The sequence below is a fragment of the Blautia sp. Marseille-P3087 genome, assembly GCF_900120195.1.
Taxonomy (GTDB): Bacteria; Bacillota; Clostridia; order Lachnospirales; family Lachnospiraceae; genus Blautia_A.
Window position 1 is genome coordinate 1,796,512 of record NZ_LT635539.1, and the last position, 57,671, is coordinate 1,854,182.

The 57,671-nt window shown below is 42.4% G+C and carries 41 protein-coding genes, 2 pseudogenes and 1 other annotated feature (2 of these 44 only partly in view); of the genes and pseudogenes, 10 read left to right on the plus strand and 33 right to left on the minus strand.

The window, feature by feature from the left end:
• Positions 1–477, plus strand: partial view of a helix-turn-helix domain-containing protein gene (locus BQ7344_RS08620; RefSeq protein WP_070100139.1) — the 3' portion only. It extends 138 nt beyond the left edge of the window; the window shows 477 of its 615 coding nt (coding positions 139–615); the start codon falls outside the window, past its left edge; its stop codon occupies positions 475–477.
• Between the two features lie 202 nt (positions 478–679).
• Here the strand turns inward: BQ7344_RS08620 and tuf are convergent, their stop codons facing one another.
• The 4 genes from tuf to rpsL form a co-directional block, all read right to left on the minus strand.
• A complete protein-coding gene (gene tuf, locus BQ7344_RS08625) occupies positions 680–1,873 on the minus strand; it encodes an elongation factor Tu (RefSeq protein ID WP_005423313.1) in 1,194 nt (397 codons plus the stop codon).
• Between the two features lie 117 nt (positions 1,874–1,990).
• Complete coding sequence (fusA, locus tag BQ7344_RS08630; RefSeq protein ID WP_255367462.1) at positions 1,991–4,114, minus strand: elongation factor G; 2,124 nt, start codon at positions 4,112–4,114, stop codon at positions 1,991–1,993.
• An 18-nt stretch (positions 4,115–4,132) separates the two neighbouring features.
• Positions 4,133–4,603: a 30S ribosomal protein S7 gene (rpsG, locus tag BQ7344_RS08635; RefSeq protein WP_044925146.1), complete on the minus strand. Its 471-nt coding sequence runs from the start codon at positions 4,601–4,603 to the stop codon at positions 4,133–4,135.
• A 169-nt stretch (positions 4,604–4,772) separates the two neighbouring features.
• Entirely contained in the window at positions 4,773–5,189 is a 417-nt protein-coding gene (gene rpsL / locus BQ7344_RS08640) for a 30S ribosomal protein S12 (protein ID WP_005423305.1), read from the minus strand.
• Positions 5,190–5,464: 275 nt separating this feature from the next.
• Between rpsL and BQ7344_RS08645 the strand changes: the two genes are divergently transcribed.
• Positions 5,465–5,794, plus strand: a complete 330-nt coding sequence (locus BQ7344_RS08645; RefSeq protein WP_072522258.1) for a hypothetical protein — start codon at positions 5,465–5,467, stop codon at positions 5,792–5,794.
• A gap of 16 nt (positions 5,795–5,810) precedes the next feature.
• Positions 5,811–6,893 (plus strand): serine hydrolase, encoded by a 1,083-nt coding sequence (locus BQ7344_RS08650; RefSeq protein ID WP_072522259.1) that lies wholly within the window; start codon positions 5,811–5,813, stop codon positions 6,891–6,893.
• A gap of 1 nt (position 6,894) precedes the next feature.
• Here BQ7344_RS08650 and BQ7344_RS08655 read toward each other — a convergent pair whose 3' ends face one another.
• From BQ7344_RS08655 to rplJ, 7 genes are all read right to left on the minus strand, one after another.
• On the minus strand, positions 6,895–8,127 hold the full coding sequence (locus tag BQ7344_RS08655) for a hypothetical protein (protein ID WP_072522260.1): 1,233 nt from the start codon (positions 8,125–8,127) through the stop codon (positions 6,895–6,897).
• Positions 8,124–8,948, minus strand: coding sequence for a PP2C family protein-serine/threonine phosphatase (locus BQ7344_RS08660; RefSeq protein WP_072522261.1), 825 nt, complete (start codon positions 8,946–8,948; stop codon positions 8,124–8,126). The genes BQ7344_RS08655 and BQ7344_RS08660 overlap by 4 nt, the downstream gene beginning before the upstream one ends.
• Before the next feature lie 13 nt (positions 8,949–8,961).
• Positions 8,962–10,686, minus strand: a complete 1,725-nt coding sequence (locus BQ7344_RS08665; protein ID WP_235816081.1) for a serine/threonine-protein kinase — start codon at positions 10,684–10,686, stop codon at positions 8,962–8,964.
• Between the two features lie 201 nt (positions 10,687–10,887).
• Complete coding sequence (gene rpoC / locus BQ7344_RS08670; protein WP_072522262.1) at positions 10,888–14,583, minus strand: DNA-directed RNA polymerase subunit beta'; 3,696 nt, start codon at positions 14,581–14,583, stop codon at positions 10,888–10,890.
• A 17-nt stretch (positions 14,584–14,600) separates the two neighbouring features.
• The gene (gene rpoB, locus BQ7344_RS08675) at positions 14,601–18,458 is read right to left on the minus strand and encodes a DNA-directed RNA polymerase subunit beta (RefSeq protein WP_072522263.1); all 3,858 of its coding nucleotides are present in this window, start codon (positions 18,456–18,458) and stop codon (positions 14,601–14,603) included.
• Positions 18,459–18,711: 253 nt separating this feature from the next.
• Positions 18,712–19,086, minus strand: a complete 375-nt coding sequence (gene rplL, locus BQ7344_RS08680) for a 50S ribosomal protein L7/L12 (RefSeq protein WP_015541728.1) — start codon at positions 19,084–19,086, stop codon at positions 18,712–18,714.
• Positions 19,087–19,203: 117 nt separating this feature from the next.
• Positions 19,204–19,719, minus strand: coding sequence for a 50S ribosomal protein L10 (gene rplJ, locus BQ7344_RS08685; protein WP_072522264.1), 516 nt, complete (start codon positions 19,717–19,719; stop codon positions 19,204–19,206).
• 37 nt (positions 19,720–19,756) lie between these two features.
• Positions 19,757–19,890 (minus strand) — a sequence feature (ribosomal protein L10 leader region).
• Positions 19,891–19,971: 81 nt separating this feature from the next.
• Between rplJ and BQ7344_RS08690 the strand changes: the two genes are divergently transcribed.
• Positions 19,972–21,600 (plus strand): CDP-glycerol glycerophosphotransferase family protein, encoded by a 1,629-nt coding sequence (locus tag BQ7344_RS08690; protein ID WP_072522265.1) that lies wholly within the window; start codon positions 19,972–19,974, stop codon positions 21,598–21,600.
• Here the strand turns inward: BQ7344_RS08690 and BQ7344_RS08695 are convergent.
• Positions 21,581–22,720, minus strand: a complete 1,140-nt coding sequence (locus BQ7344_RS08695) for a hypothetical protein (RefSeq protein ID WP_072522266.1) — start codon at positions 22,718–22,720, stop codon at positions 21,581–21,583. The two genes, BQ7344_RS08690 and BQ7344_RS08695, sit on opposite strands and share 20 nt — an antisense overlap.
• 164 nt (positions 22,721–22,884) lie before the next feature.
• On the opposite strand from BQ7344_RS08695, the gene BQ7344_RS08700 reads away from it, so the two are divergent.
• A complete protein-coding gene (locus BQ7344_RS08700) occupies positions 22,885–24,984 on the plus strand; it encodes a CDP-glycerol glycerophosphotransferase family protein (protein WP_072522267.1) in 2,100 nt (699 codons plus the stop codon).
• Positions 24,985–24,996: 12 nt separating this feature from the next.
• Complete coding sequence (locus tag BQ7344_RS08705; protein ID WP_083585515.1) at positions 24,997–26,568, plus strand: CDP-glycerol glycerophosphotransferase family protein; 1,572 nt, start codon at positions 24,997–24,999, stop codon at positions 26,566–26,568.
• Positions 26,569–26,626: 58 nt separating this feature from the next.
• On the opposite strand, the gene BQ7344_RS08710 is transcribed toward BQ7344_RS08705, so the two are convergent.
• The 3 genes from BQ7344_RS08710 to BQ7344_RS08720 are packed head-to-tail and all read right to left on the minus strand — an operon-like array spanning position 26,627 to position 28,282.
• A complete protein-coding gene (locus tag BQ7344_RS08710) occupies positions 26,627–27,397 on the minus strand; it encodes a sulfite exporter TauE/SafE family protein (protein ID WP_235816082.1) in 771 nt (256 codons plus the stop codon).
• A 55-nt stretch (positions 27,398–27,452) separates the two neighbouring features.
• Positions 27,453–28,016, minus strand: coding sequence for a GNAT family N-acetyltransferase (locus BQ7344_RS08715; RefSeq protein ID WP_072522269.1), 564 nt, complete (start codon positions 28,014–28,016; stop codon positions 27,453–27,455).
• Between the two features lie 14 nt (positions 28,017–28,030).
• A complete protein-coding gene (locus BQ7344_RS08720; RefSeq protein ID WP_072522270.1) occupies positions 28,031–28,282 on the minus strand; it encodes a kinase in 252 nt (83 codons plus the stop codon).
• Positions 28,283–28,462: 180 nt separating this feature from the next.
• Here BQ7344_RS08720 and BQ7344_RS08725 point away from each other — a divergent pair, with 180 nt between their 5' ends.
• Positions 28,463–29,551: a pyridoxal phosphate-dependent aminotransferase gene (locus tag BQ7344_RS08725; protein WP_072522271.1), complete on the plus strand. Its 1,089-nt coding sequence runs from the start codon at positions 28,463–28,465 to the stop codon at positions 29,549–29,551.
• A gap of 57 nt (positions 29,552–29,608) precedes the next feature.
• On the opposite strand, the gene spoIIID is transcribed toward BQ7344_RS08725, so the two are convergent.
• Positions 29,609–29,863 (minus strand): sporulation transcriptional regulator SpoIIID, encoded by a 255-nt coding sequence (spoIIID, locus tag BQ7344_RS08730; RefSeq protein WP_072522272.1) that lies wholly within the window; start codon positions 29,861–29,863, stop codon positions 29,609–29,611.
• Between the two features lie 67 nt (positions 29,864–29,930).
• Positions 29,931–30,617, minus strand: a complete 687-nt coding sequence (locus tag BQ7344_RS08735) for a DNA alkylation repair protein (protein WP_181985366.1) — start codon at positions 30,615–30,617, stop codon at positions 29,931–29,933.
• Between the two features lie 124 nt (positions 30,618–30,741).
• On the opposite strand from BQ7344_RS08735, the gene BQ7344_RS08740 reads away from it, so the two are divergent.
• Positions 30,742–31,833 (plus strand): FtsW/RodA/SpoVE family cell cycle protein, encoded by a 1,092-nt coding sequence (locus BQ7344_RS08740; protein WP_072522273.1) that lies wholly within the window; start codon positions 30,742–30,744, stop codon positions 31,831–31,833.
• A gap of 55 nt (positions 31,834–31,888) precedes the next feature.
• Here BQ7344_RS08740 and feoB read toward each other — a convergent pair whose 3' ends face one another.
• On the minus strand, positions 31,889–34,252 hold the full coding sequence (feoB, locus tag BQ7344_RS08745) for a ferrous iron transport protein B (RefSeq protein ID WP_072522274.1): 2,364 nt from the start codon (positions 34,250–34,252) through the stop codon (positions 31,889–31,891).
• A gap of 243 nt (positions 34,253–34,495) precedes the next feature.
• Between feoB and BQ7344_RS08750 the strand changes: the two genes are divergently transcribed.
• The gene (locus BQ7344_RS08750) at positions 34,496–36,163 is read left to right on the plus strand and encodes an alpha-glucosidase (RefSeq protein ID WP_072522275.1); all 1,668 of its coding nucleotides are present in this window, start codon (positions 34,496–34,498) and stop codon (positions 36,161–36,163) included.
• A 114-nt stretch (positions 36,164–36,277) separates the two neighbouring features.
• On the opposite strand, the pseudogene BQ7344_RS08755 reads toward BQ7344_RS08750, so the two are convergent.
• Together BQ7344_RS08755 and BQ7344_RS08760 are read right to left on the minus strand one after the other, a co-directional pair.
• Positions 36,278–37,432 (minus strand): annotated as a pseudogene (locus tag BQ7344_RS08755) (FprA family A-type flavoprotein); the annotation flags it as partial.
• 110 nt (positions 37,433–37,542) lie between these two features.
• Positions 37,543–38,415, minus strand: coding sequence for a DMT family transporter (locus BQ7344_RS08760; RefSeq protein ID WP_072522277.1), 873 nt, complete (start codon positions 38,413–38,415; stop codon positions 37,543–37,545).
• A gap of 225 nt (positions 38,416–38,640) precedes the next feature.
• On the opposite strand from BQ7344_RS08760, the gene thrH reads away from it, so the two are divergent.
• Positions 38,641–39,246, plus strand: a complete 606-nt coding sequence (gene thrH, locus BQ7344_RS08765) for a bifunctional phosphoserine phosphatase/homoserine phosphotransferase ThrH (protein ID WP_072522278.1) — start codon at positions 38,641–38,643, stop codon at positions 39,244–39,246.
• 8 nt (positions 39,247–39,254) lie between these two features.
• Here the strand turns inward: thrH and BQ7344_RS08770 are convergent, their stop codons facing one another.
• From BQ7344_RS08770 to BQ7344_RS08830, 13 genes and pseudogenes are all read right to left on the minus strand, one after another.
• On the minus strand, positions 39,255–41,003 hold the full coding sequence (locus BQ7344_RS08770) for an ABC transporter ATP-binding protein (RefSeq protein ID WP_072522279.1): 1,749 nt from the start codon (positions 41,001–41,003) through the stop codon (positions 39,255–39,257).
• Positions 41,004–41,160: 157 nt separating this feature from the next.
• Positions 41,161–44,289: a hypothetical protein gene (locus tag BQ7344_RS08775; RefSeq protein WP_072522280.1), complete on the minus strand. Its 3,129-nt coding sequence runs from the start codon at positions 44,287–44,289 to the stop codon at positions 41,161–41,163.
• A gap of 25 nt (positions 44,290–44,314) precedes the next feature.
• Positions 44,315–46,666 (minus strand): LuxR C-terminal-related transcriptional regulator, encoded by a 2,352-nt coding sequence (locus BQ7344_RS08780; RefSeq protein WP_072522281.1) that lies wholly within the window; start codon positions 46,664–46,666, stop codon positions 44,315–44,317.
• Between the two features lie 368 nt (positions 46,667–47,034).
• Complete coding sequence (locus tag BQ7344_RS08785; protein ID WP_072522282.1) at positions 47,035–47,487, minus strand: Hsp20/alpha crystallin family protein; 453 nt, start codon at positions 47,485–47,487, stop codon at positions 47,035–47,037.
• Positions 47,488–47,650: 163 nt separating this feature from the next.
• Positions 47,651–48,109 carry an Hsp20/alpha crystallin family protein gene (locus BQ7344_RS08790; RefSeq protein ID WP_044925124.1) on the minus strand — a complete coding sequence of 153 codons (459 nt, stop codon included), beginning with the start codon at positions 48,107–48,109 and terminating at the stop codon, positions 47,651–47,653.
• Between the two features lie 411 nt (positions 48,110–48,520).
• Positions 48,521–50,512 carry a glycoside hydrolase family 31 protein gene (locus BQ7344_RS08795; RefSeq protein ID WP_072522283.1) on the minus strand — a complete coding sequence of 664 codons (1,992 nt, stop codon included), beginning with the start codon at positions 50,510–50,512 and terminating at the stop codon, positions 48,521–48,523.
• 14 nt (positions 50,513–50,526) lie between these two features.
• A complete protein-coding gene (locus BQ7344_RS08800; protein WP_072522284.1) occupies positions 50,527–52,197 on the minus strand; it encodes a glycoside hydrolase family 13 protein in 1,671 nt (556 codons plus the stop codon).
• Between the two features lie 89 nt (positions 52,198–52,286).
• Positions 52,287–52,412, minus strand: a pseudogene (locus tag BQ7344_RS16805) (carbohydrate ABC transporter permease); the annotation flags it as partial.
• A 204-nt stretch (positions 52,413–52,616) separates the two neighbouring features.
• On the minus strand, positions 52,617–53,624 hold the full coding sequence (locus BQ7344_RS08810) for a LacI family DNA-binding transcriptional regulator (RefSeq protein WP_072522286.1): 1,008 nt from the start codon (positions 53,622–53,624) through the stop codon (positions 52,617–52,619).
• Between the two features lie 61 nt (positions 53,625–53,685).
• Positions 53,686–54,165: a GNAT family N-acetyltransferase gene (locus tag BQ7344_RS08815; RefSeq protein WP_072522287.1), complete on the minus strand. Its 480-nt coding sequence runs from the start codon at positions 54,163–54,165 to the stop codon at positions 53,686–53,688.
• A 33-nt stretch (positions 54,166–54,198) separates the two neighbouring features.
• Positions 54,199–55,554: an MATE family efflux transporter gene (locus BQ7344_RS08820; protein ID WP_072522288.1), complete on the minus strand. Its 1,356-nt coding sequence runs from the start codon at positions 55,552–55,554 to the stop codon at positions 54,199–54,201.
• A 405-nt stretch (positions 55,555–55,959) separates the two neighbouring features.
• Complete coding sequence (locus BQ7344_RS08825) at positions 55,960–56,181, minus strand: hypothetical protein (protein ID WP_072522289.1); 222 nt, start codon at positions 56,179–56,181, stop codon at positions 55,960–55,962.
• Between the two features lie 305 nt (positions 56,182–56,486).
• A protein-coding gene (locus BQ7344_RS08830; RefSeq protein WP_072522290.1) for an MFS transporter crosses the window boundary here: on the minus strand, positions 56,487–57,671 show its 3' portion. It continues 180 nt past the right edge of the window; the window shows 1,185 of its 1,365 coding nt (coding positions 181–1,365); the start codon falls outside the window, past its right edge; it ends in the stop codon at positions 56,487–56,489.

The window sequence follows — 57,671 nt, forward strand, 5'->3', positions numbered from 1 at the left end:
AATGATGTGTTATTGACTATTGCTCAGAAATTTCATGTCTCACTGGACTGGTTATTTGGATTATCTGAAAATAAAGTACAGATTTCTACTCTCAGCGATATTCTTTGGGTTTTACTGCAGATGAATGAATCCAATGAACTCCGGTATGAACTGGATATAAATAATAAACTTCCCGGTGATATAGAAACAGAAACACAGAAATGGTATGCCGGACTTCGCTTTTATGGAAATGATCCGGAACATTCTTTAAACGCAGATATGTGTAATTTTCTTGCTGATCTGCAGGAGAACAGAGAAAGCCTGGAATCTTATTTCACAGGCAAAGATATGTTTGATATGTGGAAAAAGCAGACGTTGGAATACTACACTTCCAAACCTGTCACCCATAAAGAAATTGAAGAACTGGATTTTGAGACACGAATCCGTAAACGAGATGAACTTTTAACACAGAAATTTTCCAATAACGAACAGAAATAGTATCATAACAGTATCACAGGCAGATATGCGAAGGTTTTCATTTTCTTCCCATACCTGCCTGTTTTTAATTTATTCGCTATTCTTTACAGCCTTATTTTAATCTTCTGTTCAACAGAAAAACCCCGGAAACCTTACGGTTCCGGGGTATCTTACGCTTGGACACAACGTTATCTTGCGATAACAAATCTATATTCAGATTGTATTACTCGATGATTGTAGCAACACGTCCTGATCCTACAGTACGTCCACCTTCACGGATAGCGAAAGTAAGACCCTGGCTCATAGCGATTGGGTGGATCAGTTCGATTGTCATTTCGATGTTATCTCCAGGCATGCACATTTCTGTTCCTTCTGGAAGGTTGCAAACACCTGTTACGTCTGTTGTTCTGAAGTAGAACTGTGGACGATAGTTGTTGAAGAATGGTGTATGACGACCACCTTCGTCTTTTGTCAGAACGTAAACCTGAGCTGTGAATTTTGTATGGCATGTAAGTGTTCCTGGTTTAGCAAGAACCTGTCCACGCTCGATTTCGTTTCTCTGAACACCACGAAGAAGAGCACCGATGTTATCACCAGCCTGAGCTTCGTCAAGAAGTTTACGGAACATTTCGATTCCTGTAACAACAACTTTACGTGTTTCTTCTTTGATACCAACGATTTCAACTTCTTCAGATACGTGAAGAACACCAGCTTCTACTCTACCAGTAGCAACTGTTCCACGTCCTGTGATGGAGAATACGTCCTCTACAGGCATAACGAACGGTTTGTCTGTGTCACGCTGTGGGTCCGGAATGTACTCATCAACTGCGTTCATGAGTTCCATGATCTTGTCTCCCCATGGGCCAGCCGGATCTTCAAGAGCTTTAAGAGCAGATCCCTGGATAACCGGAATGTCATCTCCTGGGAAGTCATACTCGGAAAGAAGTTCACGAATTTCCATCTCAACCAGTTCAAGAAGTTCGTCATCATCTACCATATCACATTTGTTCATGAATACAACGATGTACGGAACACCAACCTGACGAGCAAGAAGAACGTGCTCTTTTGTCTGAGCCATAACACCATCTGTAGCAGCAACTACGAGGATAGCACCATCCATCTGAGCTGCACCTGTGATCATGTTCTTAACGTAGTCAGCATGTCCTGGGCAGTCAACGTGTGCATAATGTCTATGCTCTGTCTGATACTCAACATGTGCTGTAGAAATTGTGATACCACGCTCTCTTTCTTCTGGAGCTTTATCGATATCTTCGAAGTTTTCAACTGTGTTTCCTGGAACTCTTTCAGCCAGAACTTTTGTGATAGCTGCTGTTAAAGTTGTTTTACCATGGTCAACGTGTCCGATGGTACCAATGTTACAATGCGGTTTTGTTCTCTCAAACTTAGCCTTTGCCATTTTAAAATGTCCTCCTTAAAAACTATGCTCTTTCTTTCAGAGCGTTTTTATCAGTTTTTGACTTGCTATCCTTGATTATATTGCAAATCAAGGATATTTGCAAGCTTTTTTATATCATCAGTCTTTCTTAGAAAGAATCTTTTCCTGAACGGACTTCGGAACCTGTTCGTATTTCTCGAAGAACATGGAGTAGTTACCACGTCCCTGAGTTCTGGAACGAAGGTCTGTTGCATATCCGAACATTTCAGAAAGCGGAACGAATCCACGGATCATCTTACCGCCGCCGATATCATCCATACCTTCGATACGACCACGACGGGAGTTGATATCACCGATAACATCACCCATGTAATCTTCCGGAGTAGTAACTTCGACTCTCATGATAGGCTCAAGAAGAATCGGAGCTGCTTTCTGCATAGCATCCTTGAATGCAAGGGAACCTGCAATGTGGAATGCCATTTCAGAGGAATCGACTTCATGATAAGAACCGTCGTATACGTTTGCATGAACGCCGACTACCGGGAATCCACCCAGAATACCAGCTTTCATAGCTTCTTCAATACCTTCACCAACTGCCGGGATGTATTCCTTCGGAATAGCACCACCAACAACTGTGGATTCGAACTTGTACAGTTCTTCTCCGTTGGCATCCATAGGCTCGAATTTAACTTTACAGTGACCATACTGTCCACGACCACCAGACTGTTTAGCATATTTGCTGTCAACGTCTACTGATTTAGTAATAGTCTCTTTGTATGCAACCTGAGGTGCACCAACGTTAGCCTCTACTTTGAATTCACGAAGCAGACGGTCAACGATGATTTCCAGATGCAGCTCACCCATACCAGCGATGATTGTCTGACCTGTTTCCTGATTTGTATGTGCACGGAATGTCGGGTCTTCTTCTGCCAGTTTTGCAAGAGCTTCACCAAGTTTACCCTGTCCAGCTTTTGTCTTAGGCTCGATTGCAAGCTCGATAACCGGTTCCGGGAATTCCATGGACTCAAGGATTACCGGATGCTGGTCATCACAGATTGTATCACCAGTTGTGGTGAATTTAAAACCGATTGCTGCAGCGATATCTCCTGAATATACTTTATCCAGTTCCATACGTTTATTAGCGTGCATCTGAAGGATACGGCCAACACGTTCTTTCTTGTCCTTAGTAGCGTTGAGTACATAAGAACCAGAATTCATAGTACCGGAGTATACACGGAAGTATGCCAGTTTACCAACAAATGGGTCTGTCATAATCTTGAATGCCAGAGCGGAGAACGGCTCTTCATCAGAAGAATGTCTCACGATCGGGTTGCCATCCAGGTCAACACCCTCGATTGGAGGAATGTCTGTTGGAGCAGGCATGTATTCAATGATTGCATCCAGAAGTTTCTGAACACCCTTGTTTCTGTATGCAGTACCGCAGCATACCGGTACAGCTGTACATTCACAAGTAGCTTTACGAAGAACTGCTTTTAATTTTTCATTAGACGGTTCTTCACCTTCCAGATATTCCATCATTAAATCGTCATCCAGTTCGCAGATTTTCTCTACGAGTTCTGTATGATAAAGTTCTGCTTCTTCCTGCATATCTTCCGGAATATCTGTGATAGAAATGTCTTCACCTTTCTCATCATTGTAGATATAAGCCTGCATTTCGAAAAGGTCGATGATACCTTTGAATTCATCTTCTTTTCCGATTGGAAGCTGTAAGCAGATAGCGTTTTTACCAAGACGAGTCTTGATCTGATCTACAGCATTGTAGAAGTTTGCACCGAGGATATCCATCTTGTTGATGAATGCCATACGCGGTACATTGTAAGTGTCAGCCTGACGCCATACGTTTTCTGACTGAGGTTCTACACCACCCTTTGCACAGAAGACGCCGACAGCGCCGTCAAGTACACGGAGTGAACGCTCAACCTCTACGGTGAAGTCTACGTGTCCTGGAGTATCAATGATGTTGATACGATGTTCCAGAGCACCTGGTTTCTTCTTGCAGTGATCCTGCAGAGTCCAGTGACATGTTGTAGCGGCGGAAGTAATTGTGATACCTCTCTCCTGCTCCTGCTCCATCCAGTCCATTGTTGCGGTACCTTCATGAGTATCACCGATTTTGTAGTTGACACCTGTATAATAAAGGATACGTTCTGTAAGAGTTGTCTTACCTGCATCGATATGAGCCATGATACCAATGTTTCTGGTACGCTCAAGCGGGTATTCTCTACCTTCTTTTCCAGCCAATTGGATTTTCCTCCTTGATTAGAAACGATAGTGAGCAAATGCTTTATTTGCTTCAGCCATCTTGTGCATATCTTCTTTCTTCTTAACAGATGCGCCTGTGTTGTTCATTGCATCCAGAAGCTCGTTTGCAAGTCTCTCCTCCATAGTCTTCTCGCCTCTTTTACGAGAATATGTGGTGAGCCAGCGAAGAGCCAGTGCCTGACGTCTGTCTGCTCTTACCTCGATCGGAACCTGATAAGTAGCACCACCGATACGTCTTGCTTTTACTTCGAGAAGTGGCATGATGTTGTTCATAGCCTCTTCAAAAACTTCGATAGCTGGTTTGCCAGCTTTTTCTTCGATTCTGGCGAATGCGCCGTATACAATCTTCTGAGCGACACCCTTCTTACCGTCTAACATGATGTTGTTGATAAGTTTGGTAACCACTTTGTTGTTGTACATCGGGTCTGCCAGAACGTCTCTTTTCTGAGTATGTCCTTTACGTGGCACGTTACTTCCCTCCTTAATCAAAATGATTAAATCATCGGTACTCACTATTAAAACTAAGGTGTTCGCACTGGTAAAGTCCTATATTTAACCCGCAACCGACAGGGTATATGGAATACCGTACAATATTTATAGTTATAAGTGAATCTTCGATTGATTACTTTTTTCTACTTTATTTTTTCTTAGGTCTCTTAGCACCATATTTGGAGCGGGCCTGTTTTCTGTTTGCTACACCTGCGGTATCCAGTGTACCTCTGATGATGTGGTATCTGGTACCAGGTAAGTCCTTAACACGACCACCACGGATAAGAACAACGCTATGCTCCTGAAGGTTGTGACCTTCTCCTGGGATATAGCTTGTTACTTCGATTCCGTTGGAAAGACGAACTCTGGCGATCTTTCTAAGAGCTGAGTTAGGTTTCTTAGGTGTTGCAGTTTTAACTGCTGTACAAACTCCACGTTTCTGTGGTGCAGACTGTTCAACAGCTTTCTTTCTTAAAGAGTTGAATGTTCTCTGCAGAGCCGGTGCTGTAGATTTCTTTACAGCTGTCTGACGTCCTTTTCTTACTAACTGGTTGAATGTTGGCATTCCATTTCACCTCCCGATAGATTTCTCCATGGTTTACCATGGGGTTGCGCGGTTGCTATTGTCAAATGAATAAATATTGCGCACAAAAAAACAGCGTTCCTATTGCACGCTTGCTCATTATATCCTGTAAAAATACGGCTGTCAAGCCATTTTACAGGATTTTTTCTTTATTTTACGATTTTATGATGATTGCTTTTTGTGCCCACTCTTATTATAATAATAAAAACAAATTTACACTTTATCATTTTACTTCTATATTATAAGAAAGGATTTTTATGAAAAGAAAATTCAGCCTGTCGGCAGTCCTTCTGTTTATCACCGTTCTTCTGCTCATAGCCGGCATATTTTTCATTGGTATCCAGACCAGAGGACAGCTTTTGGATACCCGAAAACAGTTCGAAACTTTCGTCTCTCAGATCAATAAAGAACAATATACGCTGACCGAAGCGCAGGCCTCGTTTGACACCGCCATCCAGAGCAAAAAAGATCTACTTAATTATTATGAAAAAAAATCCTCACCAAAGCAGCCTGCTGTTCAGGAGCATATGGATTCCGACGAATCATCTGCCGATGTTCCGACTTCTGTATTCAGTCAGGTAAATTGAAGAAAGGACCACTCTCATGAAAAAACAAAAACAAAACCGCCCTTCATTTCTCTATGCGGTCATTATTTTTCTTGCACTTGTCATTCTCGCACTCGGTGCACTGACACTCCATTCTCTGCGTGATCTGATTGATCTGCGTTCAAAAGTTTCCGGACTTCAGACAACTGTGCAGGAGCTTTCCGATGCCTCCGCCAACCTCGTGAAACAGGCACAGGAACTTGCCGGTCTGAATGACCAGCTCAGTAATGTAGCTTCTGACACTGATGCTACCGGTGCCTCCGACTACACAAATCAGGATTCACAGGAAGAAGGCACACTTTCACCATCTCACGCATCTTCTTTCACTGATTCCACGGATGAAAGTCTGGATAACCTGCTTTCTCAGCTTAAGCCATTGCTTCCGCAAGATAACGGCACATGGTCTGTATATGTGTGCAATCTTATGAAAAATACAGAAGGCACCATTGACGATCAGCAGATGCAGGCCGCAAGCCTGATCAAACTTTTCATCATGGGTGCCGTCTATGAAAATTTTGATTCACTTTGTGATACATACGGAGCTGACTCCATCAACAATTATCTGAATCCTATGATTACCGTAAGTGATAATGATGCCGCCAACACTCTTGTCAACATGCTCGGATACGGTGACGATTCCGCAGGTATGAATGCTGTAAACAACTTCTGTCAGTCTCATGGATATACCAGTACTTCCATGGGCAGACTCCTTCTTCAGGACAATACCTACGGTGATAACTATACTTCCGTCAGTGACTGCGGCCACTTTCTGAAAGAAATCTACCAGAGTAATGCAGGTACCACCGATACTACACTTTCTCATACGGATGCTATGTACTCTCTTCTCAAAATGCAGGAAAGACGAAATAAAATCCCTGCGAATCTTCCGGAAGGTGTAAAAGTTGCCAACAAAACCGGCGAGCTCGATGATGTTGAAAACGATGCCGGCATCATATACAGCACTGCAAAAGGCATTGATCTGGCCGTTTGCTTTATGTCACAGGATCTCACTGATTCCGGTGCAGCCCAGGCATCCATTGCACAAGATGCAAGGCTTATCTATGGCTATTACAACGAGTAAGTTATGAAATATCCTTCTTGTCTTCTTCATAGGACATCTCCCAGATATCTGCAAATACTGCCAGCGGACAGTCCGTGAGAAGACACATCAGAAGGAAACACTCATACGGATTTACAATGTAAATCTCACTCATACCACATTTGTGCAGAATTTCCTGAATTTCTTCCAGAAAATGATGATACCGGTTATAAGGATCATCATCCTGCATTTCCTGCGACACGATAAAAAATTCGAGAGTGATCAGGTCAAATCTTTCTACTGGAAATTTATGATTCAGAATACTGTTGATTCTCTGTCTGCTGAAACGTTTCTGGCTAAAGTGCTTTGCCAGAATTGAAGCCGACATTTTCTTTAAATTTCCCATCTTATTTACAGGAATTCCGCTGCAAATAACTTTTTCCACATCGGAATCCGTGATATCTGAAATATTCCACACTCTATTTCTGGACTTTTCCTCTTCATCCCCCTGATACATACGGGCAATAATTTCTTTTGACTTTGTGAGCAAGCGTACAAACTCCTGAAATGCCTGACTTTTTTCGGACATCGGATCATCTGTCCCTGCCTTCACATATGCAAGGTATGCCAGAAGTTTTTCTTCTGTGTCCAGACAAATTTTCCCGGAATACACCTGCGGCGCATCTGTATAGTTTGCATCCGGCTGAAGTTTCTCATATTTTTTCTTTAATTCTTCTGCCTTATGGTAACCAAACTGTTTATAATAACAATACCAGTAGATCACCTCATCCGGATTATGGAAATCAAAATCCTGTTCCCTCAGTACACGGGTCAGAAAATCCGATACATCTTCCACGCTCATCCGCAGTCCGAATCCAAGAAGAAAAACGGTCTCACGTTTAACAGAAGCCTGCGTCAGCCAGTTATTTGCAAGCGACGTAAGCTTCGTTGAAGTCGGATTCATAGATTTCGGCGTACATGTTTCATGGAAAGATTCCACTACAATATCCCGGTAGATATCCTGTGTCACCTCATTGTATGGTTCTTCCAGCCCTGCACGCTCATAAATGTATCGTTTCAGATGATCTCCAAAAGAGACCAATTCCATTTCTTTATATAAATAATGAAAAATTACATCCGCATCTTCATCTTCAAATCCGTCGAGGCTGACTACCTGTCGGAATCTCTGCGCTGCCTTTCTCGTGAATTCAAAGTCCTTTACAGAGTCAAAAGCAACCGTCTGTTCAAAGTCAAGATCCTGCATTCGATTTTTCATGATATATCACCTTCATGTCTTTTTAACTGGTTCCACATACGTTTCCACCAGTTTTCTTTTTGATTCATTACCTCACATAAAATTACAGTAATATTGTCCCTGCCGCCTTTTTTCAAAGCACGTTCAACCAGCACCTGAACAGTTTCTTCTACCGGAATCTCCCTTGTAAAAATATCTGCGATCTCACCATCAGACAGCATATCCGTAATCCCATCCGAACAGATCAGATATCGGTCACCTTCTACAACAGGATAACTGGTCAAAGATGGCGCCAGTTTCAGATCTTCTTCCTGCATTCCCAGATACTGCGTAAGTGGAGCCTTACCCAGAAAATGTCTGCCTAATGTATGATCCTCGGAAATCTGTCCGAATTTCTCACAGTTGCTTCTGTATATCCTGCTGTCCCCAAGATTGCAGCCATAAATCATATCTTCGCCAAATGCAAGCATTGCTGCAGTTGTTCCCATGCTGTCGATTCTGTTTTCTGTCCCATAATCACATACTGCCTGATTCATTTTTTCACAGGCTTCAAGCAAAAACTGCTCTCCCTCTCTACCTATACGGTCTTTTTGTTCTTTATAATGCATTCCACAGGATTCTGCTGCAAGAAATGCAGCCATTTCACCGCAGCTCTCACCGCCCATTCCGTCAAATACCGCCATTACCGGAAGTTCCGATTGTTTCCTGCAGCCGCTTTGAATATGGCTCATTCCCTGATTTTGCGCATTCAGAAATTCACCGCAGCACCAGAAATTATCTTCATTATTATTACGTATCTTTCCGATATGACACGTATATGCATATTTAATCTGATATGCCATATTCTACCCTTTCTTATGATTCAGTGTTATTTTCAGTTGAAAGATTCAGCTGATTCTTATATTCTTCTGCGAGATTCCAGTACTTTTCTCCACGACTCTTGTATTCATCATTGTCAGTTTCGTTATCATGACAGCGGTTCTTTTCATCGATCCAGCGTACTAATTCGCCATCATCATAATAATAACGGTCAACCTTCTGTTCTCTGTCTTTCAAAGTACTCAATGTATGGCTATCCGCCCATATGTAAGCAAAAAACAACTCATCGTCCCAATAGTAATACTCCTGATAATACCCGTCCTTTGACATAGAAGGATAGATCAGAACCTTCATCAACTGAACATTACCATCATCAAGTTGTTTCAGATAGCTGATCTTTCCCTGATCTTCTGAACCGATCCAGCTGTAATCATTCAGGTTATCACTGATTTCTGTAGCCTGAGCCTGAATCTTCTCCAGAGTCTCCTGAAGCTGTTTGTTCTCTGCAGTCTGAACTGTTTCTGTTACGGATTTTTTCAGTTGCTGTAGTTCTGCATTTGCCCTGAGCATCCAGATAAATACACCGATAATTACGCATACAGCTATAAACATGATCAGAACTGCGGCTACCAGTGGATCAAATTTTTTGCGTTTCTTTTTCGCTGGTTTCCTCTGTGGAACACTCTTTTTTAACTCTGAAACTGTTGCCTGTTTCTGTACCGGTTTTCGGACTGCCACAGTTTTTTCGAAGTTTTCTCCCGGCTGCTCTGTCGTCCCATCCATAATTTTGGCCGGATGACTGGTCTGTTTATGTTTGTGCTGACTGTGTTTTGGCGAAATATCTTCACCGGCTTTTACACGTTCCAGTGCTTCCCGGAACTCTTCTGCTGTCCGATACCGTTCATCGCGGTCATAAGCACATGCTTTCAGGATCACTTCGCTCAAAACCTTATCTGCCTGCACCGGCATCGGCAATTCTTCTCCGGACATCCTTCGATTGAGCGCATTTTCTTTGTCATGGTATGTAATCAGCTGCTTTTGCAGACTGATAAAAGGCAGTCTATTATGATTGCAGAGTTTATATAAAACAATTCCCAGTGAATAGATATCTACCCTGGCATCGTATTCTTCGCCTTTATACATCTCCGGGGCCATATAGGAAAATGTGCCTTTTTTAGATAATCCGCTCATCGACCGGTCCAGTTCACGGGCAATTCCAAAATCTCCCAGTTTGAATTCGCCAAATCTCGATACAAAAATATTCTCCGGTTTGATATCGCGATGTATGATATTCTGGCACTGACAATACTCCAGTGCTTTACAAAGATCTATTCCAAGGCGGATCACATCCTCTTCTTTCAGTGGATTCTCCGCACAATACTCCATAAAACTTGTAAGATATTCCATTCGGATAAAAATATCCCATCCGATGTCATCCAGATATTCCACTACTTTGTAGTCTTCAACGGAAACAACATAAGAATTTCCACGGAAGTATTCCATTGTACTGACTTCCTGAATGCACTCATCAACAAGTCCCTGGAAGTACTCCTTCACTGACTGTTCATTTGGACTTTCAGAGCGAACACTGCTCAGCTCGCCCTGATTTGAGGGGATTGTGATGACTTTTATTGCAGAATAAAATGTTGTTCCCTGCTCCGTCCGGCATGCCTTATAAACTTTACCAAAAGAACCTTCGCCGATTTTTTCAACAATTTTCCATTCCGGCCACACAGATACCGGCAGATGTTTGTCCATCATTCCCCTCCCTTCCTTCTTGAAATTTCTTTTCATTTATAATCTCTCATATGCTCCTAGTATAGCATGTCCACCTTTCTCTGTCTGTAATTTTCGATATTTTTCCAGATTTTTTCATACAATATTTATAAGAGCTTCATAAAGAATGATTTGCTGACAAAAAAGCCCCAACTGTACCGCAGTACAGTTGGGGACTCTATATTTTTACTCTTCTGTTGTATCTTCTGTCGGCTCTTCGTCCACATCGTCCAGAATTTCTTCATCAGCATCATCCATTGTGAGGAGTTCTTCATCTTCTGGAAGTGCTTCTGCAGTTTCTTCGGACTCTGCCGGTATTTCTTCCGGCATCCCGGTATCAAGCTGAATATCTCTGTAACGTTTCAGACCTGTTCCGGCCGGAATCAGCTTACCAATGATAACGTTTTCTTTCAGACCTACAAGATGGTCTACTTTACCTTTGATTGCTGCTTCTGTCAGAACCTTAGTTGTCTCCTGGAAGGATGCTGCTGACAGGAAGGACTCTGTTGCCAGAGATGCCTTGGTGATACCAAGCATAATCTGTTTTCCTTCTGCAGGTGTCTTTCCTTCTTTTTCGAGTTTTTCATTGACTTCTTCAAATTCAAGAACATCAACAAGTGTTCCCGGAAGGAAATCTGTATCTCCGTTTTCTTCGATACGGATCTTCTTCAGCATCTGGCGAACGAGAACTTCGATATGTTTATCGCTGATCTCAACACCCTGCAGACGATATACACGCTGTACTTCACGAAGCATGTAATCCTGAACTGCACGAACGCCTTTGATTCTCAGAATGTCATGTGGGTTTACGCTACCTTCTGTCAGCTCATCACCAGCCTCCAGAACCTGTCCGTCAACGATCTTGATACGTGATCCGTAAGGAATCAGGTATGTCTTAGAATCGCCATTTTCCGGATTTGTAACGATAATCTCACGCTTTTTCTTAGTGTCGTTGATTACAGCAACACCAGGGATTTCTGTGATGATAGCAAGACCTTTCGGCTTTCTTGCCTCGAAAAGCTCCTCAACTCGAGGAAGACCCTGTGTAATATCTCCACCGGCTACACCACCACTATGGAATGTACGCATGGTAAGCTGTGTACCAGGTTCACCGATAGACTGAGCTGCTATAATACCAACAGACTCACCAACCTGAACTGCTTCACCGGTTGCCATGTTTGCACCATAACATTTCGCGCAGACACCAACCTTGCATTTACAGGTCAGAATTGTACGGATCTTAACTTCATCGATCGGACCACCATTTGCGTTTACGCCCTCTTTCATAATACGGGCAGCACGTTTTGGTGTGATCATATGGTTTGCTTTAACAAGGACTTCACCATCTTTGTTTGTGATCGTCTCGCAGGAGAAACGTCCTGTGATACGCTCCTGAAGGTTTTCGATTTCCTCTTTGCCATCCATGAAACCTTTGACATACATACCGGAAATCTCGTCTCTGTTTTCACAGCAGTCGGTTTCACGAACGATCAGTTCCTGAGAAACGTCAACCATTCGTCTGGTCAGGTAACCGGAATCGGCTGTACGAAGCGCTGTATCGGACATACCTTTACGAGCACCATGCGCAGACATGAAGTATTCCAGTACTTCAAGACCTTCACGGAAGTTTGATTTGATAGGAAGTTCGATCGTATGACCGGTTGTATCAGCCATCAGACCTCGCATACCTGCAAGCTGTTTGATCTGTTTGTCGGAACCACGGGCACCAGAGTCAGCCATCATGAAGATGTTGTTGTATTTATCAAGACCATTCAGAAGTGCTTTTGTAAGCTCATCGTCAGTCTTCTTCCATGTTTCAACGACTTCTTTATATCGCTCTTCTTCGGTAATAAGACCACGTTTGTAGTTCTTTGTGATCTTGTCAACGATATTCTGTGCATTCTGGATCATCTCTGGTTTCTGAGGCGGCACAGTCATATCGGAAATGGATACAGTCATTGCAGCACGTGTGGAGTATTTGTAACCGGTAGCCTTGATATCATCAAGAACTTCTGCTGTCTTTGTTACTCCGTGTGTATTGATGACTTTTTCCAGAATCTGTTTCAGCTGTTTCTTACCTACCAGGAAATCAACTTCAAGGAGAAGTTCATTGCCCGGGATGCTTCTGTCTACGAATCCAAGATCCTGCGGAAGGATTTCGTTAAACAGGAAACGACCAAGTGTAGATTCTACGATACCTGTCATTTCTCTTCCGTCTGCCAGAGTTCTTGTGCAGCGAACTTTGATTTTTGACTGAAGAGTGATAACTTTATTTTCATAAGCAAGAATTGCTTCGTTTACGCTCTTGAAGAACTTACCTTCTCCCGGATTTCCAGGTCTTTCCTGTGTCAGATAGTAGATACCAAGGACCATATCCTGTGAAGGAACGGCTACCGGACCACCATCTGAAGGTTTCAGAAGGTTGTTTGGTGAAAGCAAAAGGAAACGGCACTCTGCCTGAGCTTCCTGTGAAAGCGGAAGATGAACAGCCATCTGGTCACCATCGAAGTCAGCGTTGAACGCGGTACAAACGAGTGGATGAAGTTTGATAGCTTTACCTTCTACAAGGATCGGCTCAAATGCCTGGATACCCAGACGATGCAGTGTAGGTGCACGGTTCAGCATAACCGGATGTTCTTTGATGACATCTTCCAGTACATCCCATACTTCCGGCTGAAGCTTTTCAACCATTTTTTTAGCATTTTTGATGTTGTGTGAAGTTCCGTTTGCAACGAGTTCTTTCATAACGAAAGGTTTGAACAGCTCGATTGCCATTTCTTTCGGAAGACCACACTGATAAATCTTAAGTTCCGGTCCAACAACGATAACAGAACGTCCGGAGTAGTCAACTCGTTTACCGAGCAGGTTCTGACGGAAACGTCCGGATTTACCTTTCAGCATATCGGAAAGAGATTTGAGGGCTCTGTTTCCAGGTCCTGTTACCGGACGGCCACGACGACCGTTGTCGATCAGAGCGTCTACTGCTTCCTGAAGCATACGTTTTTCGTTACGCACAATGATATCCGGTGCGCCCAGCTCCAGAAGACGTTTCAGACGGTTATTACGGTTGATGATTCTTCTGTACAGGTCATTCAGGTCAGATGTTGCAAAACGTCCACCATCAAGCTGTACCATAGGACGCAGATCCGGCGGGATAACCGGGATTGCGGTCATGATCATCCATTCCGGACGGTTTCCTGATTCGCGGAAGGACTCTACTACTTCCAGTCTCTTGATGATTCTGGCACGTTTCTGTCCTGTAGCATCAACCAGTTCAGCTTTCAGCTCTGCAGCGTCTTTTTCGAGGTCAATTGCTTTGAGCAGTTCCATAATAGACTCTGCACCCATTCCTACACGGAAGTTGTATCCGTATGCTTCACGCGCATCCTGATACTCCTTCTCTGTAAGAACCTGTTTGTACTGAAGTCCGGAGTCTGCCGGATCCAGCACAATATAGTTTGCAAAGTATAAAACCTTTTCCAATGTTCTCGGAGAAAGATCAAGGATCAGTCCCATTCTTGACGGGATTCCTTTAAAATACCAGATATGGGATACCGGAGCAGCAAGCTCAATGTGTCCCATACGTTCTCTTCTGACAGATGCTTTTGTAACTTCTACACCGCATCGGTCACAGACAACACCTTTATAACGGATCTTTTTGTATTTACCACAATGGCACTCCCAGTCCTTGCTTGGCCCGAAAATTTTCTCACAGAAAAGTCCGTCCTTCTCTGGTTTCAGAGTACGGTAGTTAATGGTTTCCGGTTTCAGTACCTCACCTCTGGACCATTCTCTGATCTTCTCAGGGGACGCCAGTCCGATCTTGATGGCATCGAAAGTCATTGGCTGATATGTTTCATTGGCTGTGGTTGTTTCTGCCATGTATTCTTTCCCCTTTCTTACTTGTCGTCTTCATCATCATAGGATTCGTCGAAATCGATGAAATCATCTTCTTCGTCCTCATCCTCTTCAACATCTACGAGTTCTTCACCTTCGAATTCCTGCTTTGTATAGCCATGTTTACCGAAGGATTCTTCTTCTCTGTGATGTCTGCTGTCGCCTTCGATTACGGAACGAAGATCTGTATCGCCATAATCTACGGACTCGAGTAAATGTACTTCTGTATTGTCATCTTTGAGAACTTTGACATCAAGTCCCAGAGACTGAAGTTCTTTTAACAGTACCTTGAAGGATTCCGGAATTCCCGGTTCAGGGATATTGTCACCTTTGATGATTGCTTCGTATGTCTTCACACGACCAACAACATCATCGGATTTAACGGTCAGGATCTCCTGCAGTGTATAAGAAGCACCATATGCCTCCAGAGCCCAAACCTCCATCTCACCGAAACGCTGTCCACCAAACTGAGCTTTACCACCCAGAGGCTGCTGTGTTACGAGTGAGTAAGGACCTGTAGAACGTGCATGGATCTTATCATCAACCAGATGATGCAGTTTCAGGTAGTGCATGTGTCCGATTGTTACACGACCGTCGAAATACTCGCCGGTACGTCCGTCACGAAGCTGTACCTTACCATCTCTGGAGATTGGAACGCCTTTCCACAGTTCTCTGTGGTCTTTGTGCTCGTCAAGATATTCCATGACATCAGGAGCAAGTGTATCCTGATATTTTGCACGGAACTCTTCAAAGTCTTCAATATTTACATAATCATTTGCCAGTTCCAGAGTATCCTGAATATCAATTTCGCTTGCACCATCAAATACAGGTGTTGCAACGTTGAATCCAAGAGCTTTGGCAGCAAGACTTAAGTGGATCTCAAGGACCTGACCGATGTTCATACGGGAAGGTACACCCAGAGGGTTCAGTACAATATCCAGCGGACGTCCATTCGGCAGGAATGGCATATCTTCAACAGGGAGTACTCGTGAAACGACACCCTTGTTACCATGACGACCAGCCATCTTGTCACCAACAGAAATCTTACGTTTCTGAGCAATATAAATACGTACTGCCTGATTTACACCAGGGGACAGCTCATCGCCGTTCTCTCTTGTAAATACTTTGGCATCTACGATAATACCATATTCACCATGAGGAACTTTAAGGGAAGTATCGCGGACTTCTCTTGCTTTCTCACCGAAAATAGCACGCAGAAGACGTTCTTCTGCGGTCAGTTCTGTCTCGCCCTTAGGAGTAACTTTACCGACAAGAATATCACCGGCACGAACTTCTGCACCGATGCGGATGATACCACGCTCATCCAGATCTTTCAGAGCATCATCGCCGACACCCGGAACATCTCGTGTAATCTCTTCCGGTCCGAGCTTTGTATCTCTGGCTTCTGCTTCATATTCTTCAATATGGACAGAAGTGTAAACATCGTTCATTACCAGTCTTTCACTTAAGAGGACAGCATCCTCATAGTTGTAACCTTCCCATGTCATGAATCCGATCAGTGGGTTCTTACCAAGGGCAAGTTCACCATTCGCGGTAGAAGGACCATCTGCGATAACCTGACCAGCCTCTACATGCTCACCCTGGAACACGATTGGTTTCTGGTTGTAGCAGTTGCTCTGGTTACTGCGAAGGAATTTGATCAGATGATAATCATCTTTTGTTCCGTCATCGTTTTTGATCGTAATATCAGTAGATGTGGAACGAAGAACAGTACCGGATTTCTTTGCAAGTACGCAAACACCGGAATCGACTGCTGTCTTTGTTTCCATACCGGTTCCAACTACAGGAGCCTCTGTTGTAAGAAGCGGCACTGCCTGACGCTGCATGTTGGATCCCATCAGCGCACGGTTAGCATCATCGTTCTGCAGGAACGGAATCAGCGCTGTAGCTACAGAGAATACCATCTTAGGAGATACGTCCATGTAGTCAAACATACGTTTTTCATATTCCTGTGTTTCTTCACGGAAACGACCGGATACGTTCTTATGAACGAAATGTCCTTCTTCATCCAGCGGCTCGTTCGCCTGTGCTACATGATAGTTATCCTCTTCATCTGCTGTCATGTAAACAACTTCTTCCGTTACGACCGGATTTGCCGGATCTTCTTTATTGATTCTGCGATATGGAGCCTCGATGAATCCATATTCGTTGATTCTTGCATAGGATGCAAGGGAGTTGATCAGACCGATGTTCGGACCTTCAGGTGTCTCGATCGGGCACATACGACCATAGTGAGAATAGTGGACATCTCGTACCTCGAATCCTGCTCTGTCTCGTGACAGACCGCCAGGTCCCAGTGCGGAAAGACGTCTCTTATGTGTCAGCTCACCAAGAGGGTTGTTCTGATCCATAAACTGTGACAGCTGAGAAGAACCGAAGAACTCTTTCACTGCTGCAGTTACAGGTTTGATATTGATCAGGGACTGCGGAGAAACATTCTCTGTATCCTGAGTTGTCATACGTTCACGTACAACTCTTTCCAGTCTGGAAAGACCGATACGATACTGGTTCTGAAGAAGTTCACCAACAGAACGGATACGACGGTTGCCCAGATGGTCGATATCGTCATCATGTCCGATTCCGTATTCCAGATGCATATTGTAGTTGATGGAAGCAAGGATGTCTTCCTTTGTGATATGCTTCGGAATAAGGTCATGGATATCTCTCTGGATAGCAGCTTTGATATCCTCAAGATTATCATTTTCTTCCAGAATCTTTTCGAGTACAGGATAGTATACTAATTCTGTAACACCTAAGTCTTTCGGATCACAGTCAAGATCAACATGCGCAGTGATATCGACCATCATACTGGAAAGAACTTTGATCTTACGTTCTTCACCCTGAATCCATACGAATGGTACTGCTGCATTCTGAATCTTGTCAGCAAGTTCAACTGTTACGTTGGTTCCTTCTTCTGCAAGGATTTCTCCTGTAGACGGATCCACAACAGTCTCACCAAGCTTGTGTCCGACAATACGTTTGTTAAAGTGAAGTTTCTTATTAAATTTATAACGTCCAACTTTGGCAAGGTCATATCTTCTCGGATCGAAAAACATTGCCATGATAAGGCTCTCAGCGCTCTCTACCGCAAGCGGCTCGCCCGGACGGATCTTCTTATATAATTCAAGAAGACCTTCCTGATAGTTGGTAGATGTATCTTTTGCAAAACTTGCGAGGATTTTTGGCTCTTCACCAAATAATTCTACGATTTCTGCATTGGTGCCGATACCAAGGGCACGAATCAGCACAGTGATCGGAACCTTACGGGTTCTGTCCACACGTACATAGAAGACATCATTGGAATCAGTCTCATATTCCAGCCATGCACCTCTGTTCGGAATAACGGTACTGGAAAATAATCTCTTACCAATTTTATCATGTGCAATCGCATAATAGATACCAGGGGAACGCACCAACTGGCTAACGATAACACGCTCAGCACCGTTGATAACAAAAGTACCTGTCTCTGTCATTAACGGAAGATCTCCCATAAAGATCTCGTGTTCGTTGATTTCCTCTGTTTCTTTGTTAATCAGTCGCACGCGAACCTTCAAAGGTGCCGCGTAAGTTACGTCACGTTCTTTGCACTGTTCGATGGTGTATTTTGCATCTTTTGCATCGTACGTGAAATCGATGAATTCCAGGCTGAACTTTCCGCCATAATCCGCGATCGGAGAAATATCATCAAACACTTCTTTGAGGCCCTCATCGAGAAACCACTTATAGGAATCTTTCTGGACTTCAATCAAATTCGGCATTTCCAGAACTTCTTTTTGTCTCTGGTAGCTCATGCGCATGCTTTTTCCAGTTTTTACAGAACGAATTCTGTTTTTTTCCATTGACGTTTCACCCCTGTTTTTTTATTTATTTTACAACATGATCCTGTTTACGGTTTGAGATAAACAGGCATATCCTTGCCATAATATAGCATTCTTCACTATAGCATAGCAATGTCAACCTGTCAACAACTTTTTTAAATTTTCGTCTTGATTTTTATCTCAAAAATGTTCCTGACATTTTTTCTATATACCATGTAACGCAAAAACAGGGACACCATAAGGTGTCCCCGTATCGCTTCGTTCTTTAACAGAATTATTTAAGAGTGATCTTAGCGCCTTCTGCTTCAAGTTTTGTTTTGATGTCTTCAGCTTCTGCTTTGGATGCGCCTTCTTTAACAACCTTCGGAGCACCGTCAACTACTGCTTTAGCTTCTTTCAGTCCAAGACCGGTAACTTCACGAACAACTTTGATAACTTTTACTTTGTTCGGTCCAACTTCTGTCAGTTCTACGTCGAACTCATCTTTTTCTTCTGCTGCTTCTCCAGCTGCTCCAGCTGCTGCTACAACAACACCTGCTGCTGCGGATACACCGAATTCTTCTTCGCAAGCTTTTACGAGTTCATTTAATTCTAATACAGATAATTCTTTGATTGCTGCAATAAATTCTTCTGTTGTTAATTTTGCCATTTTAATTTTCCTCCATTTTTTAGATTATTCTCATTAATCGCAGTTACTTACGGGAACCGCGAACTCCGCTACGCTACGTTTGCGTATCGCAAATTTGATTACATCAAATTCACTTTATTATTCAGCGGCTGCTTCTGTTTCAGCTGCTCCACCATTTGCCTCTGCGATCTGATTAAGCACACGAGCAAAGTTGGTAATAGGAGACTGGATGCTTCCAAGAAGTTTTCCAAGAAGTTCTTCTCTGGACGGAACCTGAGACAGAGCCTGGATTCCAGCCTGATCATTGTATGCTCCTTCAACTACACCTGCGATGAGTTCAAGAGCCGGGAACTGTTTTGCGTATTTAGCAAGGATTCTTGCCGGTGCTGTAGCATCTGTTGTAGAAATTGCAAGAGCGTTAGTTCCTTCCAGATGCTGGCTAAGTTCTTCACAATCAGTACCTGCGAATGCACGTTTCATCATTGTGTTTTTGTAAACTTTGTACTGAACACCAGCTTCTCTTAATTCCTTACGCAGAATTGTATCCTGTTCAACTGTAAGACCACTGTAGTTAACAAGTACTACTGCCTGTGCGTCTTTAATGCTGTTTGAGATTTCTTCTACGATTGGTTGTTTCAGTTCTACTTTTGCCATAAATGGTACACCTCCTTATAGATTTATACCGCCGCGTCAAAACATAAAAAAAGCCTTACTGCATGACAGTAAGGTCTCTGTAATCTTAAATAGAATACTTAGTCCTCGGTAGGCGTTTTGATCCTTATGCCTTACGGCACCTACTGTCTTCGGCAGCGTTCTGTATTAACTTATCACATCTTTTTCTTCATGTCAACTGTTTATTCCGATTTTTTTATGATATAATATAGAAAAAATTTTTTCGGAGGACCTATGACCGATCAGACACTTTCCACCCCGGCTGCGTCCTGCTCTCTGCGCTCCATCCGGATCCGCCATGGAAACCTGAATATCCGCGCAGATCTTACAGCCGGTCCTTTTAAATATGTAAAAACTATTCTCTCCTATCAGAATAAACTGAACGAAGATGCCACTTCCTTTGATTTCCGGACAGAGCTCATTGCTGATAGAAAATCCACTGTGCGCCTGCAGATTTCGCTGAACCTTAAGGATCTGCTACTCAAAAGCCTGTACTGGCACGTGTACATCATATTGGAAGATCCTGCATCCGGGGAGCTTGCAGAGATTCCTGTCCATATGGATACCCGGCAACGGCTTTTTCATAAATTCCTTTATAACGGAGCGCATCATACCGAAAACGGCTTTTCTTTCTATCCATTTTATACCGGAGATAAAACGCTGGCATTCGCCTACCGTGAGTGTACTCCATACGACAGCACTTCTCTTATTTATAAGGAAATATTTGCAGTCCTGCTCTACCGTCTCACTCGCAGCTACTGGAAAAAACAGCATATCTGCCTTGTATGTGAAAAATTTTCTTCCATGGCACAGGATAACGGCTATTACTTTTTCAAACACTGTATGGAAAATAACGAACAGTCTTATTTGAACAAGAAGATCCTCTATATTATTGACAGGAAATCACCGGACTATCCGAAAGTCTCACCTTACAGCAAAAATGTCGTACCATTTATGTCGCTCCGCCACATGTGCAGCCTTCTCGCCGCAGATCTGATCGTCAGTTCCGACTCTAAATATCATGCATATGCGACACAGTGTCGGCACAGTATTTTTAACCGCTATATAAAAAAGAAGAAATCTGTTTTTCTCCAACACGGCGTAACTGCCCTGAAACGTGTTGATTCTATTTATGGAAAAGGAAACCGCAGTGCCTGTGATCTCTTTATCGTCACAAATACGATGGAAGAAAAAATCATTCTCGACAATTTTGGTTATGAACCGGCTGAAGTCGCCAATACCGGCTTTGCACGCTGGGATGTTCTGAAAGATTGCTCTCAGGACAGCCATAATATCCTGATTATGCCGACCTGGCGAAACTGGCTTGATTCTGTTTCAGATGAAGCATTCGAAGATAGTACGTACTTCCGAAACTATATGCTGCTTCTCAACTCCGGGCATTTCAATGAAATATTGGAAAAGCATGACCTGCAGATTTATTTTTATCTGCATGCCAAATTCCAAAGTCACCTTAAAACATTCCATGCAGCCAGTGATCGGATTCATGTGCTCTCCTTTGGCAATACACCCGTAAATGAGATGCTGATGAAATGCCGCATGCTGATTACGGATTATTCCAGTGTCTGCTGGGACATGCTTTATCAAAACAAACCAACTCTGTTTTATCAGTTTGACCTTGACCAATATAACGAGGCACACGGAAGCTACATTGATATGCGCAAAGATCTGTTTGGCGACCGTGCTGAAACTTCCGCTGAACTGTTTGATTATATAGAAGAAGCTGCCGAACATGACTTCGCATTAAAACCAGTCTATGCCCGACAGCGTTCAGAATATTTTCAGTTCAAAGACCAGCAGCACAGCCGACAGATCTGCGTGGCTATCAAACGTCGTTTCTGCTGACACACCAGAGCGCTCTGTCTGCCCATCCTATAATTCCATCTGATATCTTTCCTGAAAGCCGTTCAAACCGAACGGCTTTTTTGATTCCTTCCAAAAAAATTGAAATCACGATGCTGCTCGCCATCAATACAAACCAGATCAGAAATGCATGTCCAAAGGAATATACAAAATTTCCAATCCATTTTGCACGGATAAAACTATGTATGTAAAATACATTCGCAGAATGTTTTCCCATGAACTGCAGGATTTCGCGAATTACCGGAAGATCGATCAAAAATTCATACGACCAGCAGATCACAGACACCGGAATCAGTCCATTCAGGACAAATTCAAAATGTTCTCTTCCCCACGCACTGTACCAGAATATAAAAAGCGCACACATAATGATTGTTTCTATCATAAATTTAATAAGTTTATTCAACCATTTGTTTCTGACGATCATAAAATCTCGAATCCGCTCCAACACATCCTGATCCGCAAAGCACACTGCAAGCGGCATCACAAACAGGTATTTTGTAAGATGTACATTCTTTTCTATCAGAAAACTTCCCGGAATCAGAAACATCAATACGATCAGCCAACTGTATTTTCTGTAAAAGCGCAGGACAAACGGAAGAAATACAATAAGAAGAACTTCCAGGCTTAAGTACCACCAGGTACTGATCAGCACCTGTGTACCAAAAAGATGTCCCACGCAGAAGAAATCCATGACAATGCTGACCAGTGTACTTACCAGTCCCTTCGCATAACTGGATGTATCTGTCAGAAATGTCACGCCCATACAGAAGAAAAACGGAACTGTAAAGAACAGTACCAGATGCAGATAGCGTTCCAGTACAAGCAATGTTCCTTCACGGCCGCTGAACTCAAAGGACTGATATTTCTTTTTCACAGAACGTGTAAGTCCATAAACAGACAAAAAAGCAAACAGACCGACACACTGTACCATGCAGCGGCTGATCATCATTGCTGCTTCTCTGGAAAGCGGTGTAAAATCCACCGATGCCCCCCCACCCATTCTTGATGCCTGCGAGAAGCAATGATAAAAAAGCAAAAAAGAAATCGCAATTCCCTTTACTGCCAACGTATTATTCTTGGTAAATCTGCTTTCTGCCTTCATCCGTATTTTCCTTTCTGATTTTCTGCCTTTCAGACTATTTTATCCCACGGCAATATCCTTTGTCAATTTTCTCCTCGTTGTTTTGCACTCTCCCCTATGTTATAATGAATACACAAATTTCAGAAACTGTCCATCAGAAAGGACACATTACTCAAGGAGGCACTATGCTCAGCAAAAAGATTTCACCATATGATCTGTCAGCAACAGATTGTATTACCACAGAGATCATATCTGCTGCAAATGGAAAAATCGCTCTGAAACTTATAGACTTCTCTGCAGACCCAGATGCATCTCTTCGATTTATTTTAAAGCACAACAAAACAGGCATGCAATTATTTCCGGAGGTTTCCCGTCCGGATCCGGACACATATCTTCTGGATTTTTCTTTTATAGAAGCTTTTTATGAGCTTACCGGCACCAATTTTTTCTATCTGACTGTGGAGACCACAAGCAATTCAAATGTTCATCTGTACCGTCTCTGTCCACCATCCGAGACAGCAGGTTCTATAAAACCCGCTGTTCTTATAGAGGATATTTATCTCAAAGATGATATCAAAGAAATCCAGACCGAACGTATTGTATTGCTCCAGCCTGCTGCTGACGATTCCCATGCATTCTGGATTACTCTCTGCAGCCGTAACCGCTTTATTCAGGTAACCCATATCTGTGATCTGAGAGGGCTCAGTATGCGCGGCGGAATTTTGAAAATCACATTTGATCTCAAACCGGATTCGCTTGAATATGTAAAAACGATTTTCCGCTTCCGCAATAAGCTTGCCGAAGCTGCCATAGCCTACGACTTCACCACAGTCAGCACCAGAAAACATGGCAATATGCTCCGTATCAAAATCTCTCTGGATCTCCATACTGTCACATGGAATGGTCTTTACTGGGATATTTATGTAGAGGTTTTCGATCCTGAAAATAATCGCACCAACCGTATACAGATCACAGTTCCCACGCGACGTCGTATGTTCATGAAATTTCTGTATAACGGTTCTTTCCATACACCGGATGACTTTTATGTCTATCCTTATTACACCGGAGGTACCAAACTGGCACTGGTCAATCGTGCCCGCGAACAATACGATGGCTTTGATATCGTTTTGAAAGAATTTATTGCAATGTTTCTCTATAATATAGCAAAGCCTTATTGGAAAAAGAAACACATCTGCCTTGTAGACGAAAAATATTCCACCAGAGCTCAGGACAACGGATATTATTTCTTCAAACACTGCATGGAAAATGACGAGGAAACCTATCTCGGACAGAAAATTTACTACATAATCACAAAGGATTCTCCTGATTACGATATGATCCGTCCATATAAGAAAAATGTTGTACACTTTATGACGATCCGACACATGTGTTATATTCTTGCCGCAGAATTGCTCGTAAGCACCGATGCCCGCAGCCACATTTATGCACAGCGAAGCCGCCACAGTATTTTTACCAGATATACGAAGAAACTGCCGTTTGTATTCCTCCAGCATGGGGTTACTGCGCTGAAACGGGTTGATTTCTTTTATGGCAAAGGCAAGCCGGGCAGCTGTGATCTTTTTGTTGTTACCAGTGAAAAAGAAAAACAGATCGTAATCGACAATTTCAATTATGAACCAGATGAAGTTATCAATACCGGTTTTGCACGCTGGGATGTATTAAAAGATAAATCACAGGATTCACATGATATTCTGGTTATGCCGACGTGGAGAAGCTGGCTGGAAGGCGCTTCCGACCGCGAGTTTGAAGAAAGCGACTATTTCCGTCATTATGCAGCATTGCTCAATTCTCAACGTTTTAAAGATCTTCTGGAAAAATATGATCTGCACGCAAACTTTTATCTGCACGCGATCTTCCAGGCACATACAGAATCTTTCCACATTGCAAGTGACCGTATTCACCTGAAATCGTTCGGTGACACACCGGTAAATGAACTGCTTATGCAGTGCAAAATGCTGATCACGGATTATTCCAGTGTCTCCTGGGATGTCCTGTACCAGAACAAGCCGACTCTGTTTTACCAGTTTGATCTGGACAAATACAATGAAGCGCATGGAAGTTATATCGATATGAAGACAGACCTCTTTGGTGATCGTGCCGAAACACTTGATCAGCTGCTGGATTCCCTGGAAAAAACAATTCAGAACAACTTCCGTATGGAGCCCAAATACGAAAAAATGCAGCAGGAATACTTCCAGTTTGAAGATCATGAACACAGCAGACATATCTGTGAAGAAATCAAAAAATGGATGAAGCGGAAATAATCGCTCTTTTCCATGTTCAGAAAGGTTTTTATGGAACAGACACTTCATATTAAAAGCTTAAAAACAAAAAATAAAAAACTCATTCTGCTTCTGAGTCGTCCTGAGAAAGCCATACAGCTTCAGGCTTCAATCGTTTTTCAGAATACAGGGTTTCATTTTTCACATCCTGTGGAACTGTCGACAGACAATTCATCAGAAATGGTACTAAAGATTGACGCCTCTTTTCTGGAACAAAATGACGGTGACTGGACACTGTTTTTTCAAGACATGACTTCCGATACTGTTTACACAACCATTCTTGACAGCAAAGTCCGTCTTGCACTCCTTCTCGGAAGGCACTATGTCCGTCTGGGTGATTTCGTGTATTTCCCGATGGGCGGCTCCGGTCACAGTTTCCTGCTCCGATGCCGTCACTGGCAGCCACATGACCGACTCAGTTTCCGAATAAAGGAACTGTCCGCTTTTGCTATTTATAAAATATTCGGTAAACTCCTCAGGAAACGTCATATATGGCTGATCTACGAAAAATTCTGTGTCACCGCGCAGGAAAATGGTTTTTACTTTTTTGAATACTGTATGAAACAAAATGAAAAGAATGTCTACTTTATTCTGGACCGGAAATCTCCTCAGTGGAATGACATGCAGAAATACAGCCAGAACGTGATCCCTTTCTTAAGTTTTCGCCATATTCTGTATCTTTTGACTGCGGATCTGTATATTTCTCCGGACGGACGTCACCATGCCTATATCTGGAAACCGATGCCGAACCCTGTCACAAGAGAGATCAATAAACAAAAACTTTATTTTCTTCAGCACGGAGTACTGTACCTTAAAAATGTAGATAATCTTTTTGGGGTGCATTCTTCCTCGCCTGTGACATATTTTACGGCATCATCTGAATTTGAAAAAAATATCATCACACAGCATATGGAATATGAACCGTCCCAAGTCCCTGTTACCGGACTTGCACGCTGGGACAAACTGGAAAATACCGCTGATCCGGCACATCCGTTCATACTGCTGATGCCGACATGGCGAAGCTGGCTGGAAGGCCAGAATGATGAACTGTTTTGTCAGAGCAGTTATTATCGGCACTATACTTCCCTTCTGAATGATCAGGAGTTATTGGATTATCTGAAAGAAAAACAGATTCGGCTTGTATTTTATATTCATCCGAAGCTCAGGGAATTTATTGATAATTTCCACGCTGATAATAATCTGATCGAACTGATTTCTTTCAATTCCGAGCCTCTGAATCAGCTTCTTATGGGCTGTTCCATGATGATCACAGATTATTCAAGCGCCTGCTGGGATGCTTATTATCTGGAAAAACCGATACTTTTTTATCAGTTTGATCTAAAGCAGTACAACGAAACGAACGGAAGTTATGTAAATATGGAAAAAGACCTGTTCGGCGACCGCTGTACAAATCAGAATGAGCTGATACGTCTCATCCGCGAGTATACAGAAAATGGTTTTCAGGAAAAACCTGCTTATGCCGCAATGCGTAACAATCTTTTTGTCGCCAGAGACCACGATAACTGCAAGAGAACTTATGAATACATTAAAAGCCAGGGCTATTAAGCTCTGGCTTTTGTATGTACTCCTGTAATTCTTATTCATTTTTATATACTTCTCAAATTCAGATCAGTTCTGTCAGTACTTTGACAAAGAAGATCACGATGACCACGATCATAACCGGTTTCACGATCTTGTGTCCATTAGATGCAAAACTGTGGCTTCCAAGATAATTGCCCGCCATATTGCATACCCCGGCTGCAATTCCCAATGGAAGAAGTACTTTGCCATTGATCAGAAATACGACAAGGGCCGTGATATTGGTTGTCAGGTTGATCGCTTTTGTGGTTCCTGCTGCATCATTCAGTGTCATATGACAGAATCCCGTAAACAAAAGCATCAGAAATGTACCCGTTCCCGGTCCGTAAATACCGTCATATACACCGATTACGACCGCAATGATCACGCATTTAAAAATCAGCATTCCATCAATTACGTCTGTTGTATTTTCCTCATTTCCTTTAAGCGCGTTGCTCCTCAGAACATAAAACAAAATTATCGGCAGCACGATCAGCATGGCAATCTTCAAAATGCTCTCCGAAATCAGAAGTGCCAGATGAGAACCCATCCAGGAACCGGCAATCGCACCAAAAACAGCAGGAATACAGATTCTCCACTTCATAAAGCCTTTTTTCATGTAGTAAAAAGACGATACAGAAGTCCCCATAAAGCTGCTCATTTTATTTGTTGCAATTGCTGTATGTACAGGCAGCCCTGCGATCATATATGCCGGAAGCGAGATCAGTCCGCCTCCGCCTGCAATCGAATCTACAAATCCTGCCAGAAATACAAAAAAACATACTACCAGATAAACTAAAACCACATTCTCTCCCACGTTCCCTGTCCTCAATTTCCTTTTGTATTTTTATTACTGTCTGTTATATTATTTGCTATTTCTTTTTCATCGCGATCAGTGTCGGGCGAAGAATCTGTACATATTCTTCATGCATTACTTCTCGCAGAAAATCTACATATTCCCAGAAAGTCAGTTCACCGTCCGGTGTAAGGATTTCAAAATCCGTATCATACACATTTACAAACAATCCTGTCTCCCTAAGTCCGTTCCGAAGATAAAAAGCCTTTCTTCTTTTGCGTTCTTCGGCATTTTCTGCTTTTTCATCCTGTGTTTCTATTTCAAAAATATATTTATGATTTTTGAACTTTTTAAGCAATGCCTCCAGTCCCATGCTTCCATATCCGGAATTTCGTTTCTCCGGTGCGACCGCATAATAATCCAGAAGCGCCCGATTCTGCTCCGCATCAATCAGATTGATTGCCAGTCCTGCGAATTCATCTTCGTCGACCATGGCAAGCATCTCCATCTTTCCATCTGCTACCAGTTTTTCCATTACATGCAGGGGCTTTTTCTCCTGTTCCGGAAATGCTTTATCATACAGATCATAAAGCTGCCATTTATATTTTGCGCCTTCATCGGCAATGTTTACAAGTTTCATTTTTTCTCTCCTGCTTAATTATTGATCATATCCGGCCATGACAGAATTTCTCTGGCAATCTTTTCTTCATAATCGCCCTCAATATCCTCACTTCTGCCTGCCTCATAGATATTTGTCTCTGCACCCCAGACTCCATCGTGATATTCCCACACATGGAATTTCAGTCCGCGGAACATAAAATCCAGACTTCCGCAACCGTCTTCTTCGGTATATTCAAACTTGATATTTTTTTGTTTCAGTGCATCCTGTACAATCTGCAGTCTCATATTTATCCCTCACCTTACATTTTTGTCTGCTGTAAATATTATTACAAATGTTGTCTGTTTGTTTCTGTTCACAATAACATCTGTTTTTCTAGTATAACACATCTTCGACGGTTGTCTATTGTAAAAAACGCTTCGATGATTTATTATAGTAAATAGCGAAAAAATGAGGAGTGTAACCTTATGACTACAAAAATGGTTTTTCATGGAAGTGACATAGAAAAAATATGTGACTACTATCATTTAAATAAAGAAGATATCGTCAAATTTGGAGCAAACGTCAATCCGCTGGGACTCTCCGTCTCTGTAAAAAGAGCAATTGCAGAAAATGTGGATCTTTTTTCTTCCTATCCGGACAGAGATTATGTGTCTCTCAGAAATACGATCTCAGAATACTGCAGGATTCCCACTGAATTTATTTTACCGGGCAACGGTTCCAGTGAACTGATTTCACTTCTGATTCAGGAACGTGCGCCGAAACACACCCTGATTCTTGGACCGACATATTCCGAATATTCCAGAGAACTCTCTTTCTCCGGAAGCACACAGGAATATTATCATCTGCGAGAAGAACGAAATTTCACTCTCGATGTAGAGGATTTGTGCAAAACTCTGGAAAACGGTTATGATTTCCTGATTCTCTGCAATCCGAATAATCCGACTTCCTCTGCGATCATGCAGGAGGATCTCCGCAAACTGATCGCATTTTGTGCAGATAAAGATATTTTTGTCATGATCGATGAAACTTACGTAGAGTTCGCACCGGATGTCGAAGAAATAACTGCGATTCCTCTGACCAGAGAATTTACCAATCTCATGGTACTGCGTGGTGTTTCTAAATTTTATGCTGCACCAGGCATGCGTCTCGGTTACGGAATTACCGGAAATATGGAATTTCTTTCCAAAATGCGAGAAAAACAGACGCCATGGTCACTGAACAGTCTTGGTGCCTTTGCCGGAGAGCTGATGCTCCGTGACCACGACTACATTCAGGAAACGCGTGATCTGATTCTCGATGAGCGTGACCGCATGGAGCAGGAACTTCAAAATATCCCTACTTTTAAAGTTTATCCTGCCTATGCCAATTTTATCTTATTAAAAATCCGCCGGGACGGTCTGACTTCCGCCGATGTCTTTGAGGCCTGCATCAAAAAAGGCCTGATGATCCGCGACTGTTCTTCCTTCCAGTGTCTGGACGGTGAATTTGTCCGCTTCTGCATCATGATGCCCGACGATAATACAAAACTCTTAAACGTACTGAAGCAGCTGTAATCCAGCTGCTTCTTTTTTCATTGCATATCGAGGAGGCGCCAGGGTACGTCCGCCGGTTCAATGTTGCATATGAAGGTACTTCTCCCGGGTAGCCAGTCCGCCACGGATGTGGCGTTCTTCCTTATTGACATTAAGTATCTTACGGGCTTCCCCTGCAAGGCCGGGATTGATTTCGCTTAGCCGTTCTGTGACATCTTTATGTACCGTACTCTTGCTTATCCCGAATTTTTTTGCCGTCTGCCGTACCGTCGCTTTCGTTTCTATTATGTAGTACGCAATTTCCACTGCACGTTCTTCGATGTAATCTTTCAAAGAAAAATCCTCCGAAGGCACTGTTTTTACAGTGTATGCGGAGGATTTTTGTGGTATGTCTTCTGTGCTATTTTCGCAGGGTCTTCAGATACTCCTTCTGCTCCGGTGTGATCCGGTAGCTCTCGATTGCTTTCTGGATAGTCTTACGGTGCACCCACTCTGACAACTTACGTTCTTCCAGATATGGAATGGTGGCATCCCACTGCTTCGCAAGCGCCGTTGCAAGATACCATGCGATCATCATATTTACATAATATTCTTCAGATTCGACATCTGCTGCCATTTTCAGATATTCCGGTCTGAAATCTTCATCCAGATAAAATGTCATCAGCATGCCGATTCCATAACGGATCGTATAAGTCTCATCTGACGCAATCCAGCTGCGGATCTCCGGAAGCAATTCATCTTTATGTTTTACAAAAATCTTTGGTGCAGGGAGGTCACAGGTTGCCCAGTTATTTACATACGGAAGAAATCTTTTCACTTCCGCAAGGCATTTTTCGTAATCTTTTATCCACGATGCGATCATTATATGCATATTGTTCTCTTCATAATATCTGTGTGGCAACTCCTGCATAAAAAGCTCTGCCTCCGGAGTCTTTGCATACTCTTTTGTAAATTTTCGAAGCTCCGGTGTGCGGATCCCGATAATCGTTTCTTTGTCGATTCCCGGAAGCAGCCTGCTGTGAAAATCCCTGTATTTCAGATCCTGCATTTCAAATAATTTCTTTTCCAGCTTTTCTATGAAACCCATAATCTTATTCTGCCTTCGTTTGATATATTCAAAATTATAGCACACCATTATTTTTGTACAATCCTTCATGTATATTTTCGGCATTTTTCATATAGCATTTAATAAAAGACTTTTGGGGTGCTTCATGTCCGATCAGAAAAAGAACACACAGCCACCCGTTGATACTGCCCTTCTGATCCTCGTTCTTGTCCTGGCTGTTTTTGGGCTGATCATCCTCTTAAGTGCCAGCGAATATAACGGCCGGGTTCGCTTCCATGACTCTGCCTATTACTTCAAAAAACAGCTTTTCGCCACCTCACTCGGTCTTGGTGCCATGTATATAATCTCCACCATGAATTATCGCTTTTTTGTCCGGCTTGCGCCTGCTGCCTATCTGCTCTCCCTGCATCTCTCTACCACAGTGCTGCTTGTCGGACAGGAGATCAACGGTTCAAAACGCTGGCTGAATCTCGGTCCTCTTTCCTTCCAGCCTTCAGAGTTTGCCAAAGTCGCTGTCATTCTCTTTCTCACCTGGCAGATAGAAAACTCCCGCAGACGAACGGACGGCTTCTGGTTCATGTGCCGCACGATGCTGACTCTACTCCCCATCACAGGTCTGGTCGGTTCCAACAACTTAAGTACCGCGATCATCATTCTCGGAATCGGTGTCATTCTGATCTTCGCTTCCAGTCCACGCTACATGCAGTTCGTCGCGCTCGGCAGTGCCGGCATCGGTTTTATCGCAGTCTTTCTCGCTGCAGAAAGCTACCGTCTGGAACGTCTCGCTATCTGGCGTAATCCGGAAAAATATGAAAAAGGATTCCAGACCATTCAGGGACTTTATGCGATCGGGAGCGGTGGGCTTTTTGGCCGTGGTCTCGGAAACAGCATACAAAAACTGGGCTTCGTCCCCGAAGCCCAGAATGATATGATTTTTTCAATTATATGTGAAGAAACAGGGCTTGCAGGTGCCATTATCCTGATTCTGATCTTCGCCCTGCTGCTCTGGCGGCTCTGCGTGATCTCCATGCATTGTCAGGAGCTTTCCGGGGCACTGCTCTCCACCGGGATCATGGGACATCTGGCGATTCAGGTCATTCTGAACATTGCCGTTGTCACCAACACAATTCCCAACACCGGAATCACACTTCCCTTCATCAGTTACGGTGGCACTTCCATCGTCTTTCTCCTCGGAGAAATGGGGATCGCCCTGAATATAAGCCGTTACCGAAAATAGCAGTTTCACTATGATATCCTGCTCTCCCGGAAATTTCCATCAATACGATCAACTATCAGAAGAAAAACCCACCGACCAGATGCACTACAAATGCAACTGCCCATGCGATCACGCACTGTCCGATCACAACCCCGACTGCCCATTTGCCACCGAGTTCTCTTTTGACCGATGCAATTGCAGCAACACATGGTGTATACAGAAGGCAGAATGCAAGCAGGCTCGCGGCAGCCAAAGGCGTAATACAGCCCAGTAAAGTCGCAGTGCTTCCAAATAAAACGGAAAGCGTCGATACCACACTTTCTTTTGCCATAAATCCGGTGATCAATGCTGTAGAGATTCGCCAGTCACCGAATCCCATTGGTTTGAAAATCGGTGCAATCACACTTGCCACCATCGCAAGAATACTGTCTTTTGAATCAGTCACAATGCTGAAATGCACATCAAAAGTCTGCAGGAACCAGATCACCAGGGTTGCCATAAATATAACAGTAAATGCTCTCTGCAGAAAATCTTTCGCTTTGTCCCAGAGCAAATGTCCGACATTCTTTGCACCCGGCATACGGTAATTCGGAAGTTCCATAACGAACGGCACTGCTTCTCCACTGAACAACGTTCTCCGCATCAGAAGTGCCATCAGGATTCCCATCAAAATCCCGCCAAAGTACAGAGCAATCATTACAAGTGCTCCATGTTTCGGGAAAAATGCTGCCGCAAAAAATGCATAGATTGGAAGCTTTGCCGAACAGCTCATAAACGGAGTCAACAAGATCGTCATCTTACGGTCACGTTCCGACGGAAGTGTACGGCTTGCCATAACACCCGGAACAGTACAACCGAATCCGACCAGCATCGGAACAATACTTCTTCCGGAAAGACCGATCTTTCGCAGCAGCTTGTCCATTACAAATGCAACACGCGCCATATATCCGCTGTCTTCCAGCAACGATAAGAAGAAAAACAACGTCACGATAACCGGAAGAAAACTTAAAACACTTCCGACGCCGTTAAAAACTCCATCCATAACAAGCGAATGAATCACACCATTGACACCGGCCGCCCTCATCCACTGATCTACAATATTACCCAGTGCCGTGATGCCCATCTCAAGAAGATTCTGCAAAAATGCACCAATCACGCTGAAAGTCAGGAAGAAAACAAGTCCCATGATTCCGATAAAGCACGAAATTGCCGTATACTTTCCTGTCAGAATGCGGTCAATCTTCATACTCCTCAGGTGTTCTTTGCTTTCTTTTGGCTTTACGACTGTTTCATCACAGACTTTCTCGATGAAATCAAAACGCATATGGGCAATAGCTGCTGCACGGTCAAGTCCACGCTCTTTTTCCATCTGTTTAACGATATGTTCCAGTGTCTCTTTTTCATTCTGGTCCAGTTTCAGACTTTCCATAATCAGCGAATCGCCTTCGGCAAGCTTCGCTGCTGCAAAACGTACCGGAATTCCGGCTGCCTTCGCGTGATCCTCGATTAGATGCATGATTGCATGAAGGCACCGATGTACCGCACCACCGTCTTCATTTACATCACAAAAATCAATTGGCTGCGGACGTTCCTGATATTTTGCCACATGAATGGCATGCTGTACCAGTTCATCAATTCCTTCATTCTTTGCCGCAGAAATCGGGATGACCGGGATTCCCAGCATATCCTCCATCTGATTGACCAGAATGGAACCGCCATTTTCCCGCACCTCATCCATCATATTCAACGCAAGAACCATCGGAATATCCAGTTCCATCAACTGCATCGTCAGATACAGATTTCTCTCAATATTCGTCGCATCTACAATGTTGATGATTCCTTTTGGATGTTCATCAAGCACAAAATTTCGTGTTACGATCTCCTCGCTGGAATACGGTGACATGGAGTAAATACCCGGCAGGTCGGTGACCAGAGTATTGCTTTTTCCACGGATATTTCCATCTTTTCTGTCTACGGTAACGCCCGGAAAGTTTCCGACATGCTGGCTGGAGCCAGTCAGCTGATTAAATAATGTGGTTTTACCGCAGTTCTGGTTTCCTGCAAGCGCGAACGTAAGAATTTCATTGTCCGGAAGCGGATGCTCCGTCTCTTTTTTGTGGTATTTTCCGCCTTCACCAAGTCCCGGATGCGGAATTGTCCTCGCTGTATTATTTTTATGTAACGCCCTGCTGTCCGGTACACTAACAGCGTCGCGTATATTCTCTATCTCTATCTTTTCTGCATCTGCAAGTCGCAGCGTCAGTTCATAACTGTGGATACGAAGTTCCATCGGATCGCCCATCGGCGCATATTTCACCATGGTCACTTCGCCCTTCGGGATCAGTCCCATATCCAGAAAATGCTGCCGCAATGCTCCCTCTCCACCGACAGAACGTATTGTTGCAGTCTTTCCAATCGGAAGTTCACGTAATGATGTCATATCGACTTTCCTTTCTGTCTTTTCCTATTTTTGTCTGATTCTTTGTTTTATTGATATTTTTTATCATTATATACAGATTAACGGTATGCCAAATGAGAAAAATTGTCAATAGAATTTCCTGAGAATTTTCTTCCTTATATATCTACTTCATTTTTTATCAGAGATATAAATATATTTTTATAACACTTTCGTCTCAAAAGAGCTTATAATAGATTCACGATATAAACTGAGGAGGACTTTATTATGGAAAAAAAATGGTGGCATGAAAAAGTTGCCTATCAAATTTATCCAAAGAGTTTTTATGACTCAAACGGTGACGGAATCGGGGATATCCCGGGAATTATAGAAAAATTAGACTATCTGAAAGCTCTGGGTGTCGACATTGTATGGATTTCCCCATGCTATCCGTCTCCTTTTGCCGATCAGGGATACGACATCTCTGATTATTACAACATCAATCCTGTTTTCGGAACACTGGAAGACATGGACCGTCTTCTTGTCGAGGCAAAGAAACGTGATATGTATATTCTTCTGGATCTCGTAGTAAACCACTGTTCTGATGAACATGAGTGGTTCCAAAAAGCCTGCGAAGATCCGGACGGAAAATACGGCAATTTCTTCTACATTACCGACAAAAAAGAAGGCGAACTGCCATGCAACTGGCGCAGTTACTTCGGTGGTCCTGTCTGGGAAACTCTGCCGGGGCATCCGGACAAACAGTATCTGCACGTTTTCCACAGGAAACAACCGGATCTGAACTGGGAAAATCCGGAGGTTCGTGAAGAAATATACAAAAATATCAACTGGTGGCTGGATCGCGGTGTCAGCGGTTTCCGTATCGATGCGATCATTAATATCAAGAAGAAATTTCCATTTGCGGACTATCCCGTCGATCGTCCGGACGGCCTTTCCAGCATTCAGAATATGTTGAAAGAAGCTACCGGAATCGGTGAATTCTTAAGCGAAATGCAGGCGCGCACCTTTGGCCCGCACAATGCTTTTTCCGTAGGTGAAGTATTTGATGAAAAAGACGAAGAGCTTCCGGATTTCATCGGAGACGGTGGATATTTTTCCAGTATGTTTGATTTCTCCACAACTGTTTTCGGCGGAAGCCCGAACGGCTGGTACGACCGCAAAACCATCACTCCTGATGACTACAAAGAATGCTGTTTCCACTCCCAGCAGCGTGTCGGGGATATCGGTTATCTTTCCAATATTATAGAAAACCATGATGAACCGCGTGGTGTCAGCCACTACATCCCGGACGGAGACCTTTCTCTCCACAGTAAGAAATTTCTTGCAACAATGTATTTTATGCTCCGCGGCCTGCCGTTTATCTATCAGGGACAGGAGATCGGTATGGAAAATATGCACTTCCAGTCCATCGATCAGGTCGATGATATCAGCACAATCGACGAATATCATGTTGCAAAAAATGCCGGTCTGAACGAAAAGGAGGCACTGTCCTGCATCTCCAGATACAGCCGTGACAATGCCCGTACACCGGTTCAGTGGAACGACAGCGCCAATGCCGGATTTACCAGTGGAAATCCATGGCTTCCGCTCAACCCGAATTATAAAGAGATCAATGTAGCTTCACAGGAAAACGATCCGGATTCTCTTCTTTCTTTCTATAAAGAACTGATTGCACTGCGTAAAAATCCGGAATATAAAGAAACCATTGTTTATGGCGAACTGATTCCTTATCTCGAAGAGCAGCACAACCTGATGTCTTACTATCGTAAAGGAGACAAAACCCTCCTTGTACTCGGCAATTTCCAGAAAGAGCCTCAGACTGTAAAACTGCCGTCTGCATGCCGCAAAGTTCTGCTCAACAATTATCCTCAGCTGAACATCAGCGACGACTCTGTAATTCTTGATAATTACCAGGCGGTTGTAATCGAACTGTAAACCAAATTTTTTGTTTTTCTGATTTCATACAGTAAAAAATCCCCACAGGGATATGTATACTGAAATTCTTTAAAGTTTCAGCGCCTCATATCCTGTGGGGATTTCTTTATTTTATTTGCAAAGCTCTTCTGCCATCTGATCAAGTTCTTTGATGTTTTCTTCACTTAAGGAAGACATGATCTTAACTGTGGTATCAAGCCATGTAATGTTTTTGCTCTTTTCAAATTCTGCTTTCATAACTTTGGCAGCATTCGGAGCCCAGCTTCCATTCTCAATCAGACCGATCGTACGGTTCTGATAGTTTCTTTCTGTCAGATGGTCGATGTATGTTTTCATGAACGGAAAGATATCGGCATTGTAGGTGATTGTGGCAAGAACCAGTTTACCATAGCGAAATGCCTCTTCAACAGCTTCTGCCATATCATCTCTTGCAAGATCAAATACGGAAACTTTCGGGCAGCCTTTCTCTTCCAGCTTCTGTGCCAGAACTTCTACGGCTTTCTTTGTATTTCCATAAACAGATGAATATGCGATCACAACACCTTCACTCTCAACCTTGTAAGAGGACCAGATGTCATATTTCTCAATGTAATGTCCCAGATTCTCAGTCAGAATCGGTCCATGCAGCGGGCAGATCGTCTGGATATCCAGAGTTGCAGCTGCTTTTAGAAGCTTCTGTACCTGTGCACCGTATTTACCGACAATACCGATGTAATAACGGCGGGCTTCGCAATCCCAGTCTTCCTCTACATCAAGAGCACCAAATTTACCAAATCCGTCTGCGGAAAACAGAACTTTGTCCGTGCTGTCATATGTAACCATAACTTCCGGCCAGTGAACCATCGGTGCAAATACAAATGTCAGGACATGTTTGCCCAGTGTCAGACTCTCTCCGTTGGCAACAACCAGTTTTTTGCCTTCCAGATCCATACCTCTGAAGAAATTTTCCATCATGGTAAAAGTCTTTGTATTTGCAACAACAGTGGTATCCGGATATGCTTTCATGAAGTTTTCAATGTTTGCCGCATGATCCGGCTCCATATGCTGTACAACCAGATAATCCGGCTTTGCTCCATCCAGGACTTTGGCAACATTTCCAAGCCATTCTTCAGTGAAGTTTGCATCTACGGTATCCATAACTGCGATCTTTTCATCTTTGATCACATAAGAGTTATAGGACATACCGTTCGGCACCTCATACTGTCCCTCAAACAGATCGACCTGATGGTCATTTACACCTACATAATAAATATCATTTCCGATTTTCATCTTAACAATGTACCTCCTTATTGATCCGGATTTTGTGTTATTTTAAAACATTTTCATTTCTGTCCACATTATATCCGCTCCCTTACCCGAAATCAATAGGGACCTTTTTATTATCGACATTTTATAACCTTCATGTTATAAACAAACATCCCCAGTGATGCCAGAATGATCAGACCATATCCTATGAAACTATAGCAATCCGGAATTTCACCAAACAGGAAAAATCCCAGAAGTGTCGCGAATATGATCTGCGAATAATCAAAAATAGAAATCTTACCTGCCGGTGCATACGTATATGCTGCTGTGATCGTAAACTGACCGCCTGCTGCAAAAAGCCCCGCCATCAGAAGCGTCACAAGCTGTTTTCCTGTCATCGGAGTATAATCAAAAATCAGATACGGAAGCACAAACAGGCATGAAAATGCAGAAAAGTAAAATACAATGATCGGACCTTTCACTCCATGTGTTCCCAGCACACGCACCATTGTATATGCGATTCCTGCTCCAAGTCCTCCGCAGACTCCGATCAGCGCCGGAATCAGAGCTGCATTCTGAAATCCCGGTTTTACCACAAAAAGGCATCCGATAAATGCCAGCAGCACGCAGGTTCCCTGCATCGGAGTAATCTTTTCTTTCAAAATCAGAAAAGAAAAAATAATTGCAAAAAACGGGGACAATTTGTTCAGGATCGAAGCGTCGGCAACAAGCAGATGGTCGATCGCATAAAAGTTACAGAGGATTCCCAGTGTGCCGAACGCGCAGCGAAGGAGCAGCGCACCCCAGTACTGTTTCTGCACCTTTGGCACAATATGATTTTTGCCTAAAATGATCGCTGCAAAAATTGCCGCCACCAGATTACGGAAAAAGCTTTTCTGAATGGATGGCAGATCTCCCGCCAGACGCACACTGACATTCATGCATGCAAAGAAAAATGCCGACAGAATGATCATAACCATTCCTTTTATATAATTTTCCTGTTTCATTTCTATTTCACCAAGCCTCTCATTATTTCTTCCTGTTTATCATATCACTAACTGCCGATGTGATACAAGCAGGATTCCTTTTGAATGAATTAAGGAAGTCTACTTTTCTGTAATTTTATATAGCGATTTCGATATTTTTCGGTTATAATGATATACGAATACACACTTAAAGAGACGCGGTACCATGCTACAATAATAAAGTTATCTCAGAACGGAGGAGAAATTATGGAAATTGTCTGTTTAGACCTTGAAGGCGTACTGGTTCCTGAAATCTGGATCGCATTTGCAGAAGAAACCGGTATCCCGGAATTAAAAAGAACAACAAGAGATGAGCCGGACTACGATAAACTAATGAAATACCGTCTCAACATTTTGAAAGAACATGGCCTTGGACTGAAGGAGATTCAGGAAACCATTTCCAAAATCGATCCGATCCCGGGCGCCAAAGAATTTCTGGACAAGCTTCGCGAACTGACTCAGGTCATCATCATCAGTGATACATTTTCACAGTTTGCCGGACCTCTGATGAAAAAACTCGGTTATCCGACTATCTTCTGCAACTCTCTCGTAGTCGCAGACAACGGCGAGATCACAGACTTTAAAATGCGCTGTGAAAAATCCAAATACACAACCGTAAAAGCACTGCAGTCCATTGGATATGATACCATTGCAAGCGGTGACAGCCACAATGACCTCGGCATGATCCAGGCAAGCAAGGCAGGATTTCTCTTTAAGAGCACCGATGCGATCAAAGCCGAATATCCTGAAATTCCGGCATATGAAACATACGACGAACTTTATGACGCAATCAAAAAAGTAATCGAGGGTTAATCCCCCGATTACTTTTTTAATTCCTGTGTATGAACCAGTGATGCATATACCCCTTCTTTTTGCATCAGTTCGTTGTGCGATCCTTTTTCAACAATCTGTCCCTGTTCGATAACCACGATGTCATCCGCACTCTTGACTGTAGAAAGTCTGTGGGCTATGATAATCGTCGTTCTTCCGACTGCAAGTTTCTCAAATGTTTCCTGGATTTTTGCCTCTGTCACACTGTCCAGCGCAGAAGTTGCCTCATCCAGAATCAGAATCGGCGGATTTTTCAGAAAAATACGTGCAATTGAAATTCTTTGTTTCTGTCCACCGGAAAGAAGTGCGCCTCTTTCTCCGACATTTGTATCAAATCCTTTCGGCATTTCCATAATATCGTCATAAATTTCTGCCATCTTGGCCGCCTGTATGATTTCATTCATTGTCGCATCGAGTTTTCCATAACGGATGTTCTCCGCAATACTGTCTGCAAAAAGGAAAACTTCCTGCTGCACAACACCGATATTTCTGTGCAGCGATTCCTGTGTAGCCTTTCTTACATCCATTCCATCAATGGAAATACTTCCGTCAGTCACATCATAAAATCGCGGAATCAACTGACTGAGCGTAGTTTTTCCGCCACCGGAAGATCCTACAAACGCAATCGTCTCACCCGGTTTTATATGAAGGGAAACATCCTTAAGTACTGTCTGATCTCCCTCATAAGCAAATCCGACATGATCTATATCGATCTGTCCTCTGACATTCTGAAACTCCGTGGCATCCGGTGCATCCTTAAGTCCCGGTTCTGTCCGCATCAGTTCTACAAATCTGTGCAGACTGGCTGTTCCGTTCGCAATCAGTTCCACCGTCGTTGAAAGCTTACGTACCGGATTTACAAAAGTAGACACATACAAACTGAATGTGATCAGGTCAATGATGTTCAACTGATCTGACATGATCAGTGCACCGCCGACCGCAATCACGATTGCTGAAAGAATACACATGAAAAATTCCATTACGGAATTAAACATTCCCATTGCCCGATAAAAATCCGCTTTTGAATCACGGTAGCTCAAATTTGCAGAATCAAATTTGTCGAGTTCTTTTTCCTCATTTGCAAAAGCTTTCGCCGTACGAAGGCCGGAAAGTCCGGATTCAAAATCCGTATTGATCGCTGCCATCTCTTTTTTTACATTACGGGATGCATTCTGCATGGAAAAACGGCATTTCCACACGATCACAAGAAAAATCGGAATTGTCACCGCGATCACCAGCGCCAGTTTCCACTGGATTGTAAACATAATGATCAGCGCGCCAATGATCGTTACTGTTGAAATAAAAATATCTTCCGGTGCATGATGTGCAAACTCCGTAATATCAAATAGTTCCGATGTGAGCCGACTCATCAACTGTCCCACGCGGGCATTGTCAAAATACGAGTAACTCAGCTCCTGAATATGCTGAAATAAATCACGTCGAAAATCTGTTTCTATCCGTACACCAAACGTGTGTCCCCAGTAAGTAATAATATAGGTAAAAACAGACCGCAGAATGTATGCACAAAATACGATTGCCATAACGGTCCAGAATATTCTCCACGCATTATCCGGCAAAAGTTTGTACATACACCATCTGGAAATAAATGGAAATGCCAGATCGATCATCGCAATTCCCAGTGCACATGCCATATCCAGAAAAAACAGTTTCCTGTGAGGTTTGAAATATGACAGAAATATCTGCATTTCACTTTTGTTTTTGAAATCTTTTCGATTCATCTTTTTTCTCCTGTCTTGTATTTTCTATTGTTTCATATTGATTTCACTCACTTTCTGACACTCATCTTAGCACAGATGATGTAAAAAATACAAGATAATGGGGTTCATGTCATAGATAAGAGGCAGGAACCGTATGGTCCTGCCCCTTATTCAGCTATTATCTGTCTTTTTTTCTGATAAAGAAGATTCCGGCTGCGGCTGCAAGTGCTATGAAAGCTGCGCCGATATAACCTAAAATGTCGGTCGTATCGCCCGTTTTTACTGCGGATACGGTCGTGCTGTTTTTTACAGCTGTGCTCTGTGTACCACCGGATGTTTTATTTGTATTCGTCACAGAAGTCGTATTTGTATTACTGTTTTGGTTGTTATTATTTGTGTCACCGTTCTTATTTGTATCCGATGTATCATCTTTTCCATCTGATTTATTTCCGGTGTCGCCCTTTGAATCATCCTTCTTTGAATCATCCTTTTTTGCAGGTGCAATTGTTACTTTGAGCTGCTGTACATCTGTTTCTCCATGCCCTTCGGCTCTGACTACTTTGTAGGAAACTGTGTATTCTCCGGCTTCTGTCGCTTCCGGTATTTCTTCACTCCATTCGCCATCGCCGACTTTATACATCATCTTTCCTTCTGCCGTACTGCCCGGATTTACCAGTTTCTGTGCCTTGCCATTATAAACAAGCCCGGTGATTGCCGTCGGTGCCGTAACCGGTGCATGGTCTACGATAAGCTCGTAACCAGATACAGCTTCTTTGTACAGATCTGACTGTGCCGCTCTTATAATGATTTGCGTCGTTCCCGGTTTCAGTGCCGTGATAGCTCCGGTCTTTGGATCTACCGTTGCTACAGTCGGATCGCTGCTCTCATAGGAAAGTTCCGTCTCTGCAGTAACCTCACGTGCCTCCAGTGTATCATTGCAATATGCATTCCTTGCTGTAGTGTCCACTGTGATTGTCTGATCAAGCCGATCCACCTTCGGATAGCGGACTGTAAATGTAAATGTCGTTCCGTCTGCACTGGCACCCTGTCCGTCTTTTACCAGAATCTCAACATTTGAATGTTTATTTTCGTCATTTGGAATATAATCCCAGTCTGTAGTGTCCGGCCATGTATGTACACTCATCTTCTGCGGATCAAAAGTGCTGTCAAAATGCATATCTGATCCTGTTTTCAGGACAACCGTCAACTCCGGAATATCGTCTGCCATCCATTTCTTTTCGGCTGTGTTGCTGAATCCACTCCATTCAGCACTTTTTCCATAAAGGTTCGGGGCTGTCGATAGATTTCCGTAAGGTTCTCCTACTTCCTGGTTGATAAACGGCTCATTCGCCACAGCAATCTTGCCGGCTGCGTCAGCTCTCTGTGAAACAATGATATATGTGCCATTATACTGTTTCTGGCCTTTCAGCTTATAAAGTCCTTTCTGTTTCTGTGCCTCTGTAAGCTGCACCTTATCCTGGACAGTATCTCCGGTACCTTCCGGAATTTCAAGTACTTTTAATCCTTTTGTAAAGTCATCCGCATTCACCTGAATAGTAATCGGATCTGCGATCGTGATACTTCCATTGATACGGCTCGGGCGATTTTTTACAATGTTTAATGTATTATTTCCATTCGAAACAAAGTTATTGGTCTGGAATTTTCCGGAAAAAGAGGAATTATTTAATGTCAAAATATCGGCTGCGCTTAATACCCCATCCGCTGTTGTGCCAAGTGCAGAATTTTCCACCGTGACGTTTGCAATACTATCCGCAATACTTGAAATTGTTCCGGTACAGTTGTTAAATGCAATATTTCCGATATTGCCCGCTGCTTTGCTGACTGTCAGTCCTTCAAAATTCACAGACGCAAAATTCACGCTTTTATATACATAAATATAGGAAGGATTGAATGTAAATTTATTTCCATCAGCACTTTTTATGGTAACACTTTTTTCAATTACGGCCGAACTGTTGCAATCACTCAGTAAGATGATTGTTCCGCCCTCAGCCACATGATCTATTGCCTCGCCGACAGTTTTTAATGCACTGGTCGTGGTGTCTCCGAGATTATTGTTATTACCATTATTTGCATCTACGTAGACGATATTCAGAAGCTTTTGGGTTACTGTTCCTTGTGCATCCAGGCTTCCCGGCGAACTGTTTCCACTTGTTTGCATGGCATAAGGTTTTTTTACACTGACATTCAGTTTCAATGTTCCTGCCTTTGTCAGCTTTGGACTTACTGCTTTATCATATCTTTCAAAGGAATTTCCATCTTTCCATTTGAAGGTAAAAACACTTGCCAGATCAACACTTCCGATAATATTTGTAAATGTTGGTGTGATCGTATCTCCTACATACATCGTTGTCGGAAGCGCTACTGTCGGATATGCACTCTGATCATCCAGAACATTGATTCTATATGAACCTGTCAGCATTGTATCCGGTACGCATCCATATCTGACATAAACCACGTCTGCAGTTGAACTTCCCAGCGTTCCACTTCCACTGGTGACTGCATTCCACAGACATATACCCCAGCTGCTTCGTGTAACATTAACTGTACCATTATTTGTAACATCCCCACTAACAATCGCTTGCCAAGATGAAGACACTATAAAAGTAGCGCCACTTTCAATTTCCAGAGGCACACTAAATGTACCCTTATAAACACTCCACGTGAAAGTTGATCCGTTTTTTACTACAATCCTTTTACTCGTGGTTAAAGAACCTGTATACATGATATTGCCCGTGATATTGATTGTATGAATGTTATCGTCATTCAATGCAGTCTCTAAGTCTGTCTTACTCACAACATCTTTCTCGCCCTCGTTTGCCTGTACCGCGATGTCTTTTGTATTTTTCTCGTCAGCGTTCTGTGCTGCCGCTTCTGCCTGTTTCTGCTCATCAGCATCCTGTGCCGTTTCGTTCTTCTGTGTATTCTCTGATTCGGGTGTTTCTTCTTTTTTCGTTTCGTCTTCTGATGTTTCTTCCTTTGATTTCTCTTCTGTTACTTTCTCTTCCTTTGGTGTGTCCTCTTCTGTCCCGGAAACTGAATCTTCTTTTGTTGTATTTTCTTTTGCTGAATCTTCTTTTGTTGTATCTTCTTTTGCTGTATCTCCCGCCGGAGTTTCAACTTTTGCCTCACTGCTGCCGGCTTCTTTAGTATCTTTTGCAGAATCATCCTGCTGTGATACTTCCGCCGTAACTGCCACACTTCCCTCTTCTGCTCCAAACACTGTTGCCGGCATAGTTGATGAAGCCATGCAAAGTGTAAGCAATACACTGAATACCTGTTTCTTCATTGTTCTTCCTCCTGTCTGATAATATTCAGATTAATTTTCTTTTTCGCGCTTCCGCGATTGCTGCTGTTTTATTTTTAACGCCTAATTTACGGTATGTTTCCCGACAGTGGTATTTCACTGTCGCTTCCGAAAGTTTCATGCTTTGGGCTATAGCCGCTGACGCCATGCCTTCTGCTTGTAATTTCAGTATTTTGACTGCATTGGTACTTAAAGAGATCTGCTCTTCTACTTCTTCCATAAGATAAGATGGATATGCTTCTGCCATCTGCCGGCATTCTGTCAGAACCTGATTTTTGTACTCTGCATCCTGCCAGATAAATTTTTCTTTTTCAAGCATCTGCATCAGCACCAAACCTTCTCTGGTCAGAACCCGTACGAAATGGTACTCTTCTGCCCTGCTTATGCACCCCTGCAGTGTTTCTTTCCACGCTGGCTGATTCATCCGGTATTGTACGATTGCCAGAAGAAGCGTTGCTTCCATATATATGTAAGTTCGTTTCATCAGCTTTGCATAATACAGAATCTGCTGAATCAGACAATACGCTGCCTGATACTGCCCCCTCTGTATGTAGATTCTTACTTTCGTCAGATAACGGAAACGATCCATGGTACAAAATTCTCTGCTCTCATCCGGTGCCTGTGACATCCAGTCTGCCACATCTTTTCCCATGTATAAATGCACACGGCATAAAAAAGCATCTATATTAGGAAGCAGATTCGGTGCATCTTTCTTCGCCCGTTCCCGAAAACTCAGCAACGTTTTTTCTGCACCTTCTGCATCTCTGTTTAAAACCGAAAGCCATGCAAGCAGACCGACACCGACAAAAAACATTTCCAGCTTGCCGCCGCTGTCTGTCTCCATTTTTCCTTTTTCTGCAAGCGAAAAAATCTCAAAAATATCCTGTCCCTTTTCCAGATAACTTTCTGCGAGTGCCATCGGAACAAGACCTTTGCCATATTTGCCAAGAACAAATGCTACCGGTATGCCGATCCCGCACGCAAGTTCTTTGTCATGTTTGCTCCATTCACAGAAATCTTTTCCTCCATTCATCAGAGACGGAAGATTACTCGTAACAGAAAACTCCGGAAGTACTGCTTTTCGGTCGCGCAGTAACAAATCCGCATTCTTGAAAATATCGATCAGTCCGGCACTTCCCGTATGTGGCAATGCGATTTTCAGATAAAGAAGGCGGTTTCTTGCCTCCCGCTTCTCACTCCCCGTATGTTCCTCTGCATATTTTTCCAATGCGCGATACCAACGATTGCTTTCTTCGATATTCATCAACATTGACTGCAGTAAACTGAGTCCCGCCATAAGAACAGGACTGTTTTCCACAATGTTGTCCGGAAGTTCCAGGTAATATCTGCGAAGTTCAAAGTAATGCCCGCTGGAAGGATTTTTTCTTGCATTTGCAGTCAGAAGTCTTGAAATGCTATCCATATCATTATATTTTTCATACATATCAAGTGCTTCCGGAATCTGGTCGTTAATCTCATAATATAACCCTGCACTGTAATATAGACGCTCGATCTGTTCTGCGGTTTTGCGTCTGCGAAGTCTCTGCTGCATAGATTTACGCATCGGCCAGCGGCATCTCCAGATTCCGTTTGTACCACATATTTCAAAGAAATTTCCTGTTTCTTCAGCCTGTGAGATCAACTTTTCTACATCACGCCTGCCGGTCAGCATTGTTGCAAGCTGAACTGTAAATTCTTCTACGACTGAAACATCCATAAAAAATTCCTGAAGCTGCAGATCCCACTGATCATATACATGAACCTCCAGATAATCCCACTGACGCTTAATCGTCCGCTCCAGATTACAGTTTTCCATGACATAAAAGAACAGCGACAATGGATTTCCGCCACCTATACTCCATGCCGCCTGATGTTGTTCATGCGGAAGTTCAAGTCCGAACTGCTCTATGTATGCAATCTGCTCATCAAGAGAAAAAAGAAAATCTTCTTCTTCGATTTCTACAAAGATATATTTTGCACGAAGTGGCAACAGCCAGCGTGGGCACGGACACCGTGAAATCAGGATCAGCCATATGTCTTCTCTGCCGAGCAGTTCTTTTATTTTTTCAAAATAAGCTTCTTTTTGGGAAGAATCCGCAAGTGACTGGAGATCATCGATCACAACAGTGTGCTCAGTAGTTTTCTTTTCTATATTGATCTCATCTGCAAGAATCGTTGTAGCACTGTAATAACTACATTTCTTCATATTAACATTATTTAAAATCAATGCAGTCTTCCCAATACCAGTCACTCCATAAAGATAAAGTGGAGTATGGAATTTCCGGGCTGAGCGGAATTTATACCCTGCTTTTTTCGGGCATATGTAGGTTTCGCTTACAGATTGAATGTTTTTCTTCATACTCCCCTCCTCTTGATTTTCAGATTTTATGTAGTGTATCTTTATTGTAGCAGAGTATTTTTCTTTATGGAACTATCCGAAAGGATAGTTTTTTGTTTTTACGTGATTATGGTGACATTTTTTCATTACAGAACAAAGCGGACAAGTCCGCTTCAAACTCCCTGAATCCCTCAATCTTTGAAGGACTTGTTACGCTTTGCGCGCCAGATGCAGTCTGCTTTAGCAGACATATTCCACATGCATCTGGTCGCATCCTCGCGGAGCGTTTTTGTGTAATAGGAACATTACGGAGTAATTTCCTATTACACAAAAAAAGCCGGGATCCTTACGGATCCCGGACATATATGGGGAGAATAAGCATTGGAAGGTTAACCTTCGATTGCAATGTAACCATTTTTTTCAACGGCTTTCGGTGCTTTCTTCGGAACAGAAAGTTTCAGAATACCGTCTTCGTATTTTGCATGAATATCTTCTTCGCTGACAGCATCGCCAACATAGAAGCTTCTGCTTAAGGTTCCTGCATAACGTTCGCGTCTGATGTAGTTACCTTCTTTATCTTTTTCATCTTTATCCAGACCTTTGGCTGCTGCCAGTGTCAGGTAGCCGTCTTTCAGCTGAACCTTAATCTCATCTTTCTTAAATCCAGGAAGATCTACATCAAGTTCATAGCTGCCGTCGGTCTCACGGATATCTGTTTTCATCATGTTCTGTGCATGTTTACCATAAAGTGGATTTTTCTTGCCCCAAAACTCATCGTTAAACGGGAAGTTCATCCAATCATCATCAAATAAGTTTTCTCCAAAAATACTAGGCATCAACATAAGTCATCTCTCCTTTTATGATAAAAAATCTATATTTAAGCCTTGCGGCTGTTGCCTTCAAATCTATATTTAACGGCACCGCCCGAAGTCTTCGGGCAGTACCATAAACTTTTACCTGTCAGATATTATCTGCCGAAATTCTGTCAAATCAGTTAGCCATCGATTATTCAATGGTAATATACTTCGGATCGTTGGAAACTGGTTTTGCTTCTTTCTTCGGAACAAACAGTTTCAGGATACCGTGTTTGTATTCACCTTTGATATCTTCCTGTGTGACATCTTCGCCAACATAGAAGCTTCTCTCGCAGGCTCCTGCATAACGTTCACGTCTGATGTAACGTCCTGTCTTCTTGTCATCCTCTTCTTCATCAAGACCTTTGGCTGCACTGACGGTCAGATAACCATCTTTCAGTGCTACCTTTACTTCATCTTTCTTAAATCCAGGTACATCAATAACCAGTTCATAACCTTCCTTGGTTTCTTTGATATCTGTTCTCAGAAGATTCTGTGCTCTGTGTCCATAAAGTTTCTTTTCTGCTTTCTTCTCATCTTTGTCATCGTAATAGAACGGTGTAAAGAAATCATCAAATAAGTTTTCTCCAAAAATACTAGGCATTAACATAAGTCATCTCTCCCTTTTTTAATAATCTATATTGAAATAAGTTTAATTCGGAACCCGGTTGGTATGAGTGATATCTAAGAGATTTTCTTTCATCTTCTTAGCTCTTTATCTCTCTTCCTTTGTTCTAGCTGTAATATAACACGTATTGTTAGCACTGTCAAGAGGTGAGTGCTAATTTTTTTGTGAAGATTTTGTGAACTCTCCCCAGATCAGTGGGCATTCATGACTATTCACCATGAATATGCCGAAACATAACTATATTTTTATTTATCTTAGCAGATATTTTATTCCTGCAATAAACTAGTCAAATTATACTCAAACAGTACTTTACAATAAAGATTAAGGCTGACAGTCCCCTCACACGACTGTCAGCCTTAAATTCATCCAAACATATTCAATTTCATTATTACCTTATTTCGTCAGAATCCTATAATTTTCTTTCTTATCATAATCTTTATGGATTCCGTCATCTTCGTACAGAGTATAGCTGCTGCCTTCATATCCAAGCATCTTAAGCTTCTCTGTGTCAATATCCTTTACGCACTCAGCTGCTTCTGCAACCGGAATGCATTTGCCGCTTCGAATAAAAAGTGGTACTTCATTGAGGGCAACATCCACATAATGAACTCCTTTTGCAAGGACTTCTTCGAAAATGCTTCCATCTGGCATGAACTTGATGAATTTCATTTCTTCCGGCAGGTAAACGTAACGACCTCTTGCGTTCTGCTCATAAACCGGTGCGATCATAATCTCGTTGCCAAGCATCAATTGGTCTTCAACACGGATTGCCATCTTATCATCTGGATAAACAAATCCAAGTGGCTTAAAGTACATATCGTCATTCAACGCAGCTTTCATGTATTCACTGTAAAGATACGGCACAAGACGATATCTAGCGTTAATGACGCTGCGGAAATCTTCGATGTTTTCGAACTGGTAACATTCCTGTTCTCTTGTTCCTTCTGCCGCATGATCACGCATCAGAGGTGTAAACACACCGAGTGCAAGGAAACGGAGCAGAAGATCTCTGGTCGTGTCGTCACCAAATCCACCAAGGTCTGCGCCTGTGTACATAAATCCACACATATTCAGAGATGGAAGCATCTTCAGATTTAAAAGAATGTGTGACCACCAGGATTTATTGTCTCCCATCCAGATTCCTCCGTAACGATGCATTCCAATATAAGAAGATCTGGAAAACATCAGGAAACGTTTTTCCGGATCAATGCGTTCGAATGCCTCTCCGGCTGCTCTTGTCATGTTATAACCAAAAAGATTATGCACTTTGTCGTGGCGGATTTTCTTACCATTTACATTGTGATAGAATCTTTTGTAATCCTCCGGACTGTTAGCAATATCTTTCATCTTTGCCTGCATAACCCACGGATGGATCTTGCCTTCCGCATCTTTTGCAAATTCTCCGGCAAGTTCTTTTGCCTCTGCAAGTCCTTCTGAAGAATAAAAGATTGCAGGCTCGTTCATATCATTCCAGAATCCTTCGATTCCCTGATCGATCAGAAAACGATATTTATCCCCGAACCATTTACGGGCTTCCGGATTCAGCATATCCGGAAAGTGCGTATCTCCCGGCCACACAGCCGCAACAAAATCACTGCCGTCTTCTCTTTTACAGAAGTAGTTGTTTTTTACACCTTCTTCGTAAACCTCGTAGCCTTTTTCCACCTTGACACCGGCATCAATAATCGGGATCAGACGAAGCTCCTGGTCTTTCATTTCCTTTACAAATTCAGGAAAATCAGGGAAGTTTTTCTCATTAACTGTGAAGTCCTTAAAATCCTGCATGTAGTCAATATCCATGTAGATCATGTCGATCGGTATATGATTCTCACGATATCCTTTTGCCACCGCACGGAAATCTTCTTTTGTTGTATAACCCCAGCGGCTCTGTCCAAAACCAAAGGCAAACTTTGGCGGAATGTAGCTGCGTCCGATCACATGGCGGAACTGTTTTACGATATCGTAAGCATTCTCACCTTCAATCACATAAATATCCAGATCTGCATTTTCGCAGGACACTTTGAGGGTGTCCATTCTGGTATACCCGATATCAAAGGTCAGCTTTGACGGATAGTCAAAAAACAGGCCAAATGTAGTTTTACCGCTCACGACAATGAAATTGTGAGCTCCATACAGAGAACGCTTGTCCTCTGTATGAATTGCGTCATCTGTGCAGTTGCTGATATAACAGTAACCCCTCTTGTTGATTCCACGGTTGGATTCGCCCAGGCCATAGACAATGTCATCTTCGTCCATAATATAGGTAAATGCAAATTCATCATTCTGGCTGATCTCTCCATATGGAAAAACGCTCTCAGTTGTTTCGATTTTTTCGGTCAGTGCCTCCGTGTCAAACGGAGTTCCATATCTGTATTTTCTGATCATCTCTGTGTTACCTCTTATTTTTTATATAGTACAAATGCTTCATATGGTTTTAAAACAGTTTTACCTTCAAATACAGTTCTGTCAAGATTTGTGATCAGACATTCTGCTCCTTTGAATTCTTCCGGAATATCCATCTCTGCATTTTTGTCACTGAAATTGCAGACTGTCAGAAGTTTTTCCTGTTCCTGTCTTCTTATGTATGCAAAAATCTGCTCGTTGTCACGGTAAAGCGGTTTAAATCCACCGTAAACAATAATGTCTTTTTCTTTACGCAAACGAATCAGTTTCTGATAATAATAGAAAATTGAGTTCGGATCTGCAAGCTGCTGTGCCGCATTGATTTCTTTATAGTTCGGATTCACTTTGATCCATGGAGCACCATCTGTAAATCCGGCCTGTGCAGAATCATCCCACTGCATTGGAGTCCGGGCATTATCACGGCTTCTCAGCATCAGACATTTCATCATGTATTCCGGAGTCATAAGACCTGATTCTGTAAGCTCTGTAAAGAAATTGATGCTCTCAATATCACGATAATCTTCCAGTTTGTCAAAGTAAACATTTGTCATACCAAGCTCTTCGCCCTGATACACATATGGCGTTCCCTGCATCATATGAAGACAGGTTGCAAGCATTTTTGCAGAAGTTTCTCTGTATGCCGGATTATCATTTCCAAATCGGCTGACACTTCTCGGCTGATCATGATTTCCAAGAAACAGACTGTTCCATGCTTTGCCCTGCAGTTCTTCCTGCCATTTGATCATGATACGTTTGAACTCTTTGAAATCATATTTTTCAGTTGTCCACTTTCCATAATCACCGCTTCCGTTCTCAACATGTTCAAACTGGAATACCATATTCAGTTCATTTCTGGATTCACCTGCATATTTCTGTGCCTCTTCAATTGTTACTCCTGAGGTTTCACCAACTGTCATAATATCGTATTTTGAAAGAACTTCTCTGTTCATTTCCTGAAGGAACTCATGAATTCTTGGGCCATGTACGCAGTATGGTCCAAAATCACCATAAAGGCTGTTGTTCATTTCTCCGTCCGGGAATGACTGGTCTTTTGAGATCATACTGATCACATCCATGCGGAAACCATCGATTCCTTTATCGCACCAGAATTTCATCATATCATAAACTTCCTGGCGTACTTTTTCGTTTTCCCAGTTAAGATCCGGCTGCTTTTTGGAAAACAGGTGCATATAATACATCTGCGTCTGCGGATCATATTCCCACGCAGAACCGCCAAATACTCCACCCCAGTTATTAGGTTCTTTTCCGTTTACAGGATCTTTCCAAATATAATAATCACGATATGGGTTATCTTTTGACTTTCGACTTTCAACAAACCAGTTATGTTCATCCGATGTATGGTTGACTACGAGATCCATCAGGATTCTGATATCTCTTTTGTGAGCTTCTGACAAAAGTTCCTCGTAGTCCTCCATAGTTCCATATTCTTTATAAATCCTGCGGTAATCAGAAATATCATAGCCATTATCATCCTGAGGTGATTCCAGCATCGGAGATATCCATAACACATTTACGCCAAGCTCTTTGAGATAATCAAGTTTCTGTATGATTCCTCTGATATCCCCTACGCCATCTCCGTTGCTGTCTTTAAAACTTTTTGGATATATCTGATATACCACACTTTCTTTCCACCATTTTTTCTCCATGTTATTGATCTCCTGTTTTTTTATTCTTGTTTTGTTTACTGATAACTGCGAATCACTCCTCTGCTGCACTGCTTCCGTAATCTACACTCTTACTTGACTGCTCCGGCAACAACACCATTCATGATCCATTTCTGGCAGAAAAGATATACCAGAAGTACAGGAATAAGTACCAGCAGATAAGAAGCAAACGCCAGGTTATAATCTACTGAAAACTGTTCCAGCTCTGTTTTTCCACCCTTTGCAGAAGATTTTCCGTCGGATGATCCGCCACATCGGACACGTCTGTCCAGTTCCCTTTCGGTAGCTTTATCATAAACCCTGTATCTCAGTAAAATCAACAGGTTTCTCGCGAAACTTAAAATCTAACCAAAGTTTTAATTTTGTTTTTATGCATATTAGACAAAAAAATAAGGACTCTGTCATTCTCTGACAGAATCCCTCTTTACCAGATAAACCGGACTTTTTATATTTAATTCCTTCAATTCTTCTCCCTGAATCAGCTGCATCAGACGTTTCAGTGCCATATGTGCTTTTTGCTGGATATTCTGATGAACTGTCGTCAGTTTTGGACGGACCATACTCGCATACATGCTGTCATCGTAACCTGTGATGGAAATCTGATCCGGAACCTTGATTCCCTTATCAAAGAAGAAGTTCATTGCTTCAATTGCATCATAGTCTGACGAAAAAGCCAGTGCCTTAGCTTCGAAGAAATGCGGTAAAAGTTCTTCGTATTTCCTGAGACGGTATTTTTTTTTACCCGGAACAACAATGTATCGGGAACGACTGCAGAATCCACCTTTCTTTTCCATCGCCTGCTTGAAGCCCATCCATCGATAATAGTCACTGTCTCTATCCGTTTCTGCAATAAACAAAGCCTTTTTGTATCCACAGGAATAGAGATATTCTCCTATCTGGTATCCTCCAGAGTAATCATCTACGCCGACATTCTGAAAGGTATATGCACCTTCAGGGTAAGCATCAATCAAAATCATTTTCTTATTCAGCTTACGTGAAAGACTGCGGTATCTTTCTTCATTATACCCAAGGATGATCAGTCCCTCAACATTCCATTTTGAAGCAATGTCTACTACATTCTGAATGTCTTCGCCACCGATAAGCATAACATAATATCCTTTTTCTTCCGTTTCCATACGGATGTTTCCAATAAGTTCTCCCACAAACGGATCCTGAAGGGACTGCATGCCATGAGCATAAGTAAACCCCAGCACTACTCCTATAATTCTGGAACCATGACCGGAAAGCATCACTGATCCCATATGCGGAACATAATTCTGTTCTTTAAGGATCGCTGTAATCTTATCAATCGTTTTCTGGGAAACTCTTTTGGTATTTCCATTTATGACATTTGATACGGTGGTACGGCTGACACCAGCCATTTCGGCAATATCCTGAAGACGAATCATCTGTTATCCGGCCTCCTTTTATATCTTGTGTATGTTCAAATTCAAATGTTAAATATTTCTTTCATAAATTATCCAGAATGTATTCCATCTGCCTCTCTTTTGTTTTCATTCCCATTTTTTCATAGAATTTTTCTGCGGAAGTATTTCCTGCCCATACATTTAATGTCACTTCATAGCAGTTCATTTTCCTGGCTTCTTCTTTTACATACTCAAACAAACTTTCGCCGATATGCTGACCTCGTGCCTGCTGGTCAACGCAGAGATCATCTATGAACATCGTTTTAAACTGCACCATATTATTTGAGAAAGGCTGTTTCTGCAATTGACAAAAGGCATATCCTACACAAACATCAGTCTCGTTCACAGCAACATATATCGGTTTTTCTTTATTTTTTAAAAGCTCTGTTAATTCTTCTACTGTATATTTTGTTGTACCGGGAATAAAAATATCCGGTCTTATGTCCGCATGGATTTGCAACACCTGCCCCAGTAACTCAATAATTCTTGTAATATCTTTTTCTTCAGCTTTTCTGATAGTCATGTTTCGCACCTCCGGTTAATACATCTGTCTTTTTTATTCAAAATCTCTGGTAATGTTTGTGAGCCATTTACCTCTGATATAGTGGATGAAGACCACCGGCATTTTTTCGAACTCATCCAGAGTCATTACAAAGTATACCCAGACAGGCGGCAGTTTTAAGACATATGCTGCAAGAAAGGTAAGTGGAACTGCAACAAGCCACATAAAGATGGAATCTATGATCATTCCAAATCTGGAATCACCACCCCCTCTGAAGCAGCCGCATATAAGGCAGGTATTGATGCCTTCTCCCACAAGGCGCCAGGTTGTCATAATTATAAAAATGCCAAGATAATAAATGGCCGTCTCTGTCAGTTTATCCCGATAGAAATCCAGTATCAGAGGACGAAGTGCCAGAATAATGACGCATCCGACCAGACTAACAACCATTGTTATTCTGAGCATGCGCTTTCCATATTCTCTTGCTGCATCAATGTTATCTTTACCCAGTTCCTGACTGACAATGATAGTAGTCGCATTGGCAAAACCACGACAGGCGATCGCACCAATATTTACCACCATAACAGCAACCGCATTTGCGGCAACCATATCATCACCAATATGGCCGAGGATTGCTGCGAATGCTGAACTGGCAAAACTCCAGACAACATCATTTATTACAGCCGGGGTAGCAATTTTCATAAAGTCCTGGAACAGAATACCTGATTTCGCAAAGAAGTATTTGATCCGGAATCTGACATCGGAACTTCTTAATGAATAAATGAGGCAGATCAGTACTTCTGTGATTCTGGCAATGACAGTACCAAGAGCCACACCGGTAACGCCGAGCTTTGGAAATCCAAACAGACCAAAGATAAAGGTGGCATTACAAATTACATTGACACAAAGCGAAACAATGTACGTGACAGAAGGCAGCATTATTTTTCCGATACTTCGAAGGGCGCTCATAAAAACCTGAGAGAATCCCATAAACATAAATGAAAATGAAATTACCCTTAAGTATTCACTGCCGGCAGCAATCGTATCCGGACTGCTTGTAAAGATCTTCATGATCGTAGTTGGCATAGAAAAAGAAATCACGAAAAACACGAGGGAAACGATCAGTGAGATTCGTTCCGCCAGGCCGAGAATTCTTTCTACTGTCTTTTTATCACCTTTTCCCCAGTACTGTGCACATAAAACTGAAGCACCCGTGGCCATACCATAATATAAACAGAAAAGAATAAAAGTGTACTGGTTCGCAAGGGATGAAGCCGACATGGCAGTCTGGCTTACATACCCAAGCATTACCGTATCAGCAATGTTTACCAGAGTTCCGATCAGATTTTGGATCATGATCGGAAACGCCAGTTTTGAAGCGTATTTTAAGAAATCTTTTTTATTTAGCATATATGATTTTCCTTAGTTCTTCGTATTCACAACCAATTGTATCATACACTTGCATTATAAATATATACCTTTTAGAATTATTTTTTTACAAAGTAAAAACGAGCAGCCGGTAAACTGGATTTATGCTTACTTGCTACTCGTTTGTTGTAATTATATTTCCTGTTTTTTAAATGTCAAACAGAATTTTATTGTCCATTGTTCATAATGTACTCAATAATCGTTCTACATACTTCCTGTTTTGGTTTTCCAAGAGCAACTCCCAGCTCCATATATAACAGGTTTTCTGCCAGCTGAAAATACCTGGCATCTGTAGCAGTACACTTTTTTCCCTCAGTTTTTCATTGTTTACCCATGCCGTCGGAATTTCTGGATTTCACAAAACCCGCTCCTAACTGACCGGCACTTTTATTCCGTAAATGTATATCGTACAAAAGAACCGTTATTATCGCCTGTTACTATTACTACGTCTCCATTCTCATTACTTGTGGTTTCCAAGATCGGAAATCTTCCGTTTTCTTTTACATAAGCTTCCGGGCTGGCTGCCTCTGCCTCGATCAGTGTTTTTTTACTGTATTGTTCTCCTCCACAGGGATTTATATCCTCAATAAAAATTTCATACTCATGCATATGTGCTTCCTCCTGGAATTAATTTTATAAAAGCGAGCAACGTATTTTTTGCTTTACTGCATGATTACGCTCCCCGCCGTTATGAATATTATAAAACTATTTTATCCTGGTTTCAAAAGCAGTTTTTACTAAAAAAATGTCTTATGTTTTTAGGCATTATTACCATATGTTTAATATACTCAAACTTCTTCTACTGTTATTCCATGTTCTTTTTTTCCTTGAGATATCGTTTTATATTTAGGCTCCAGAACAAAATTAATACTTACAATATTACTATAATTTTGTTCTGCAAACACCGTCCCCATTCATTGACTTTTTCCTTTTTTCAGATCTTCTACGATTTCGTTATAGCGTTTTTTGTTTAATCGATAAAAGAATAAAACAATTGCCGTAACGATCCACAGAATTCCCGGTATTGTCGAGAATGCATGCTTCATGATTGCAATTACTTCCGGATTCTGTGCCTGATTTGCTATATAACCATATTTTCCAAGCAATGCTGCGAGAAGCGCGGTGCCAATCGCCATTCCGATTTTATTTCCAAGAGAAACAAAAGCATACTGGAATCCATCATTTCTAAGTCCCGTCTTCCATTCACCATATTCCACACAATCCGGAATAATTGCATAAATTGCTGTATTAAACCCAGAGAAAAAAAACTGTGTAATCCCTGCAAGCGCATAAAATGCAACTGGTGATTCTTTGACATTAAAGAAGTACATTGCCAGCATTGCAATACCTGTGAGTAACGCAAAAATCGATGCAGTTCTTCCTTTATTATTCAGCTTCCGAAATACTGGCTGAAAGCATGCCGCACCAATAATGGACGGAATGATAATACACATAGAATATGTTGTATAATAAGAGGCATTTCCCTCTACATAAGTAAAATAATATAAAATATCTGCATTTCTTCCATATAATGTAAATCCAAACAATACCTGCCCAACCAAAGCCAGAAGATATGGTTTGTTCTGCATAACTGCTTTCAACTGTACTTTTAATGAGATTTTTTCTTTCTCAGGAATTACTACCTGTTCTTTTGTCTTTGCGAAACAGAAGAAATGACAGGCAGCAAAGATGCCTCCATAAATGATTGCAACTAACAGATAACCACTCTTTGCGCTGTTGCTTCCTAGCTTACTGATCAGGGGAACTGTAACAATATTAATGATTCCTATCGCAATCATTGCTGACACAGAACGGGAAGTATTAATCTTGGCACGCTCATCAATATCCTGTGTCATAGCACCACAGAGTGTTCCATATGGAATATTTACACAGGTATAACCTAATACCAGGAGGCAATAGGTTATCACCATATAGATAATCTTCGCTGTATTTGACCAGTCTGGATGTGCCCAGAAAGAAAGCACCAGAAGAATTGCTGTAATAGGCGCAGCTACAAGAAGCCATGGACGATATCTTCCCCATCTTGTATGCGTCTTATCCGTCAGACCGCCTACGATTGGATCATTGATCGCATCCCA

What these genes read in the sequence shown, in the direction of transcription:
- tuf (WP_005423313.1), bottom strand. Translation starts at nt 1,873, where the DNA reads ATGGCAAAGGCTAAGTTTGAGAGAACAAAACCGCATTGTAACATTGGT.
- rpsL (WP_005423305.1), bottom strand. Translation starts at nt 5,189, where the DNA reads ATGCCAACATTCAACCAGTTAGTAAGAAAAGGACGTCAGACAGCTGTA.
- BQ7344_RS08645 (WP_072522258.1), top strand. Translation starts at nt 5,465, where the DNA reads ATGAAAAGAAAATTCAGCCTGTCGGCAGTCCTTCTGTTTATCACCGTT.
- BQ7344_RS08650 (WP_072522259.1), top strand. Translation starts at nt 5,811, where the DNA reads ATGAAAAAACAAAAACAAAACCGCCCTTCATTTCTCTATGCGGTCATT.
- BQ7344_RS08655 (WP_072522260.1), bottom strand. Translation starts at nt 8,127, where the DNA reads ATGAAAAATCGAATGCAGGATCTTGACTTTGAACAGACGGTTGCTTTT.
- BQ7344_RS08660 (WP_072522261.1), bottom strand. Translation starts at nt 8,948, where the DNA reads ATGGCATATCAGATTAAATATGCATATACGTGTCATATCGGAAAGATA.
- BQ7344_RS08665 (WP_235816081.1), bottom strand. Translation starts at nt 10,686, where the DNA reads ATGATGGACAAACATCTGCCGGTATCTGTGTGGCCGGAATGGAAAATT.
- rpoC (WP_072522262.1), bottom strand. Translation starts at nt 14,583, where the DNA reads ATGGCAGAAACAACCACAGCCAATGAAACATATCAGCCAATGACTTTC.
- rpoB (WP_072522263.1), bottom strand. Translation starts at nt 18,458, where the DNA reads ATGGAAAAAAACAGAATTCGTTCTGTAAAAACTGGAAAAAGCATGCGC.
- rplL (WP_015541728.1), bottom strand. Translation starts at nt 19,086, where the DNA reads ATGGCAAAATTAACAACAGAAGAATTTATTGCAGCAATCAAAGAATTA.
- rplJ (WP_072522264.1), bottom strand. Translation starts at nt 19,719, where the DNA reads ATGGCAAAAGTAGAACTGAAACAACCAATCGTAGAAGAAATCTCAAAC.
- BQ7344_RS08690 (WP_072522265.1), top strand. Translation starts at nt 19,972, where the DNA reads ATGACCGATCAGACACTTTCCACCCCGGCTGCGTCCTGCTCTCTGCGC.
- BQ7344_RS08695 (WP_072522266.1), bottom strand. Translation starts at nt 22,720, where the DNA reads ATGAAGGCAGAAAGCAGATTTACCAAGAATAATACGTTGGCAGTAAAG.
- BQ7344_RS08700 (WP_072522267.1), top strand. Translation starts at nt 22,885, where the DNA reads ATGCTCAGCAAAAAGATTTCACCATATGATCTGTCAGCAACAGATTGT.
- BQ7344_RS08705 (WP_083585515.1), top strand. Translation starts at nt 24,997, where the DNA reads ATGTTCAGAAAGGTTTTTATGGAACAGACACTTCATATTAAAAGCTTA.
- BQ7344_RS08715 (WP_072522269.1), bottom strand. Translation starts at nt 28,016, where the DNA reads ATGAAACTTGTAAACATTGCCGATGAAGGCGCAAAATATAAATGGCAG.
- BQ7344_RS08720 (WP_072522270.1), bottom strand. Translation starts at nt 28,282, where the DNA reads ATGAGACTGCAGATTGTACAGGATGCACTGAAACAAAAAAATATCAAG.
- BQ7344_RS08725 (WP_072522271.1), top strand. Translation starts at nt 28,463, where the DNA reads ATGACTACAAAAATGGTTTTTCATGGAAGTGACATAGAAAAAATATGT.
- BQ7344_RS08735 (WP_181985366.1), bottom strand. Translation starts at nt 30,617, where the DNA reads ATGGGTTTCATAGAAAAGCTGGAAAAGAAATTATTTGAAATGCAGGAT.
- BQ7344_RS08740 (WP_072522273.1), top strand. Translation starts at nt 30,742, where the DNA reads ATGTCCGATCAGAAAAAGAACACACAGCCACCCGTTGATACTGCCCTT.
- feoB (WP_072522274.1), bottom strand. Translation starts at nt 34,252, where the DNA reads ATGACATCATTACGTGAACTTCCGATTGGAAAGACTGCAACAATACGT.
- BQ7344_RS08750 (WP_072522275.1), top strand. Translation starts at nt 34,496, where the DNA reads ATGGAAAAAAAATGGTGGCATGAAAAAGTTGCCTATCAAATTTATCCA.
- BQ7344_RS08760 (WP_072522277.1), bottom strand. Translation starts at nt 38,415, where the DNA reads ATGAAACAGGAAAATTATATAAAAGGAATGGTTATGATCATTCTGTCG.
- thrH (WP_072522278.1), top strand. Translation starts at nt 38,641, where the DNA reads ATGGAAATTGTCTGTTTAGACCTTGAAGGCGTACTGGTTCCTGAAATC.
- BQ7344_RS08770 (WP_072522279.1), bottom strand. Translation starts at nt 41,003, where the DNA reads ATGAATCGAAAAGATTTCAAAAACAAAAGTGAAATGCAGATATTTCTG.
- BQ7344_RS08775 (WP_072522280.1), bottom strand. Translation starts at nt 44,289, where the DNA reads ATGAAGAAACAGGTATTCAGTGTATTGCTTACACTTTGCATGGCTTCA.
- BQ7344_RS08780 (WP_072522281.1), bottom strand. Translation starts at nt 46,666, where the DNA reads ATGAAGAAAAACATTCAATCTGTAAGCGAAACCTACATATGCCCGAAA.
- BQ7344_RS08785 (WP_072522282.1), bottom strand. Translation starts at nt 47,487, where the DNA reads ATGTTGATGCCTAGTATTTTTGGAGAAAACTTATTTGATGATGATTGG.
- BQ7344_RS08790 (WP_044925124.1), bottom strand. Translation starts at nt 48,109, where the DNA reads ATGTTAATGCCTAGTATTTTTGGAGAAAACTTATTTGATGATTTCTTT.
- BQ7344_RS08795 (WP_072522283.1), bottom strand. Translation starts at nt 50,512, where the DNA reads ATGATCAGAAAATACAGATATGGAACTCCGTTTGACACGGAGGCACTG.
- BQ7344_RS08800 (WP_072522284.1), bottom strand. Translation starts at nt 52,197, where the DNA reads ATGGAGAAAAAATGGTGGAAAGAAAGTGTGGTATATCAGATATATCCA.
- BQ7344_RS08810 (WP_072522286.1), bottom strand. Translation starts at nt 53,624, where the DNA reads ATGATTCGTCTTCAGGATATTGCCGAAATGGCTGGTGTCAGCCGTACC.
- BQ7344_RS08815 (WP_072522287.1), bottom strand. Translation starts at nt 54,165, where the DNA reads ATGACTATCAGAAAAGCTGAAGAAAAAGATATTACAAGAATTATTGAG.
- BQ7344_RS08820 (WP_072522288.1), bottom strand. Translation starts at nt 55,554, where the DNA reads ATGCTAAATAAAAAAGATTTCTTAAAATACGCTTCAAAACTGGCGTTT.
- BQ7344_RS08825 (WP_072522289.1), bottom strand. Translation starts at nt 56,181, where the DNA reads ATGCATGAGTATGAAATTTTTATTGAGGATATAAATCCCTGTGGAGGA.